This window comes from Microbacterium sp. (genome assembly GCF_047607465.1).
GTDB lineage: Bacteria > Actinomycetota > Actinomycetes > Actinomycetales > Microbacteriaceae > Microbacterium.
Map to the genome: position 1 here is coordinate 54,512 of NZ_JASGCY010000031.1, position 52,957 is coordinate 107,468.

General features: G+C 69.5%; 50 protein-coding genes and 2 tRNA genes (1 of these 52 only partly in view). 32 read left to right on the forward strand and 20 right to left on the reverse strand.

The features are described from left to right. Positions 1-245, reverse strand: the 5' portion of a protein-coding gene (locus QM568_RS03430; RefSeq protein WP_415135834.1) for a murein hydrolase activator EnvC family protein. 280 nt of this gene lie to the left of the window's left edge; the window shows 245 of its 525 coding nt (coding positions 1-245); its start codon is at positions 243-245; its stop codon lies off the left edge, out of view. A gap of 318 nt (positions 246-563) precedes the next feature. Between QM568_RS03430 and rpsB the strand changes: the two genes are divergently transcribed. The 9 genes from rpsB to QM568_RS03475 all read left to right on the forward strand — a co-directional run bounded on the left by rpsB (position 564) and on the right by QM568_RS03475 (position 7,145). Then, on the forward strand, positions 564-1,412 hold the full coding sequence (gene rpsB / locus QM568_RS03435; RefSeq protein ID WP_415135836.1) for a 30S ribosomal protein S2: 849 nt from the start codon (positions 564-566) through the stop codon (positions 1,410-1,412). Between the two features lie 49 nt (positions 1,413-1,461). Then, positions 1,462-2,289, forward strand: coding sequence for a translation elongation factor Ts (gene tsf, locus QM568_RS03440; protein WP_415135838.1), 828 nt, complete (start codon positions 1,462-1,464; stop codon positions 2,287-2,289). A 91-nt stretch (positions 2,290-2,380) separates the two neighbouring features. Next, on the forward strand, positions 2,381-3,097 hold the full coding sequence (pyrH, locus tag QM568_RS03445; protein ID WP_415135840.1) for a UMP kinase: 717 nt from the start codon (positions 2,381-2,383) through the stop codon (positions 3,095-3,097). A 67-nt stretch (positions 3,098-3,164) separates the two neighbouring features. Continuing rightward, positions 3,165-3,719: a ribosome recycling factor gene (gene frr, locus QM568_RS03450; RefSeq protein ID WP_415135842.1), complete on the forward strand. Its 555-nt coding sequence runs from the start codon at positions 3,165-3,167 to the stop codon at positions 3,717-3,719. A gap of 6 nt (positions 3,720-3,725) precedes the next feature. After that, the gene (locus tag QM568_RS03455; RefSeq protein ID WP_415135844.1) at positions 3,726-4,856 is read left to right on the forward strand and encodes a phosphatidate cytidylyltransferase; all 1,131 of its coding nucleotides are present in this window, start codon (positions 3,726-3,728) and stop codon (positions 4,854-4,856) included. Beyond that, positions 4,856-5,428, forward strand: a complete 573-nt coding sequence (locus tag QM568_RS03460) for a DivIVA domain-containing protein (RefSeq protein WP_415135846.1) — start codon at positions 4,856-4,858, stop codon at positions 5,426-5,428. The genes QM568_RS03455 and QM568_RS03460 overlap by 1 nt, the downstream gene beginning before the upstream one ends. A gap of 65 nt (positions 5,429-5,493) precedes the next feature. After that, the gene (locus QM568_RS03465; RefSeq protein ID WP_415135848.1) at positions 5,494-6,132 is read left to right on the forward strand and encodes a transglycosylase SLT domain-containing protein; all 639 of its coding nucleotides are present in this window, start codon (positions 5,494-5,496) and stop codon (positions 6,130-6,132) included. 9 nt (positions 6,133-6,141) lie between these two features. After that, positions 6,142-6,429: a hypothetical protein gene (locus QM568_RS03470; protein ID WP_415135850.1), complete on the forward strand. Its 288-nt coding sequence runs from the start codon at positions 6,142-6,144 to the stop codon at positions 6,427-6,429. A gap of 2 nt (positions 6,430-6,431) precedes the next feature. Then, positions 6,432-7,145, forward strand: a complete 714-nt coding sequence (locus QM568_RS03475; RefSeq protein ID WP_415135930.1) for an alpha/beta hydrolase — start codon at positions 6,432-6,434, stop codon at positions 7,143-7,145. 24 nt (positions 7,146-7,169) lie between these two features. Here the strand turns inward: QM568_RS03475 and QM568_RS03480 are convergent, their stop codons facing one another. Beyond that, positions 7,170-8,231, reverse strand: coding sequence for an AI-2E family transporter (locus QM568_RS03480; RefSeq protein WP_415135852.1), 1,062 nt, complete (start codon positions 8,229-8,231; stop codon positions 7,170-7,172). Between the two features lie 181 nt (positions 8,232-8,412). On the opposite strand from QM568_RS03480, the gene QM568_RS03485 reads away from it, so the two are divergent. Both QM568_RS03485 and QM568_RS03490 read left to right on the forward strand, forming a co-directional pair. After that, positions 8,413-10,395 (forward strand): glycosyl transferase, encoded by a 1,983-nt coding sequence (locus QM568_RS03485; RefSeq protein ID WP_415135854.1) that lies wholly within the window; start codon positions 8,413-8,415, stop codon positions 10,393-10,395. Between the two features lie 5 nt (positions 10,396-10,400). Further along, positions 10,401-11,321: a tetratricopeptide repeat protein gene (locus QM568_RS03490; RefSeq protein WP_415135932.1), complete on the forward strand. Its 921-nt coding sequence runs from the start codon at positions 10,401-10,403 to the stop codon at positions 11,319-11,321. A gap of 3 nt (positions 11,322-11,324) precedes the next feature. Here the strand turns inward: QM568_RS03490 and glgB are convergent, their stop codons facing one another. The 3 genes from glgB to glgX form a co-directional block, all read right to left on the reverse strand. Next, on the reverse strand, positions 11,325-13,529 hold the full coding sequence (gene glgB / locus QM568_RS03495) for a 1,4-alpha-glucan branching protein GlgB (protein WP_415135856.1): 2,205 nt from the start codon (positions 13,527-13,529) through the stop codon (positions 11,325-11,327). Next, positions 13,526-15,598 carry an alpha-1,4-glucan--maltose-1-phosphate maltosyltransferase gene (locus tag QM568_RS03500; protein WP_415135858.1) on the reverse strand — a complete coding sequence of 691 codons (2,073 nt, stop codon included), beginning with the start codon at positions 15,596-15,598 and terminating at the stop codon, positions 13,526-13,528. The genes glgB and QM568_RS03500 overlap by 4 nt, the downstream gene beginning before the upstream one ends. A gap of 64 nt (positions 15,599-15,662) precedes the next feature. After that, a complete protein-coding gene (gene glgX, locus QM568_RS03505; protein WP_415135860.1) occupies positions 15,663-17,735 on the reverse strand; it encodes a glycogen debranching protein GlgX in 2,073 nt (690 codons plus the stop codon). A gap of 92 nt (positions 17,736-17,827) precedes the next feature. Here glgX and QM568_RS03510 point away from each other — a divergent pair, with 92 nt between their 5' ends. The 3 genes from QM568_RS03510 to ligA are packed head-to-tail and all read left to right on the forward strand — an operon-like array spanning position 17,828 to position 22,503. Then, positions 17,828-18,988 (forward strand): cysteine desulfurase family protein, encoded by a 1,161-nt coding sequence (locus QM568_RS03510; protein ID WP_415135862.1) that lies wholly within the window; start codon positions 17,828-17,830, stop codon positions 18,986-18,988. A 59-nt stretch (positions 18,989-19,047) separates the two neighbouring features. Then, positions 19,048-20,145, forward strand: coding sequence for a tRNA 2-thiouridine(34) synthase MnmA (gene mnmA / locus QM568_RS03515; RefSeq protein ID WP_415135864.1), 1,098 nt, complete (start codon positions 19,048-19,050; stop codon positions 20,143-20,145). 39 nt (positions 20,146-20,184) lie between these two features. Continuing rightward, positions 20,185-22,503, forward strand: coding sequence for an NAD-dependent DNA ligase LigA (gene ligA, locus QM568_RS03520; protein WP_415135866.1), 2,319 nt, complete (start codon positions 20,185-20,187; stop codon positions 22,501-22,503). 117 nt (positions 22,504-22,620) lie between these two features. On the opposite strand, the gene QM568_RS03525 is transcribed toward ligA, so the two are convergent. Further along, positions 22,621-24,477, reverse strand: coding sequence for a DEAD/DEAH box helicase (locus QM568_RS03525; protein ID WP_415135868.1), 1,857 nt, complete (start codon positions 24,475-24,477; stop codon positions 22,621-22,623). Positions 24,478-24,554: 77 nt separating this feature from the next. Next, positions 24,555-26,255, reverse strand: coding sequence for a long-chain-fatty-acid--CoA ligase (locus QM568_RS03530; RefSeq protein ID WP_415135870.1), 1,701 nt, complete (start codon positions 26,253-26,255; stop codon positions 24,555-24,557). 90 nt (positions 26,256-26,345) lie between these two features. Here QM568_RS03530 and gatC point away from each other — a divergent pair, with 90 nt between their 5' ends. The 6 genes from gatC (at position 26,346) to QM568_RS03560 (ending at position 32,004) form a co-directional block, all read left to right on the forward strand. Beyond that, positions 26,346-26,645, forward strand: a complete 300-nt coding sequence (gene gatC, locus QM568_RS03535; RefSeq protein ID WP_415135872.1) for an Asp-tRNA(Asn)/Glu-tRNA(Gln) amidotransferase subunit GatC — start codon at positions 26,346-26,348, stop codon at positions 26,643-26,645. Next, a complete protein-coding gene (gene gatA, locus QM568_RS03540) occupies positions 26,642-28,159 on the forward strand; it encodes an Asp-tRNA(Asn)/Glu-tRNA(Gln) amidotransferase subunit GatA (RefSeq protein WP_415135874.1) in 1,518 nt (505 codons plus the stop codon). Before gatC ends, gatA begins: the two co-directional genes overlap by 4 nt. Then, positions 28,159-29,673, forward strand: a complete 1,515-nt coding sequence (gene gatB / locus QM568_RS03545; protein WP_415135876.1) for an Asp-tRNA(Asn)/Glu-tRNA(Gln) amidotransferase subunit GatB — start codon at positions 28,159-28,161, stop codon at positions 29,671-29,673. The genes gatA and gatB overlap by 1 nt, the downstream gene beginning before the upstream one ends. A 139-nt stretch (positions 29,674-29,812) precedes the next feature. Continuing rightward, on the forward strand, positions 29,813-31,069 hold the full coding sequence (dinB, locus tag QM568_RS03550; RefSeq protein WP_415135878.1) for a DNA polymerase IV: 1,257 nt from the start codon (positions 29,813-29,815) through the stop codon (positions 31,067-31,069). 37 nt (positions 31,070-31,106) lie between these two features. Next, the gene (locus QM568_RS03555; RefSeq protein ID WP_415135880.1) at positions 31,107-31,439 is read left to right on the forward strand and encodes a hypothetical protein; all 333 of its coding nucleotides are present in this window, start codon (positions 31,107-31,109) and stop codon (positions 31,437-31,439) included. Further along, the gene (locus QM568_RS03560; RefSeq protein WP_415135882.1) at positions 31,423-32,004 is read left to right on the forward strand and encodes a hypothetical protein; all 582 of its coding nucleotides are present in this window, start codon (positions 31,423-31,425) and stop codon (positions 32,002-32,004) included. The genes QM568_RS03555 and QM568_RS03560 overlap by 17 nt, the downstream gene beginning before the upstream one ends. 6 nt (positions 32,005-32,010) lie before the next feature. On the opposite strand, the gene QM568_RS03565 is transcribed toward QM568_RS03560, so the two are convergent. The 6 genes from QM568_RS03565 to orn all read right to left on the reverse strand — a co-directional run bounded on the left by QM568_RS03565 (position 32,011) and on the right by orn (position 34,693). Next, entirely contained in the window at positions 32,011-32,499 is a 489-nt protein-coding gene (locus QM568_RS03565) for a DUF2017 family protein (protein ID WP_415135884.1), read from the reverse strand. Beyond that, positions 32,496-32,786 (reverse strand): ATP-dependent Clp protease adapter ClpS, encoded by a 291-nt coding sequence (gene clpS / locus QM568_RS03570; RefSeq protein ID WP_415135886.1) that lies wholly within the window; start codon positions 32,784-32,786, stop codon positions 32,496-32,498. The genes QM568_RS03565 and clpS overlap by 4 nt, the downstream gene beginning before the upstream one ends. A gap of 1 nt (position 32,787) precedes the next feature. After that, positions 32,788-33,135 carry a metallopeptidase family protein gene (locus tag QM568_RS03575; RefSeq protein ID WP_415135888.1) on the reverse strand — a complete coding sequence of 116 codons (348 nt, stop codon included), beginning with the start codon at positions 33,133-33,135 and terminating at the stop codon, positions 32,788-32,790. A gap of 44 nt (positions 33,136-33,179) precedes the next feature. After that, the gene (locus tag QM568_RS03580; protein ID WP_415135890.1) at positions 33,180-33,812 is read right to left on the reverse strand and encodes a LysE family transporter; all 633 of its coding nucleotides are present in this window, start codon (positions 33,810-33,812) and stop codon (positions 33,180-33,182) included. Positions 33,813-33,954: 142 nt separating this feature from the next. Continuing rightward, positions 33,955-34,030, reverse strand: a tRNA-His gene (locus tag QM568_RS03585). Between the two features lie 36 nt (positions 34,031-34,066). Further along, the gene (orn, locus tag QM568_RS03590; protein WP_415135892.1) at positions 34,067-34,693 is read right to left on the reverse strand and encodes an oligoribonuclease; all 627 of its coding nucleotides are present in this window, start codon (positions 34,691-34,693) and stop codon (positions 34,067-34,069) included. 59 nt (positions 34,694-34,752) lie between these two features. Between orn and QM568_RS03595 the strand changes: the two genes are divergently transcribed. Next, a tRNA-Arg gene (locus QM568_RS03595) sits at positions 34,753-34,828 on the forward strand. An 86-nt stretch (positions 34,829-34,914) separates the two neighbouring features. Continuing rightward, a complete protein-coding gene (locus QM568_RS03600; protein WP_415135894.1) occupies positions 34,915-35,526 on the forward strand; it encodes a glyoxalase in 612 nt (203 codons plus the stop codon). 114 nt (positions 35,527-35,640) lie between these two features. Here QM568_RS03600 and QM568_RS03605 read toward each other — a convergent pair whose 3' ends face one another. Both QM568_RS03605 and QM568_RS03610 read right to left on the reverse strand, forming a co-directional pair. Continuing rightward, entirely contained in the window at positions 35,641-36,090 is a 450-nt protein-coding gene (locus tag QM568_RS03605) for an iron chaperone (RefSeq protein ID WP_415135896.1), read from the reverse strand. A gap of 288 nt (positions 36,091-36,378) precedes the next feature. Further along, positions 36,379-36,648, reverse strand: a complete 270-nt coding sequence (locus QM568_RS03610; RefSeq protein ID WP_415135898.1) for a hypothetical protein — start codon at positions 36,646-36,648, stop codon at positions 36,379-36,381. A gap of 194 nt (positions 36,649-36,842) precedes the next feature. On the opposite strand from QM568_RS03610, the gene ssb reads away from it, so the two are divergent. The 4 genes from ssb to QM568_RS03630 all read left to right on the forward strand — a co-directional run bounded on the left by ssb (position 36,843) and on the right by QM568_RS03630 (position 40,376). Continuing rightward, positions 36,843-37,385 carry a single-stranded DNA-binding protein gene (gene ssb / locus QM568_RS03615; RefSeq protein ID WP_415135900.1) on the forward strand — a complete coding sequence of 181 codons (543 nt, stop codon included), beginning with the start codon at positions 36,843-36,845 and terminating at the stop codon, positions 37,383-37,385. A 65-nt stretch (positions 37,386-37,450) separates the two neighbouring features. Continuing rightward, entirely contained in the window at positions 37,451-37,954 is a 504-nt protein-coding gene (locus QM568_RS03620) for a DUF6993 domain-containing protein (RefSeq protein WP_415135902.1), read from the forward strand. Positions 37,955-38,170: 216 nt separating this feature from the next. Then, a complete protein-coding gene (ettA, locus tag QM568_RS03625) occupies positions 38,171-39,850 on the forward strand; it encodes an energy-dependent translational throttle protein EttA (protein ID WP_415135904.1) in 1,680 nt (559 codons plus the stop codon). Between the two features lie 58 nt (positions 39,851-39,908). Beyond that, positions 39,909-40,376 (forward strand): acyl-CoA thioesterase, encoded by a 468-nt coding sequence (locus tag QM568_RS03630; protein WP_415135934.1) that lies wholly within the window; start codon positions 39,909-39,911, stop codon positions 40,374-40,376. A 2-nt stretch (positions 40,377-40,378) separates the two neighbouring features. On the opposite strand, the gene QM568_RS03635 is transcribed toward QM568_RS03630, so the two are convergent. Next, positions 40,379-41,257 (reverse strand): acyl-CoA thioesterase, encoded by an 879-nt coding sequence (locus QM568_RS03635; protein WP_415135906.1) that lies wholly within the window; start codon positions 41,255-41,257, stop codon positions 40,379-40,381. Positions 41,258-41,307: 50 nt separating this feature from the next. Here QM568_RS03635 and QM568_RS03640 point away from each other — a divergent pair, with 50 nt between their 5' ends. After that, on the forward strand, positions 41,308-41,973 hold the full coding sequence (locus tag QM568_RS03640) for a hypothetical protein (protein WP_415135908.1): 666 nt from the start codon (positions 41,308-41,310) through the stop codon (positions 41,971-41,973). 34 nt (positions 41,974-42,007) lie between these two features. On the opposite strand, the gene QM568_RS03645 is transcribed toward QM568_RS03640, so the two are convergent. The 4 genes from QM568_RS03645 to pepN all read right to left on the reverse strand — a co-directional run bounded on the left by QM568_RS03645 (position 42,008) and on the right by pepN (position 47,864). Then, positions 42,008-43,666 (reverse strand): FAD-binding dehydrogenase, encoded by a 1,659-nt coding sequence (locus QM568_RS03645; RefSeq protein ID WP_415135910.1) that lies wholly within the window; start codon positions 43,664-43,666, stop codon positions 42,008-42,010. Next, complete coding sequence (locus tag QM568_RS03650) at positions 43,663-44,112, reverse strand: globin (RefSeq protein WP_415135912.1); 450 nt, start codon at positions 44,110-44,112, stop codon at positions 43,663-43,665. The genes QM568_RS03645 and QM568_RS03650 overlap by 4 nt, the downstream gene beginning before the upstream one ends. Further along, positions 44,109-45,227 (reverse strand): mechanosensitive ion channel family protein, encoded by a 1,119-nt coding sequence (locus tag QM568_RS03655; RefSeq protein WP_415135936.1) that lies wholly within the window; start codon positions 45,225-45,227, stop codon positions 44,109-44,111. Before QM568_RS03655 ends, QM568_RS03650 begins: the two co-directional genes overlap by 4 nt. Before the next feature lie 87 nt (positions 45,228-45,314). Then, complete coding sequence (pepN, locus tag QM568_RS03660; RefSeq protein WP_415135914.1) at positions 45,315-47,864, reverse strand: aminopeptidase N; 2,550 nt, start codon at positions 47,862-47,864, stop codon at positions 45,315-45,317. Between the two features lie 142 nt (positions 47,865-48,006). On the opposite strand from pepN, the gene QM568_RS03665 reads away from it, so the two are divergent. From QM568_RS03665 to QM568_RS03685, 5 genes are read left to right on the forward strand one after another with little or no spacing between them, the layout of a single operon-like run. Continuing rightward, positions 48,007-49,188 (forward strand): ferrochelatase, encoded by a 1,182-nt coding sequence (locus QM568_RS03665; RefSeq protein WP_415135916.1) that lies wholly within the window; start codon positions 48,007-48,009, stop codon positions 49,186-49,188. A 49-nt stretch (positions 49,189-49,237) separates the two neighbouring features. After that, complete coding sequence (locus QM568_RS03670) at positions 49,238-49,723, forward strand: ribose-5-phosphate isomerase (protein WP_415135918.1); 486 nt, start codon at positions 49,238-49,240, stop codon at positions 49,721-49,723. A gap of 1 nt (position 49,724) precedes the next feature. Continuing rightward, entirely contained in the window at positions 49,725-50,723 is a 999-nt protein-coding gene (locus QM568_RS03675) for an Fpg/Nei family DNA glycosylase (protein ID WP_415135920.1), read from the forward strand. Between the two features lie 20 nt (positions 50,724-50,743). Continuing rightward, positions 50,744-51,385, forward strand: a complete 642-nt coding sequence (locus QM568_RS03680; RefSeq protein WP_415135922.1) for an FMN-binding negative transcriptional regulator — start codon at positions 50,744-50,746, stop codon at positions 51,383-51,385. Next, a complete protein-coding gene (locus QM568_RS03685; RefSeq protein WP_415135924.1) occupies positions 51,382-52,869 on the forward strand; it encodes an amidohydrolase in 1,488 nt (495 codons plus the stop codon). Before QM568_RS03680 ends, QM568_RS03685 begins: the two co-directional genes overlap by 4 nt. The last annotated feature ends 88 nt before the right edge of the window (positions 52,870-52,957 follow it).

Below are 52,957 nucleotides of genomic sequence, written 5' to 3' on the forward strand. Positions count from 1 at the left end.
GAGGCCGGTGCGCGCACCGTCGTGCCGATGGGCGCGGCGATGTCGACGCCGCGATGCCCTGCCCCGTACTCGTGCGCGGGTGCCCGGTACGCGGCGACGATCTCGCGTCGTCCGTCGACCGGCCAGAGCCAGTCGCCTGCGTCGGCGGCACCGGGCGCCGCGGGTGCCGACGCTGCGGGAGGCGCGGAACCGGACCACAGGAGCACGGCGAACAGCAGCAGCGAGAACTTCAGGAACGGGTGCATGCGATCACCTTCGCGCAGGAGCGCCCTGGAGCGAGGAGCGCGGATGCCGTCAGGAACGGCGTAGGGGAGAAGTCGTCAGTGAACCCGTGCTGTGCAGGGCGAGTTCCGGCGGCGTCCATCCTGTATGCTGGTGGGGCACCTCGGAATCGGGGTGACTACGCGTGCCCAGAGCGGCATCCGCCGACAGGCGGACGACGCGGCATCCACACCCACAGGTCCTTCTTCCGAGAGGGCGGGCGTGCGCCGGGCACCAGGAAGTCCGATCGACCGATCGGCGACAACCTCAACGGCGCCCCGCGCCAGAACCAGGAGACGACCATGGCTGTGGTCACCATCCGCCAGCTGCTCGACAGCGGCGTGCACTTCGGACACCAGACCCGTCGGTGGAACCCGAAGGTGAAGCGCTTCATCCTCACCGAGCGCAGCGGTATCCACATCATCGACCTGCAGCAGTCGCTGGGGTACATCGACAAGGCCTACGACTTCGTCAAGGAGACCGTCGCGCACGGCGGCACCATCCTCTTCGTCGGCACCAAGAAGCAGGCGCAGGAGATCCTCGCGGAGCAGGCCACGCGCGTCGGCCAGCCCTTCGTGAACCAGCGCTGGCTCGGCGGCCTCCTCACCAACTTCTCCACCATCGCGAAGCGTCTCGCCCGCATGAAGGAGCTCGAGGAGCTCGACTACGACAACCCCGCCGCTTCCGGCTTCACCAAGAAGGAGCTCCTGCTCAAGAAGCGCGAGCTCGACAAGCTGCACAAGTCGCTCGGCGGCATCCGCAACCTCACCAAGACGCCGTCGGCGCTGTGGGTCGTCGACGCCAAGCGCGAGCACCTCGCCATCGATGAGGCCAAGAAGCTCGGCATCCCGGTGATCGGCATCCTCGACACCAACGCCGACCCCGACGACTTCCAGTACCCGATCCCCGGCAACGACGACGCGATCCGCTCCGTCGCCCTGCTCACCCGCATCATCGCGGATGCCGCCGCCGAGGGCCTGCAGCAGAAGCACAACCCCGAGGTCGGCGACGCCGAACCGCTCGCCGAGTGGGAGCAGGAGCTCCTCGAGGGCACCGCCGTCGACGCTGCCGCTGTCGAGGCTCCGGCCGAAGAGGCTCCCGCCGCAGAGGCAGAGGCCGCAGAGGCCCCCGCCGACGCCGACGCCAAGTAATCCCCGCGTAGTCACGCACACACACCTACGAAGCAAGGAGCCACCACACATGGCCAACTTCACCATCGCCGACCTCAAGGCGCTGCGTGAGCAGCTCGGAACGGGAATGGTCGACACCAAGAAGGCGCTCGAGGAGGCCGACGGAGACGTCGAGAAGGCCACCGAGATCCTGCGCCTGAAGGGCGCCAAGGGCAACGCCAAGCGCGCTGACCGCTCGACCAGCGAGGGCCTCGTCGTCGCTCGCGAGCAGGAGGGCGCAGTGACGCTCCTCGAGCTCGCCTGCGAGACCGACTTCGTTGCGAAGAACGAGCGCTTCATCGCGCTCGCCGACAAGGTCGCCGACGCCGTCTCCGCTGTCAAGGCCGACTCGGTCGAGGCCGCCCTCGCCGCCGAGGCCGGCGACAAGACCGTCGAGACCGTGATCTCCGAAGAGGCTGCGATCATCGGCGAGAAGGTCGAGCTGCGCCGCGTGCGCACCATCACCGGTGACAAGGTCGAGGTCTACCTCCACCGCACGAGCAAGGACCTGCCGCCGCAGATCGGCGTGGTCGTCGCCTACACGGGTGACGACGCCGAGACCGCTCGCAGCATCGCGCAGCACATCTCGTTCGCGAACCCGTCCTACCTCTCCCGTGAGGACGTCCCCGCGGACGCCGTGGAGAAGGAGCGCGAGATCGTCACCGAGATCTCCCGCAACGAGGGCAAGCCCGAGGCCGCCCTGCCGAAGATCGTCGAGGGCCGGGTCTCCGCGTTCATCAAGCAGGTGGCCCTGCTCGAGCAGGACTACGCGAAGGACAACAAGCTGTCGGTCGCCCAGGTGGCGAAGGACGCCGGTATCACCGTGACGGACTTCGCGCGCTTCAAGGTCGGCGCGTAACACCGTCGAAGGGGTTCGGATCACGATGATCCGGACCCCTTCTTCATGCCCACGAGGCACTATCTTGAATCGGGACGAGAGGACTACATTCATGACCGCACGCTCCGGACGCCGCCGCGTCCTCCTGAAGCTCTCCGGCGAGGCGTTCGGCGCCGGCCAACTCGGCGTGAACCCTGACGTCGTCAGCCAGATCGCGCGCGACATCGCCGCAGCGGTCGACCGCATCGAGATCGCCGTCGTCGTCGGAGGAGGCAATTTCTTCCGCGGGGCGGAGCTCAGCCAGCGGGGCATGGACCGGGGGCGCGCCGACTACATGGGCATGCTCGGCACGGTCATGAACGCCCTCGCTCTGCAGGACTTCCTCGAGCAGGCAGGAGCTCCCACCCGCGTGCAGTCCGCCATCTCGATGACCCAGGTCGCTGAGCCGTACATCCCGCTGCGCGCCGAGCGCCACATGGAGAAGGGCCGCGTCGTGATCTTCGGCGCCGGCGCCGGCCTGCCGTACTTCTCCACCGACACCGTCGCCGCGCAGCGCGCCCTCGAGATCGGTGCCCAGGAGGTGCTGGTCGCCAAGAACGGCGTCGACGCGATCTACACCGCTGACCCCAACAAGCACGCCGACGCCGAGCGGATCGACCGCGTCACGTACCGCGACGCGCTGCAGCGCGGCCTCAAGGTCGTCGACTCCACCGCGTTCAGCCTGTGCATGGACAACAACATGGACATGCGGGTGTTCGGCATGGAGCCGGTCGGCAACGTCACCCGTGCGCTGCTCGGCGAGCCCATCGGCACCCTGGTCACCGCCTGAGCGCCGCACCGGTCGCCGGGTGCGCGCCCGATAGAATTCTCAGAACGCCACGACGATAGGAGTCACCGTGATCGCGGATGTCCTCGCTGAAACCACCTCACGCATGACGCGGGCGCTCGAAGCCGCCAAGGAGGACTTCGCCACGGTCCGCACGGGCCGGGCGAACCCCCAGATGTTCCAGAAGGTGCTCGTGGACTACTACGGCACACCGACTCCGCTGGGTCAGCTCGCCTCCCTGGCGAACCCCGAGGCGCGCTCGCTCCTCATCACGCCGTACGACAAGTCGGCGCTGAAGGCCATCGAGCAGGCGATCCGCGACATGCCCAACCTCGGCGCGAACCCCACGAACGACGGCAACGTCGTGCGCGTGACGATGCCCGAGCTCACGGCTGAGCGCCGCAAGGAGTACGTCAAGCTCGTGAAGTCGAAGGGCGAGGACGCGAAGGTGCACATCCGCGGCATCCGCCGCAAGGGCAAGGACGAGCTCGACGCGCTCAAGAGCGAGGTCGGCGAGGACGAGATCGCCCGCGGTGAGAAGGAGCTCGACGCCATCACGCGCCAGCACGTCGACCTGGTCGACGACGCTCTCAAGCGCAAAGAGGCAGAGCTCCTCGAGGTCTGATCGGGAATGTCCGACGACGATTCGCGCGGCGCCGGCGACGGCGCGCCGCTGCAGCGCCGTAGAGCGTCCGGTTCAGCCCCGCTCTCCGGCGGCGTGCCTCTTGGCGACGAGGCGTTCCCCGCCTTCGACGCCGAGGCCATCCCACCGCGCCCGCCGCTCCCGGTCGGCGATGCCACCGAGCACGATACCGGCGATCACTACGCGATCCGCGAGCAGTGGCGCGCAGCGCGCGGCGAGTTCGAGAGTCACGTCACGCATGCCCGCGACCAGCTCGACCAGGCCAATGAGCGCATCAAGCAGCGCACGGGCAGGGACCTGATCGGCGCGATACTCATCGGCCTCGCCATCGGCGCGGCCCTGCTGGCCTCGCTGGTGTTCGAGAAGGTCTTCTTCGTGCCGTTCGCACTGGCGGCGGCGCTGCTGGGAACGTACGAGCTCGCTCTCGCTCTGCGCGGCGCCGGACGCCGTGTCGACGTCGTACCGCAGCTCGTGGCCGCCGCCCTCATCGTCGTCCCGGCGTATTTCGTGCAGATCTGGCTGGTCTGGGCGCTGTTGTTCCTCGCCGTCGCCCTGGTCATCGTGTGGCGGCTCGTCGCGCAGATGGTGGCGAAGGACGGACGCACCTACGGCGACGTGCTCAGCGACGCCGTCATCGCCGGCTTCGTGCAGGTGTACGTCCCGTTCCTCGCCGCCATGGCGCTGATCCTGCTGCGGCAGCAGGGCGGCCAGTGGTGGGTGCTGAGCTTCATCGTCATCGCCGTCGCCGCCGACACCGGCGCCTATGCGAGCGGACTCGCCTTCGGCAAGCATCCGATGGCGCCCAGGATCAGCCCGAAGAAGACGTGGGAGGGGTTCGCGGGTGCGGTCGTCGCCTCCATCGCCGCCGGCGTCCTGCTCGCCCTCTTCCTGCTCGAGCTGCCGTGGTGGGCCGGTGTGATCTTCGGCACGGCGATCCTGCTCTCCGCGACCCTCGGAGACCTCGGCGAATCGATGCTCAAGCGCGACATAGGCATCAAGGACATGAGCTCCTGGCTGCCCGGTCACGGCGGCGTCCTCGATCGACTCGACAGCATCCTGCTGTCGACGATCCCGACACTGTGCCTGTATTTCCTCCTCTCTCCCTGGGTGGTGCTGTGATGACCTCTTCCGACACGACGACTCGCGCCGAGGAGCCGATGTTCTCCCTGACCCATGGGCGCGAGCGCGGGTATCACCGCGCCGCCGTCGACACGTTCCTCGCCGCTGCTCGCCAGGCGTTCGAGGGGGCGGGAGACGACCTCACGGCCGCCGATGTGCGCGTGGCGTCGTTCCCGCTCGTCAAGGGCGGCTACGCAGTGGCCGAAGTCGACGCGGCGCTCGCCCGGGTGGAGGACGCCCTCGCCGCCCGCGAACGCGAGCGCGTCGTGCGCCGCCAGGGCGCGGGCGCGTGGGTGGAGCAGGCGCGTGCAGACGCGCAGGAGATCCTCGACCACCTCGCGCGCCCAGCGAAGCACCGCTTCGCACGGACAGGGATGCTCGCATTCGGATACCGGATCGACGAGGTCGACCACGTGTCGAGCCGGATCGTGCGGTATCTGCGCGACGGCGAGCCGCTCACGGCGGAGCAGCTGCGCTCGGCCGCGTTCCGCATGCAACGCGGGGGCTATCGCGAGGAGCAGGTCGATGCCCTGCTCGACGCGGCGGTCGACGTCATCCTGGCCGTTCGCTGAGAGTTCACACGAGGGATTCAGGCTCTCGCGGTAGACTCCCAGGCATCGTGAACTCCCGAAACGACATGACTTCCTCCCGAAAAGACCTGGCGACTCGGCCGAGCGTCGGCGCCCTGTCGTCGCGCAGCGGCACGGTCCGTCGGCGTGCGTCGGGCGTGCTGGCAGGTTTCGCCGTCGTCGGGTTCGCCGCTGCGATGGTGGCGCCGACGGCTGTCGCCCTCGCCGATCCGTCGGCGGAGGCTGCCGAGGAGTCGATGTACTCATTGGCCCTCGCCGACACGCAGGATCTCACCGTGACCGTCGAGGGGGCGGCGATCGCTCCGGCCCCGCGCGGCACCTTCAGCGTCTACGTCACGCCGAAGCCGACGCCGACCACCGCGTCCACCGGTGGCGGGGGCGGCGGGTCCTTGGCGCCCTACACGGGCGGGGGAGCACCCGCCGAGTGGATGGCCGCCGCTGGAATCGCCGAATCCGACTGGCCGTACGTCAACTACATCGTCTCCAAGGAGAGCGGCTGGAACCCGAACGCGACCAACCGCTCATCGGGCGCCTGCGGACTCGTCCAGGCGCTCCCGTGCAGCAAGGTGCCGGGCAACGGCTACAACCCCGTGGACAACCTGCGGTGGGGCAATGGCTACGCCGTCGGGCGGTACGGCAGCTGGGAAGGCGCCTACAACTTCTGGACCCGGAACCACTGGTGGTGACGGCACGTCGTGCCCCGCTCGCGCAAGCGCCGTCCGTCGCGCCCTGATTCCGAAGACTCGCTCGAGCGCCTGCTCGCGTCGTGGAAGCGCACCGAGGTGCGCCGGGGGATCGAGTGGACGGTGCAGCCGATTTCGGCGCCGCAGGCGCAGAAGGACTACGTGTGCCCCGGATGCGGATGCTCGATCGACCAGGGCGCCGCTCACCTCGTCGCTTGGCGCGCCGACGGCGTGCTCGGAGACGCGGCGGACCTCGCCGCGCGCAGACACTGGCACACCCATTGCTGGAGGATTGCATGACCATGGAGATCCGCGGCCCGCTCGAGCTGCCCGCGCGCCGGGAGGACATCGAGCTGCGCACGGCCGACGGGCTCACCCTCGTCGGAGAGCTCGCCCTGCCGGAGTCGACGTCGCCCGTCGCGACTCTCGTGACGCTGCATCCGCTGCCGACCGCCGGCGGCTTCATGGACTCGCACATCCTGCGCAAGGCGGCGGCGCGGTTGCCCGCGCTGGCTGAGCTGGCGGTGCTGCGCTTCAACACGCGCGGGACGACCTCGCCGCGTGGCACCAGCGAAGGCTCCTTCGACGGGGGAGCGGCGGAGCGGCTCGACGTCGCCGCCGCGATGCAGATCGTGCAGGAGCGCGCTCTTCCCCGCCCCTGGCTCGTCGGCTGGTCGTTCGGTACGGAGCTCGCGCTGAAGTACGGCCGCGAGCACGACATCGATGGCATCATCCTGCTCTCGCCGCCGCTGCACCGCGCGACCGATGCGGAGGTCGCGGCGTGGGCGCACAGCGACCGTGAAGTTGTCGTCCTCGTGCCGGAGCTCGACGACTTCCTGCGCCCTGCAGAAGCCGCCGAGCGCTTCGCCTCGATCCCGCACGCGCGGCTGATCGCGGTCGAGGGCGGCAAGCACCTCTGGGTCGGCGAGAGCCAGACGCGGCGGGTGCTCACCGAGATCGTCGCTGCGGTCAACCCCGGAGCCCTGCCGCTGCCGACCCATTGGCCCGTCGACTGACCGAACCCGCCGGGCGCCGCGCGCTCAGAGCTCGTTCATCCGCGGGATCAGCACCTGCCGGTAGATGATGAGGATGCTGGCGGCCACCGGAATGGCGATGAGCGCGCCGAGCAGGCCCAGCAGGCTTCCACCGGCGAGGGCGGCGACGACGACGACCGCCCCCGGTACGGAGACCGCGCGGCTCATGATGCGCGGCGAGATCACGTATGCCTCGATCTGCATGTAGATGAGGTAGTAGATGGCGGCGGCGATCGCCGTGGCCGGCGACCCGAGGCCCGGGATCAGGCAGGTGAGCACGATGATCGTCGAACCGGTGAGAGTGCCCACCAGCGGGATCAGGGAGAAGAAGAAGGCCACGACGGCGAGCACGGCGGGGAACGGCGCCCGGATGATCGACAGGTAGATCATGCTGAGGACGCCGTTGATCACGCCCTGCGAGACCTGGCCGATGACGTAGTGGCCGACCGAGTCGGTGATCTGCTCGGAGAGATCGATGAATCGATCGCGCTTGGACGCCGGGACCAGCTGGTACACGGCGCGCTTCAGAGACGGTGTGGACGCCGTCAGGTAGATCGTGAGGATGAGGACGATGAAGGTGCTGAAGAGTCCGTTCAGCACGGCGCCGCTCGCGGTGAGCACGCCCTGGCCGACCGTGCTGCTGACGTCAGTGAGGTTCTTCTCGAGCCAGTCGTTGACGTACTCGAACACCCGGTCGACGTCGAGGTTGGGAAAGGTCGATGTCAGCCACGCACGGACGTCGTCGAGGGGGTTCTCGCGCTGAACGAGTCGGGAGATCTGGGCCGCCAGCTGGGAGATCTGGTTGATCAGGACCGGGAGCACGATCAGCACGATTCCGGCGAGCACGCTCAGCACGGCGAGGATCGTGATGAGCACGGCGGACCAGCGGGGGAGCCTGCGGCGCTCGAGGAAGGACACCAGCGGATCGAGGCCGAGGCTGAGGAACAACGCGGTGCCGATGTACAGGAGGATCGTCGACAGCGTGTGCACGCTGTTGATGAGCAGGATGCCGAGACCCACGCCGAGCGTCGCCACCAGTGCGGTGCGGAAAGGACTGTGGATCTTCATCGGATGCTCCAGGTCGTGCGGATGCTGACAGGCTATCCGGCGCGGACGACACCGTGCCCGCGACGTGCCGGGAGACGCCTGCGGCACCTGCTCGTGGGCAACACTCAGGTGCTTTCGCTAGTCTGATACGTCGAGTGTTTGCGGCCCGGGCATCTTCTCGGGGCGCGTGAGGAGACTTTTCGTGCGTTTCGTCTGGGCCGTCGTGGCCTTCGTGCTGGCCACGGTCCTGATCGGCGCGGGCATCGCGCAGAGGACCATCTTCCAGGGCCCGTCATCCGAGAAGGTGACGGTCGATGTCGAAGAGCCCGCGCCGTTCGTCATGCTCGACGGCGCCGTGCTCCGCGCGCACCCGGGGTCGCAGACCCTGCTCGTGCGCGGCGACGGCGACATCTTCGCCGCGTACGGACGCACGGCCGACATGCAGGCGTGGCTCGCCGATGTCGACTACAACCACGTCACCCTCAACGATGACGGCACGCTGGACGTGCAGCTGATCCCGGCGTCCGTCGACCGCACGACGACTCCCATCGAGGCGACCCCGGCTCCGACCGAGGAGGCGACCCCGGCTCCCGTCGAGGAGACGACGGGGGAGGACGTTGTCGCCCCGGCCACGGGGCACGACCCGGCCGGCTCCGACCTCTGGCTCGATCAGTTCGGCGAGACCGACACGCTGATCGCAGACAACATGCAGCTCCCCGACGGGGTGAGCATGCTCATCGCCTACGACGGCACCGCCGATGCTCCCAGCGACATCAGCGTCTCCTGGCCGCTGGACACCTCGGCGCCTCTCACCGGCCCGCTCGTGACCTCCGGCGTGATCGTGCTGATCGTCGGCCTCGTGCTCTACGTTCTCGGCATCCGTCATCAGCGTCGTGGTCGCGGGCCGCTGCGCAAGGGCCCCGGCCCCCTTCCGATCACGGAGCCGCTCGATCTCGCCGAGCTCCCCGCCGCCGAGCGCGCGGCCATCACACGCCCCGCGGCATCCGATGCCCCAGCATCCGCTGACGCGCCCGACGCGGCCGAGCCCGTCGCCGATGACGCTCAGGGGGAGAAGCCGGCGCAGGAGCCCAGGACCGAGATGCGCGCGGCGCGGCCTGTCCGGCGCCGCTGGGCGCTGGTCGTTCCGGCGCTCGCGCTGACCGGCGTCCTCGCCACGGGGTGCACGGCGGACTCCTGGCCGCAGTTCGGCGCTGCCTCGCCGACGCCGTCGCCGACCCCCAGCATCATCGTGCCCGAGAACCAGAAGCCGCCGGCGGTCACCGAGGCCCAGGCGAAGCGGATCATCGGACAGGCATCCGCCACGCTCGCCGAGGCCGACGCCGCCATGGACATCGAGCTCGCGAAGACGCGTCTGGACGGGCCAGTGCTCGCGGCGCGCACCGCCGCCTATGCCGTGCGCGCGAAGGTGCCGGAGACCCCTGTCCCCGCGGCCATCCCCACCGACGACGTCGAGGTCGTGCTGCCGGAGGCGACCGACCGCTGGCCGCGCACCGTGCTGCTGCTCACTCGCAGCGAAGCGGACGAGACTGTTCCCCCCGTGATCCTCACGATGACCCAGGCCGACCCCTGGTCGAACTACAAGATCACCAACATCGCCGAGATGCTCGCCGATACCCAGCTGCCCGAGGTGGTCGCGCCGTGGCTCGGCACCTCCCTGGTGCCTGCCGAATCGGCGTTCCTCAGCGTCGCCCCCGGCAAGCTCGCCGAGGCGTTCTCCGACGTCATCGACGCGAACGAGCAGAGCCCGACGTACGGTTCGTTCGACGACGTGGCGCTCGCCTACGCGACCTCGATCCGCGACAGTCGTCAGGCGATCGTGCAGAACCTCGCCGACAACGACGCGGCGGAGACCTCGAAGGTCGACTTCGACATCGCGCCCGCCGATGTCGCGCCGGTGTCGATGACGACCCTCGACAGCGGGGCGATCGTCGCCGTCACGCTCATCGAATCGCAGAGCGTGACCCCGACGACGACCGAAGCCGTCATCCGCTTCGGCGACAACCCAGAGGCCAAAGCGCTGACGGGGGTCAGCGAGTCGGCTAAGGGCGTGACCACGACCTACGAGTTCCAGCTGTTCTTCGCCGTGCCTGCGCAAGGATCGACCGAGCAGATCCACCTGCTCGGTGCGCGTCAGAGCATTCTCTCCGTCGAGGTGATCAAGTGAACCAGATGTCCCCCGCAGCCCTTCGCGGCGCCGTTGACCTGTCGTCGCTGCGCAACCGTCCCGCCCCTGCGGCCGGCGCTGCCGCCGGCGCTGCGGCACCGGCAGGAGCCGTTGACGTCGTCGTCGACGCGACGGATGCGACCTTCGGCGAGATCCTCGAGCTCTCGCGCACCGTTCCCGTCGTCATCGACCTCTGGGCCGAGTGGTGCGGGCCGTGCAAGCAGCTCAGCCCGATCATCGAGAAGGTCACGCGCGAGCTCGACGGCCGCGTCGTGCTCGCCAAGGTCGACGTCGACGCGAACCCCCAGATCGCGCAGGGGTTCCGCGCGCAGTCGATCCCCATGGTCGTGGCGCTCATCGCCGGGCAGCCCGTGCCGCTGTTCACCGGAGCGGTGCCGGAGGAGCAGGTGCGCGACGTGTTCGCCAAGCTGCTGCAACTGGCCGCGGAGAACGGCGTGAGCGGCACGCTCGCCGTCGACGGCGCCGCCGCGCCGGGAGCGGCGGAGCCGGAGCTGCCGCCGCTGCACGCCGAGGCGTACGCGGCCATCGAGAAGGGCGATTACGCGGGGGCGATCGTCGCCTACGAGAAGGCCCTCGCCGAGAATCCGCGCGACGAGGAGGCCGCTGCCGGCCTCGGACAGGTGCGCCTGCTCGACCGGGTGCAGTCCCTGGACATCCAGGCGGCGCGTGCGGCGGCAGCAGCGGCGCCGCTCGACGTGCAGGCGCAGTTCGACGTCGCCGACCTCGATCTCGCCGGCGGGCACGTCGACGACGCGTTCGACCGGCTGCTCGACCTCTTCGCCGCGCTGCCGGCCGACGAGCGCACGCCCGTCCGCGAGCGGCTCGTCGAGCTGTTCGGCCTCATCGGCGCCGCCGACCCGCGGGTGTCGGCGGCGCGCAACAGGCTGACGTCGCTGCTGTTCTGACGCTCAGCCCGCGTTGACGGTTGGCAGGTGCGTCTCGCCCTGATAGCGCAGCCAGATCGTCGACAGAGCGGGCAGCGTGAGCGTGGCCGTCGGCGCGTCGCCGTCGGCCCTCGAGGCGACGACCATGCCGAGGTTGCCGGAGCCGCGGCCGCCGAAATCACCGGCATCCGTGTTGAGCACCTCGTTCCAGACGCCCTCCCTCGGCAGTTCGAGCCGATAGCCGCCGCGCTCCACGCCTGCGAAGTTGCTCACCACGACGAGGCGCCCTCCGTGGGCGTCGCGTCGCTCGAAGGCGATGACGGTCGGATCCCAGGTCGGAGCGCCGAGCCGGGAGAACGACGAGCCGTCGTTGTCGCGTTCCCAGAGCGGGGACTGCGAACGGTAGGTGCGGTTGAGCGCGCCGACGAACTCCAGGAGCTGACGGTGCGCGGGCTGGTCGAGCAGCCACCAGTCGATCTCGCGGGATTCCGACCATTCGGAGAGCTGTCCGAGCTCCTGCCCCATGAACAGCAGCTTCTTGCCGGGGTGGCCCCACATGTATCCGAGGTAGGCGCGCGCGTTCGCGAGCTTGTGCCAGTGATCGCCCGGCATCTTCGCCAGGAGGCTCCCCTTGCCGTGCACGACCTCGTCGTGGCTGATGGGCAGCATGTAGTTCTCGCCGAAGGCGTAGACGAACGAGAAGGTCATCTCACCCTCGTGGTGCGAGCGGTACATGGGGTCGCGTTCGATGTACTGCAGCGAGTCGTTCATCCAGCCCATGTTCCATTTGAACCCGAAGCCGAGTCCGGCGTGGCTGGTGGGAGCGGTGACGCCGGGGAACGACGTCGACTCCTCGGCGATCATGAGGATGCCGGGGTGCAGGCGATACGCCGTGGCGTTGACCTCCTGGAGGAAGCGGATGGCCTCGAGGTTCTCGCGGCCGCCGTGGATGTTCGGCTCCCACTCGCCGGCCTTGCGGGAGTAGTCGAGGTAGAGCATCGAGGCGACCGCGTCCACGCGCAGACCGTCGACGTGGAACTCCTCGAACCAGTACAGCGCATTGGCGACGAGGAAGTTGCGCACCTCGTTGCGTCCGTAGTCGAAGATGAGGGTGCCCCAGTCCTGATGCTCGCCGCGTCGCGGGTCGGGGTGCTCGTAGAGGGCCTGGCCGTCGAAGCGGGCCAGGGCGAAGTCGTCTTTGGGGAAGTGGCCGGGGACCCAGTCCATGATCACGCCGATGCCGGCCTGGTGCAGCCGGTCGATGAGGTGGCGGAGATCGTCCGGGGAGCCGAAACGGCTCGTCGGCGCGTAGTACCCGGAGACCTGGTAGCCCCAAGAACCGCCGAACGGATGCTCGGCCAACGGCATGAACTCGACATGAGTGAAGCCGGCGTTGGTGACGTGCTCGATGAGCGGATCGGCCGCGTCACGATAGCCGAGGCCGCCGCGCCAGGAACCGAGATGGACTTCGTACACCGAGAGGGGCTGCGCCACGGCGTGCGTCGCGGCACGGCGCGTCATCCAGGCGCCGTCTCCCCAGGTGTAGGTCGATTCCGTCACGATGGATGCCGTCGCCGGCGGCACCTGCGCCGCCTGCGCGAGGGGATCGGCCTTCAAGATCCAGCGCCCGTCGCGGGGGCGGATCTCGTACTTGTAGCGCGTCCCCAGCTCGACGCCGGGGATGAACAGCTCCCAGATGCCGCTCGCTCCCATCGAGCGCATCGCGTGGGCTTCGCCGTTCCAGCCGTTGTGGTCGCCCACGACGCGCACCGCGGTCGCGTTCGGCGCCCACACCGCGAAGGCGATGCCGGTGTCGCCGTCGAGGGTGCGCGGATGCGCGCCCAGCACGCTCCAGAGCCGTTCGTGGCGTCCCTCGGCGATCAGATGCACATCGAGCTCGCCCAGGCTCGGCAGATGCCGGTACGGGTCGCCCTCGATCCGCTCGGGGTCGTCGGCGTAGGCGGTGGCGATGCGATAGGCCACAGGGGCGCCGGGGTGACGCCCCTCCCAGATGCCCCGGGCGATGTGGGAGAGCTCGAGCCGCGAGCCGTCGGCGAAGACCGCGGCCACCGAGGCCGCGAGGGGGCGCCGGACGCGGATCACCGTGACGGTGCGGGCTGATCCATCGGTGTGCGGGTGCGCACCGAGCACGGCGTGCGGATCGTGATGGGATGCCGCCGAGACCGCCTCCCAGTCCGCCGCCGCCGCGACGTCTTCGACGTAGCTCATGATCGCGCCCTCACCTTCAGGATGTGCACCGGCTCGGAGAACGAGTCCAGTCGCACGTAGTTGTGGTCGGTCCAGGTCCAGACCGCACCCGTGATGAGGTCTTCGACCTCGAAGCTCTCTCCCCGCGGGACACCCCACACCGTGGAGTCGAGATGGACCGTCGTCTCGCGCACGGAGTGCGGGTCGACGTTCGCCACGACGATGATCGTGTCGTGCTGCCCTGTACCGGTGAAGGCCGCGTCGAGATGCTTGCTGTAGACGAGGATGGCGTCGTCTTCGCTCCAGTGCGCGCGGAAGTTGCGCAATTGGCGCAGGGCCGGATGCTCCCGGCGGATGGCGTTGAGCCGGCGCAGCAGTGGGGCGAGCGAGGTGCCGGCGGCTTCTGCACCCTCCCAGTCGCGCAGCTTGTACTCGTACTTCTCGTTGTCGATGTTCTCCTCCGAGCCCGGCCGGGCGACGTTCTCGAACAGCTCGTACCCCGCGTACACGCCGTAGACCGGCGCCGCGGTCGCCGCGATGCACGCGCGCACCTTGTATGCGGCGCGTCCGCCGTACTGCAGGTACTCGGTGAGGATGTCATGCGTGTTCACGAAGAGATTCGGCCGCATGTAGTCGCTGGTCTCCTGCGAGACGGAGGTGAGGAACTCCTCGAGCTCCGCCTTGGTGTTGCGCCAGGTGAAGTAGCTGTAGCTCTGCTGGAAGCCGACGGCGGCGAGCGCCCGCATCACCGCAGGGCGGGTGAACGCCTCCGCGAGGAAGATCACGTCGGGATCGCTGGCGTTCACCGTTGCGATGAGCCACTCCCAGAACTGCAGCGGCTTGGTGTGCGGGTTGTCGACGCGGAAGATCTTCACCCCCTGGCGCACCCAGTGCATCACGACGCGCAGCATCTCCTGATAGATGCCGGCGGGGTCGTTGTCGAAGTTCAGGGGGTAGATGTCCTGATACTTCTTCGGCGGGTTCTCCGCGTACGCGATGGTGCCGTCGGGGAGGGTCGTGAACCACTCGGGGTGCTCGGTCACCCAGGGGTGGTCGGGAGAGGCCTGCAGGGCGAGGTCGAGGGCGACCTCGAGGCCCTGCGCGCTGGCGGCGCGCACGAAGGCGCGGAAGTCGGCTGGTCCGCCGAGATCGGGGTGGATCGCATCGTGCCCGCCCTCGGCGGCGCCGATGGCGTACGGGGAGCCGGGGTCGCCCGGCTCGGCGGTGAGGGTGTTGTTGCGTCCCTTGCGGTTCGTGGTGCCGATGGGGTGGATCGGCACGAGGTACACGACGTCGAATCCCATGGCGGCGACTCCGGGGAGACGCTTGGCCGCGGTGCGGAACGTCCCGGACTTGATTGTCCCGTCCTTCAGCCGCTTCGCGCCCTCGGACCGGGGGAAGAACTCGTACCAGGCGCCGACGCCGGCGGCCTCGCGCTCGACGAGGAGCGTCTGCGGGGCAGTTGTCGAGCCCAGCGAGGTGAGCGGGCGCTCGTGGAAGATCTGCGCGAGCGCGGCATCCGTCGACGCCGCCAGCGTCACGTCGGCCGCTGCGTCGACGAGGGAGTCGGCGGTGGCCTTGAGGAGCTTGCGCTGGGCGGCTGGACGATCCTTCTCGGCGGCGGCGCGGGTGAGCAGCCCTGCGCCGAGCGCCGCCATCACCGGCACGTCCACCCCCGCTTCGACCTTGAGCTCTGCGGCGTGGGCCCACGTGGCGAAGTCGTCGGCGAAGGCCTCGAACGAGAAGCTCCAGGCGCCCTGCACGTCGAGAGCGACCTCGACCGCCCAACGGTCGCTGCCGTCCAGGAGAGGATGCAGCCGGTGCAGGCTCTGGGAGCCGTCAGGCGCGGTCAGACGCAGCTGAACGCCGATGATGTCGTGACCCTCACGGAACGAGACGACGCCGAAGGGAAGCACCTCGCCGACGAACGCCTTGGGGGCGAATCCGCCGGGAACCCGGGGCGTGCCGTCCAGAAGGGGGATGCGCGTGGTGCGCAGGCCTTCATCGTCGGCTGCCGCGTTCAGGGGACGCAGAGGGATCTGGGCGGGGCTCCGCAGAGCCGGGTCACTGGTGTTCGCATGTGGAGCCACACTGTGAATGTACCGTTACCGATGCACCCGCGGTAGCGCGCGACAGGGCGCGTCGCCACCGGGGTCACTCCACGCGGAACAGACGCATCGACGTGCCCTTCACCGGCAGCACGTCACCGGGCGCGAAGACCTCTTCGACGTCGCTCGGGCGCTCGTCGGCGCTGGACCACAGGCTCACGAACCGGGTCGCGTCCTCCAGCTCTACGGGCAGGCGCACGTCGATCGGTGCCTCGGTGCCGTGCACGATGAGCAGGATGCGGTTCGGGGCCTCGAGGTCGGGCGTGGAGGCGGCGACGTACTGCAGGGTCCGGTTGCCCGGATCCGTCCACTGCTCGCTCTCCATCGTCTCGCCGTTCTGGTCGAACCAGTCCATGACGCTCGCGTTCGGGATGTGCTCGCCGAGACGGGCGTACTTGCTGGGTCGCAGCGCCGGGTTCTCCGCGCGCAGGCGGGTGAGGCGGGCCACGTGGGCGCGCAGATCCTCCTGCCACGGAGCGTTGTCCCAGCTCAGCCAGGTGAGGGCGGAGTCCTGCGCATAGGCGTTGTTGTTGCCGCGCTGGGTGCGCCCCACCTCGTCGCCCGCGGTGAGCATCGGGATGCCGGCGGAGAGCAGCAACGTGCCCAGGAGGTTGCGCATGGCCTTGCGCCGCACGGCGAGGACGGCCTGGTCGTCGGTCGGTCCCTCGACGCCGTGGTTGAACGAGCGGTTCATATCGGCGCCGTCGCGGTTGTGCTCGCCGTTGGCCTCGTTGTGCTTGAGGTCGTAGGAGACGAGATCGTGCAGCGTGAAACCGTCGTGGGCGGTGACGAAGTTGATGCTCGCCAGCGGTCCGCGTTCGTCGCTGAAGGTGTTCGACGACCCGGCGAGACGGGTCGCGAAACCGCCGACGCCGACGGGAGCGGAGGCGCGGCGCGCGTAGTCGATGTCGCTGAGCCAGAAGTTGCGCACGCGGTCGCGGTAGCGGTCGTTCCACTCATGCCAGCCGGAGGGGAAGTTGCCGGTCTGCCAACCGCCGAGGCCGACGTCCCACGGTTCGGCGATGAGCTTGGTGCCCTTGAGCACGGGGTCCGCCGTGATCGCGGTCAGCAGCGGATGCTCGGGGGTGTACGTGTGCGCGGCGTCGCGGGCGATGGCGGTGGCGAGGTCGAACCGGAAGCCGTCGATCTGCATCTCCTGCGCCCAGTACCGCAGGGAGTCGAGCACGAGCCGCGCCCCGGCATCCGTCGCCGTGTTCAGCGTGTTCCCGCAGCCGGTCGTGTCGATGTAGGCGCCGTTGGGCTCCTGACGGTAGTAGGCGGCGTTGTCGATGCCGCGCAGGTTCCAGCGCGGCCCTCCGATGCCCTCTTCGGCGGTGTGGTTGTAGACGACGTCGAGGATGACCTCGAGGCCCGCCTCGTGCAGCAGTCGAACCATGCCCTTGAACTCTGCGAGCACGGCCTCGGGGCCGCCCTTGCGCGATGCCTCGGTGGCGTAGGCGGCGTGGGGCGTGAAGAAGTTCAGCGTGTTGTAGCCCCAGTAGTTCGACAGGCCCCGCTCGAGCAGCCGCGGCTCTGACACGAAGGCGTGCACGGGGAGGAGCTCGATCGAGGTGATGCCGAGCTCCTGGAAGTACGCGATCATCGCCGGATGCGCGAGCCCGGCGTAGGTGCCGTGCAGCGCCGGCGGGACGCCGGGGTGGCGCTTGGTCATGCCCTTGAGGTGGCCCTCGTAGATGACCGTGCGATCCAGCGGCACGCGGGGCTTGCGCGACTCGCCCCAGTCGAAACCGTCGACGATGACGACCGAGCGCCACTCCTCGTAGCCGTCGCCCTGGGCGAGGCCGCGGGCGTAGGGGTCAAGGAGCAGCGTCTCCGGATTGAAGGTGTTGCCGGGGCCGTGCGGGCCGCCCACGCGCAGGGCGTAGCGGGTGCCGGGCTGGAGGAGCTCGGTGGTGACCTCCCAGACGCCGCCCGGCAGGCGCGAGAGATCGACCTGATCGGTGACCCAGTCGAGGTCGGTGGCGTCGAACACGACGAGCTCGATGGACGAGGCGTGCTGGGACCACACGCGCAGGGTTCCGACGCCGCCGTGCAGCCGCACGCCGAGGTTGTCCAGTGCGGAGCCGCCTGGTACGGCGGGGTCACGGTTCGCGGGCATGAGTACAGATTAGGCGCTGTGCCTGGGTGTCACGACACGGAGCACTCGGTTCCACATGCCGGGGCCGTGAAAATAGGGGAGAGTTGTAGCTGATGAGCCACTATCTCGACCACGCCGCCACGTCTCCGCTGCGCCCGGAGGCGCGCGAGGCGTGGCTGGAGGCCTCCGGGATCGTCGGCAACGCCTCCTCGACGCACGGCGCGGGGCAGGATGCACGACGCCTGCTGGAGGAGTCGCGCGAGCGCGTCGCCGCCGTGCTCGGCTGCGAGCCCATCGAGGTCGTCTTCACCTCTGGCGGCACCGAGTCGATCAACTTCGCGCTGCGCGGGCTGTGGATCGAGCGGGCGGACGGCACGGACGCCGTCGTCATGCCCGACGCGGAGCACCACGCGACGATGGACACGGTCGCTTCTCTCGTGCGCGACGGCGCGGTGCTGCGCGCGGTGCCCGTCACGCCGCAGGCGCGGGTGCCCGTCGACGTCTTCGCCGCGGCTCTGCCGGGCGCCGCTCTCGCGACCGCCCTCGTCGCGAACAACGAGGTGGGGACCGTCAACGACGCGGCGGGCCTCGCCCGGTCGGCGGCGGATGCCGGGGTGCCGCTGCACCTCGACGCGGTCTCGGCGCTCGGCCACGTTGGTATCTCCTTCGCGGCGCTCCGCGGCGACGCGGCACCGGGTATCGGGCTCGTGGCCATGAGCATCGCCGGGCACAAGATCGGCGCACCGGTGGGCATCGGAGCGGTCGTCGTCGCCCGCAGCGCGCGGATCGCTGCGCTGCTGCACGGCGGCGCTCAGCAGCGCAGCCTCCGCGCCGGCACCCAGGACGTGCCCGGTGCCGCAGCCCTCGCCGTCGCGATGGAGCTCGCCGAGACCGAGCGGGAGGGCGAGGAGGAGCGTCTGGGTGCGCTGCGCGACAGGCTGGTCGACGGCATCCGCGTGCGCGTCCCCGGTGCGCAGCTCCTCGGGGATCCCGTCGAGCGGCTCGGGGGCAACGCCCATCTCCTGTTCCCCGGCGCGGTGGGGGAGAGCATGCTGTTCCTGCTCGACATGGCGGGGATCGCGGCGTCGACGGGCTCGGCCTGCCAGGCCGGCGTCGCCGAGCCCTCCCACGTGGTGATGGCGATGGGCCACGACGAACGCGCGGCGCGCAGTGTGCTGCGCTTCTCGCTCGGGCGCACATCGACCGATGCCGACGTCGACGCCGTCCTCGCGGTGATCGCCGACGCCGCCCGCCGCGCCTCCACAGGCGCCTGAGCCCTCGGCTCCTGGGCGTCGGCGGAGCGAGCAGGCGAAGGGCTCGTAGACTGGAGTTCATGCGCATCCTGGCGGCCATGAGCGGCGGAGTCGACTCCGCCGTCGCCGCCGCGCGCGCGGTCGACGCCGGTCATGACGTCGTCGGCGTGCACCTCGCGCTCTCCCGCGCCGGGGGGACGCTGCGCACCGGAAGCCGCGGATGCTGCACGATCGAGGACGCCCTGGACGCGCGCCGCACGGCGGATCTGCTCGGCATCCCCTTCTACGTGTGGGACTTCTCCGAACGCTTCCGCGATGACGTCATCGCCGACTTCGTCGCCGAGTACCAGGCGGGCCGCACCCCCAATCCGTGCATGCGCTGCAACGAGAAGATCAAGTTCGCCGCCCTCCTCGAGCGCGCCATCGAACTCGGCTTCGACGCCGTGTGCACCGGCCACTACGCGAACCTCGTCCCGACCGAGGCCGGCCTCGAGCTGCATCGCGCGGCCGACGACGCGAAGGACCAGTCCTACGTGCTCGGGGTGCTCACCGCCGAGCAGCTCGCGCACACGTACTTCCCGTTGGGCTCGACCCCCTCGAAGGCGCTCGTGCGCGCCGAGGCCGCCGCGCGGGGGATCGGCGTCGCGCAGAAGCCGGACAGCCACGACATCTGCTTCATCCCCGATGGCGACACGCGCGGCTGGCTGGCCGAGAAGGTCGGCACGGCGACCGGCGACATCGTCGATCGCGACGGCGTCGTCGTCGGCACCCACGAGGGCGCGCACGCGTTCACCGTCGGACAGCGCCGCGGGCTTAAGCTCGGCGTGCCTGCGGCCGACGGCAAGCCGCGGTTCGTGCTCGAGGTGCGTCCTGTGTCGAACACCGTCGTCGTCGGGCCGAAAGAGGCTCTCGCGGTCGCGGAGATCTCGGGGGCCCGGTTCAGCTGGGCCGGTGCCGCCCCGGAGACCTCCGAGTTCGCCTGCGAGGTGCAGATCCGGGCGCACGCCGAGCCCGTGCCGGCATCCGCCTTCGTCACGGCCGACGGCGTGCGCGTCGTCCCCGACGCGGCGCTGGACGGCGTGGCCACAGGTCAGACCGCCGTGCTCTACCTCGGCACCAGGGTGCTCGGCCAGTTCACGATCGACCGCACGGTCTCCGCGGTGCCCGTGGGGGCCTGAGCGCCCTCGGATGTCGGTGCCCGCTCGTAGACTGAGCGGGTGCCGGACAACATCTCGCTGGAAGCCGCCCGTACCGAGGCCGAAGAGCTCACGACGCTCATCCTCGAGGCGAAAGAGGCCTACTACGGGCGCGATGCGTCGCTCGTCGACGACGCCACGTACGACGGCTGGATGCAGCGGCTCGAGGCGCTCGAACGGCTCCATCCCGAGCTGCAGGGGCAGGATTCGCCGACGCAGCTCGTGGGTGCAGCCCAGGCGACGGGACTGGCGACGATCGAGCACGCAGAGCGGATGCTGAGCCTCGACAACGTGTTCTCGATCGATGAGCTGCGCGAATGGGCTGCCAAGACCGCCGCCGCTGCGGGCCGGCACGTGAACTGGCTCACCGAGCTGAAGATCGACGGGCTCGCGATCAACCTCCGTTACGAGAACGGCGTCCTCACCTCGGCGGCGACCCGCGGCGACGGCCGAGTCGGCGAGGTCGTGACCGAGAACGCGCTGCGGTTGCCGGAGATCCCAGAGCGGCTCGCCGGAGAAGGCCATCCCGCCCTCGTCGAGGTCCGCGGCGAGGTCTTCATCCCGGTCGCGGCGTTCGAGAGGCTCAACGCCGCGCAGGCCGCCTTCCGCGAGCGCGCATACGCCGATGCGCGCTCGCGCTGGGAGGCGCGCTCCGGCGCCAAGCGCCCGTTCGAGGAGGAGAAGGCGCGCGCTGCCGCCGCCCGGCGCTTCCCCTCCTTCGCGAACCCGCGCAACGCCGCGAGCGGGGGCCTGCGGCAGCAGCTCGACAAGAAGGAGGGCCTCGAGCTCGAAGCGGGCCTGCTGCGCATCGAGTCGCTGGCGATGTACGTGCACGGCATCGGCGCGTGGCAGAACCCGCCGGTCGCCGCGCAGAGCGAGGTGTACGAGCTGCTCGCCGAGTGGGGACTGCCGGTGAGCCCGCACACGCAGGTCTGCGCCGACATCGACGCGGTCGCAGGCGTCGTCGAGCACTTCGGCGCCCACCGCCACGACATCGAGCACGAGCTCGACGGCATCGTCGTGAAGGTCGACGAGCTCGCCCTGCACGACGAGCTCGGCATGACCAGCCGCGCTCCGCGCTGGGCGATCGCCTACAAGTACCCGCCCGAGGAGGTGCAGACGAAGCTGCTCGACATCGTCGTCTCGGTGGGGCGCACGGGCAGGGCGACGCCCTTCGCCGTGATGGCCCCGGCGCACGTCGCCGGGTCGGTCGTTCGTCAGGCGACCCTGCACAACAGAGACGTCGTGAAGGCGAAGGGCGTGCTCATCGGCGACACCGTGGTGCTGCGCAAGGCCGGCGACGTGATCCCCGAGGTGCTGGGGCCCGTCGTCGAGAAGCGCGACGGCACCGAGCGCGAGTTCGTCATGCCCGAGAAGTGCCCCGAGTGCGGCACGGCGCTGCGGCCGATGAAGGAGGGCGACATCGACCTGCGCTGCCCGAATGCGCGCTCGTGCCCTGCACAGGTGCGCGGGCGCGTCGAGCACATCGGCTCCCGCGGGGCTCTTGATGTCGAGGCTCTCGGCGAGGTGACGGCGGCGGCGCTGACCCAGCCGACGTTCCCCGAGGCGCCTCCGCTCGAGACCGAAGCGGGGCTGTTCGCGCTCACCCTCGAGCAGCTGGTGCCGATCGAGCTCGTCGTGCGCGACGCGGAGACGGGGCTGCCCAAAGAGGACGACGACGGTCTCGTGAAGACGCGCTCGCCGTTCCGGCGCAATCCGACCGCGGCGGAGAAGAAGCAGGGTCTCGACGGCCCGCAGCCGTCGTCGCAGGCGCTCACCCTCCTCGCCGAACTCGAGAAGGCCAAGACAAAGGAACTCTGGCGGCTGCTCGTCTCGTTGAACATCCGTCACGTCGGCCCGGTCGCCGCGCGCGCCCTGGCGCAGTGGTTCGGCTCGCTCGATGCGATCCGCTCGGCCTCGCGGGAGGAACTGGCGGCCGTCGAGGGCGTGGGCGGCATCATCGCCGACTCGCTGCTGGACTGGTTCGAGGTCGACTGGCATCGAGAGATCGTCGAGCGATGGGCGCAGGCCGGCGTGCAGTGGGCCACCCCGGGCCATCCTGGGCCTGGCGCGGCGGTCGCGGAGGGCGGTGTGCTCGATGGCCTCACCGTTGTCGCGACCGGTTCCCTCGACGGCTACACCCGTGAGGGCGCGCAGGAGGCGATCATCAAGGCGGGCGGCAAGGCGGCATCCAGCGTGTCGAAGAAGACCGATTTCGTCGCCGCCGGCCCGGGCGCCGGGTCGAAGCTCGCCAAAGCCGAGGAGCTCGGCATCCGCATCCTCGACGCCGCGCAGTTCCACGTGCTCGTGACCGAGGGGCCAGACGCCCTGGGGGAGTGAGCACATCGCGGATCCGGCGACGTCGCGCTGGCGCCGTTTCGGAGGGGCCGCGCGACACGCCGATCAGGCCTCGGATGCCGCGGCGTGTGGGCCGCCGCATCCGAAGCCGTGCGCGGCTCAGCCCTTGTGACGGGGCTTGCGGAACGGCTTCTCGTCGCGGTCGCCGCGCGCGGGCCGGTCGTCGCGGTCGCGCGAAGGACGCTCGTCGTAGGGCGGGCGAACCCGGCGCTCGAACCGGTCACCGTCGCGTCGTGCCGTACCGCCGCGCGGGCCGCGATCGGCCTTGATCTCGATGAGGCGTCCGGAGATCCGGGTGTCGCGCAGCCTGTCGAGGACCGACGGGTCCATGTTCGCAGGCAGCTCGACGATCGAGAAGTCCGGACGGATGTTGATCGCGCCGAAGTCGTCGCGGCCGAGCCCGCCCTCGTTGGCGAGCGCGCCGACGATCTGTCGGGGCTCGACGCGGTGACGACGGCCCACCTCGATGCGGTACGGGGTGTAGTCGCCGCGGCCGCGGCGTTCGGTACGAGGGGCGCGCTCCTGCCGGTCGGCGCGGTCGTTGCGCTCGTTGCGGTCGCGCGGCGGACGGTTGTCGCGCTCGACGGCCCTGGACAGCTCATCGCGCTCGGGGTCGAGCAGCAGCGGGGTGTCGCCCTGGGCGACGACGGCGAGCGCGGCGGCGACATCGGACTCCGGAACGTCGTGGTTGCGCACGTAGTGCGCGATGATGTCGCGGAACTTCTCGATGCGCTCGGTCTCGCCGAGCGCCGTGGTGATGGCGTCGTCGAACCGGGCCAGACGCGTGGTGTTCACGTCCTCCGTGCTCGGCAGCTGCATCTGCGTCGGCTCCTGACGGGTCGCCCGCTCGATGTGCTTGAGCAGGTAGCGCTCTCGGGGGGTGATGAAGCTGATCGCGTCGCCGGTGCGGCCCGCGCGACCGGTGCGGCCGATGCGGTGCACGTACGACTCCGTGTCGGTGGGGATGTCGAAGTTGACGACGTGGCTGATGCGCTCCACGTCGAGGCCGCGGGCGGCGACGTCGGTGGCGACGAGGATGTCGAGTTTGCCGTCCTTGAGCTGGTTCACGCTGCGCTCTCGCTGCACCTGCGGCACGTCGCCGTTGATGGCAGCCGCCGAGTAGCCGCGGGCGCGGAGCTTCTCGGCGAGGGTCTCGGTCTCGTTCTTCGTGCGGACGAAGACGATCATGCCGTCGAAGTTCTCGACCTCGAGGATGCGGGTCAGCGCATCGACCTTCTGCGCGTAGGAGACGACGAGGTACCGCTGCGTGATGTTCGTGTTCGTCGCGGTCTTCGATGCGATGGTGATCTCTTCGGGGTCGTGCAGGTACTGCTGCGCGAGCCGGCGGATCTGCGGCGGCATGGTCGCCGAGAACAGGGCGACCTGCTTCTCCTCCGGCGTCTGGGCGAGGATCTGCTCGACGTCCTCCGCGAAGCCCATCTTCAGCATCTCGTCGGCCTCGTCGAGTACGAGGTACTGCAGCTCGGAGAGGTCGAGCGTGCCCTTGGCGAGATGGTCCATGATGCGGCCGGGGGTGCCGACGATCACATGCACGCCACGGCGCAGCGCCGACAGCTGCACGCCGTAGCCCTGGCCGCCGTAGACGGGCAGCACGTGCACGCCCTTTATGCGCGAGGCATAGGACTCGAAGGCCTCGCACACCTGCAGGGCGAGCTCGCGCGTGGGGGCGAGCACGAGAGCCTGCGGGTTCTTCTGTGCGGTGTCGAGCCGCTCGAGCACGGGCAGCGCGAAGGCCGCGGTCTTGCCGGTTCCGGTCTGCGCCATGCCGACGACATCGCGTCCGGCCAGCAGCGTCGGGATGGTTGCGGCCTGGATGGGCGATGGGGTCTCGTAGCCGAGATCCTTGATGGCCTTGAGGACGGGCCCGGTGATGCCGAGATCCTCGAATCCGGGGGTCGCGGGGGCGTCGGTGGGCACAGCGTCTTCTTCAGTCACCGACCAAGGCTAGCGTGATCGGGCGCGCCGCGTGTGGGCGCGCGGTCAGGAACCGCCCTTCGTCTCGCTTCGCGCGGTCAGGAACCACCGGTGAGCGCGATGAGCTTCTCCTTCACCTGACGGCGCAGCACCTTGCCGATCAGCGACGTCGGCAGCTCGTCGACGACGAAGACGCGTCGCGGCACCTTGTAGGGGGTGAGGATGCCGCGGGCGAACTCGCGGATCGCCTCGACGTCGACATCCGCTCCGCCGTCGACGACGATCGCGGCCACGACCTCTTCGCCGGAGTGGTCGCTCGGCAGGCCCACCACAGCGGCCTCGGAGACCAGGGGATGCTGACGCAGGGCGTTCTCGACCTCGGTGGGGGCGACGTTGAAGCCGCCGGTGATGATGAGCTCCTTGATGCGGTCGACGATGCGCACGAATCCGGCGTCGTCGATCGTCACGATGTCGCCGGTGCGGAACCAGCCGTCGACGAACACGGCCTCGGTCTCCTCGGGCTTGCCGTAGTAGCCGCTGAACACCTGGGGGCCGCGCACGAGCAGTTCGCCGGCGGAGCCCGCTGGCACGTCGACGCCGGGGTTCTCGGGGTCGACGACACGGCATTCGGTGCCGGGGAGCGGGAGCCCGACGGTGCCTGGCACGCGGTGCTCGGCGACCGGGTTCGCCATCAGCACGGGGGAGCACTCGCTGAGCCCGTAGCCTTCGACGAGGTAGCCGCCGGTGGCCTCCTCGAAGGGGACGACCAGTTCGTGCGGGAGCGCCATCGCGCCGGAGATCGCGATCTCGATGCCATCGAGCGAGACGCCCTTCGCCCGCCCTGCGGAGAGCAGCCGGTCGGCGATCGGCGGCACCAGCGGCAGGAAGGTGGCCGGATGCTTCTTCACGACGTCGAGGACGAGATCGGGATCGAACTTCGGGAAGAGCACGAGGCGTGCCCCCATCGACATCGCGAAGGTGAGGCAGAGGGTGAGCCCGTAGGCGTGGAACATGGGCAGGACCGCGTAGACCACGCAGCCCTTCCCTCGTTGGATGGACGGAACCCAGGCCTGCGCCTGCGCCGCGTTGGCGAGGAGGTTGCGATGGGTCAGCGACGCGCCCTTCGGGGTGCCGGTCGTGCCAGAGGTGTACTGGATGATCGCGAGATCGTCGACCGCCGGTCGAGGGTGCGATGCCGGCAGCGGTGCGCTGCGCAGGAGCCGCTCCCAGAGGATCGTGCCGTGCACGCTCTCGGTGAGCGCCGCACGGGATTCGCGCGCCTTCGCGACCGGCAGCCGCAGGGCGAGGCGCGTGGTGAACGGCATGGCCCGGGTGACGTCGACGGAGACGAGGTTCGTCACGGCGAGATCGGCGGGGAAGTCCTGCACCGAGGCGACCACCTTGTTCCACACGATCGCGTGCGTGGCGCCGTGGTCCTCGAACTGCTTGCGCAGCTCCCGCGGCGTGTAGAGAGGATTGTGCTCGACGACCACGGCGCCGAGGCGCAGCACGGCGTAGAAGGCCACGATGTGCTGCGGGCAGTTCGGCAGCACGATGGCGACGGGATCGCCGGCCTTGACGCCGAGGTCGCGAAGACCAGCGGCGGCGCGGTCGATCGCCTCCTGCAGCTGCGCATAGGTGGTCTCGCGGCCGAAGAACTGCAGCGCCGGCGCATCCGGATAGTCCTGCGCGGAGGCCGCGACGATATCGATCAGCGACCCGGTGACCGGAGGGAGGTCCTCCGGAACGCCGTCCGCATAGCTGGCGACCCAGGGGCGAGGAGGATGGAAGGTGCTCACCCGACCAGCCTATTGGGCGGGTGCCGGCGGCCCGGCGCCCGTGCGCGTGCGTGCTCCGAGGCCGCGCAGCGCGCTGGCTAGACTGGAGGGGTGTCTGAAATCACCCCTGATCTTGTGCGCCATCTCGGCGTGCTCGCGCGCATCCAGCTGAACGACGACGAGGTGACGCGGCTCACCGGCCAGCTCGACGCCATCGTCGATAACATCGCCAAGGTGTCGGAGGTCGCGACCGCCGACGTCGTCGCCACGAGCCACCCGATCCCGCTGAGCAACGTGTTCCGCCCCGATGTCGTGGGACAGACCCTCACCCGCGAGCAGGTGCTCCAGAACGCGCCCGACCAGGCCGAGGGCCGGTTCCGCGTGACCGCGATCCTGGGAGAAGAGCAGTGAACGACATCATCCGTCTGACCGCCGCCGACCTCGCCGAGAAGCTCGCGTCGCGCGAGGTCTCCAGCGTCGAGGCCACGCAGGCGCACCTCGACCGCATCGCCGCCGTCGATGGTGATGTGCACGCGTTCCTGCACGTCAACGAGGGCGCCATCGCCGCGGCATCCGACATCGACGCCCGCCGGGCGGCGGGCGAGCAGCTCAGCGCTCTCGCCGGCGTGCCGCTCGCCATCAAGGACGTGCTCGTCACCACCGACCAGCCGACGACGAGCGGTTCGCGCATCCTCGAGGGCTACCGCTCGCCGTACGACGCCACGGTCGTCGCCCGCTCGCGCGCGGCCGGTCTGATCCCGCTCGGCAAGACCAACATGGACGAGTTCGCGATGGGCTCCTCCACCGAGCACTCCGCGTACGGCCCGACGCACAACCCGTGGGACCTCGACCGCATCCCCGGCGGCTCCGGCGGTGGCTCCGCGGCCGCCGTCGCCGCTTTCGAAGCTCCGCTCGCCCTGGGTTCCGACACCGGCGGCTCGATCCGCCAGCCCGCGCACGTCACTGGGACCGTTGGCGTGAAGCCGACCTACGGCGGGGTCAGCCGCTACGGTGCGATCGCCCTGGCCTCGAGCCTCGACCAGGTCGGCCCCGTCTCGCGCACGGTGCTCGACTCGGCGCTGCTGCACGACGTCATCGGCGGGCATGACCCGAAGGACTCCACCTCGCTCACCGACGCCTGGCCGTCGTTCGCCGAGGCCGCCCGCGACGGCGCCCGCGGCGACGTGCTCAAGGGCCTGAAGGTCGGCGTCATCCGCGAGCTGCCCGACAGCGGCTTCCAGCCCGGCGTCGCAGCCTCGTTCCGCGAGTCGCTCGCCCGCATGCAGGCGCAGGGAGCGGAGATCGTCGAGATCGGCGCGCCGCACTTCGAGTACGGCGTCGCCGCGTACTACCTGATCCTGCCCGCCGAAGCCTCCAGCAACCTGGCGAAGTTCGATTCGGTGCGCTTCGGCCTGCGGGTGACCCCGGCAGGGGGCGCGACCGTCGAGGACGTCATGTCCGCGACGCGCGACGCCGGCTTCGGCGACGAGGTCAAGCGCCGGATCATCCTCGGCACCTACGCACTGTCGGCGGGCTACTACGACGCCTACTACGGCAGCGCGCAGAAGGTGCGCACGCTCATCCAGCAGGACTTCGCGAAGGCGTTCGCCGAGGTCGACGTCATCGCGACGCCGACGGCGCCGACCACGGCGTTCAAGCTCGGCGAGAAGATCGACGATCCGCTGCAGATGTACCTCAACGACATCACGACGATCCCGGTGAACCTCGCCGGCGTCCCCGGGATCTCGATCCCCAGCGGCCTCGCCGAGGACGACGGTCTTCCCGTCGGCATCCAGTTCATCGCGCCGGCGCGCGAGGACGCGCGCCTGTACCGCGTGGGAGCGGCCCTGGAGGCCCTCCTCGTCGACGCCTGGGGCGGACAGCTCCTCGACAGGGCGCCCGCACTGAACGGAGGGACCCGCTGATGGCCGCCGCGAAGCTCATGGATTTCGACAAGGCACTGGAGTTGTTCGAGCCGGTACTCGGCTTCGAGGTGCACGTCGAACTCAACACGAACACGAAGATGTTCTCCGACGCGCCCAACCCCGCGAACGAGGCCTACCACGACGCCGAGCCGAACACGCTCATCGCGCCCGTCGACCTGGGCCTGCCGGGTTCCCTGCCGGTCGTGAACGAGACCGCCATCCGTTCGTCGATCAGCCTTGGTCTGGCCCTCGGCTGCTCGATCGCGGAGTCGAGCCGTTTCGCGCGGAAGAACTACTTCTACCCCGACCTCGGCAAGAACTACCAGATCTCGCAGTACGACGAGCCGATCGCCTACGAAGGGTCGGTCGAGGTGGAGCTCGAAGACGGCACCCTCGTCACGATCCCCATCGAGCGCGCGCACATGGAGGAGGACGCGGGCAAGCTCACCCACATGGGCGGGGCTACTGGCCGCATCCAGGGCGCCGAGTACTCCCTCGTCGACTACAACCGCGCCGGCGTGCCGCTCGTCGAGATCGTCACGAAGACCATCTTCGGCACCGAGCACCGCGCTCCCGAGGTCGCCAAGGCGTACGTCGCCGCGATCCGGGACATCGTGCGCGGTCTCGGCATCTCCGAGGCTCGTCTCGAGCGCGGGAATCTGCGCTGCGACGCGAACGTCTCGCTGCGCCGCCGCGGTGCGGAGAAGCTCGGCACGCGCACGGAGACGAAGAACGTCAACTCCCTGCGCTCGGTCGAGCGCGCCGTGCGCTACGAGATCCAGCGCCAGGCGCAGATCCTCGCCGACGGCGGCACGATCACCCAAGAGACGCGCCACTGGCACGAGGACACCGGGACCACGTCGCCCGGTCGGCCGAAGTCGGATGCCGACGACTACCGCTACTTCCCTGAGCCCGATCTGCTCCCCGTGCAGCCGGCGGCGGAGCTCGTGGAGGAACTGCGCGCGGCGCTGCCGGAGCAGCCGGTCGCACGCCGTCGTCGTCTCAAGGCCGACTGGGGCTTCACTGACCTGGAGTTCCAGGACGTCCGCAACGGCGGCCTCATCGATCAGGTCGAGGCCACGATCGCCGCTGGGGCCGCACCGGCGGCGGCGCGGAAGTGGTGGACGGGTGAGATCACCCGCCTCGCGAACGCGCAGGAGAAGGATGCCGCTGAGCTGATCAGCCCGGAGAACGTGGCGGCTCTGCAGCAGCTCGTCGACGCGGGAACCCTCACCGACAAGCTCGCCCGCCAGGTGCTCGAGGGCGTCATCGCGGGGGAGGGCACTCCCCAGGAGGTCGTCGATGCCCGCGGTCTCGCTGTGGTCTCCGACGACGGCGCCCTCATCGCGGCGATCGACGACGCCTTCGCCGCGCAGCCCGATGTGCTGGCCAAGATCAAGGACGGCAAGGTCCAGGCGGCCGGCGCCGTGATCGGTGCCGTCATGAAGGCCATGAAGGGACAGGCGGATGCCGCGCGCGTGCGCGAACTGATCCTGGAGCGCGCCGCGAAGTAGGTTCCGCCTTCGCCTCCGTCGAGACCCCGTCCTCTCGTCGAGACCCCATCCTGCAGACGTTCGCAGGGTGGGGTCTCGGCAGGAAGGCGGGGTCTCGCCGCACGGGGGCGATGTCTGCGGCGCGGGGGAGAATGGACGCATGGGACACGGTGACGGCAGGGGACGGATGGTCTCGCCGACCGGTGCCGACGACGCAGGCACCGGCATCCTGCACGTCGACATGGACGCGTTCTACGCGGGCGTGGAGATCCTCGACGACCCGACGCTGCGGGGCCTCCCGCTGATCATCGGAGCCCCTGACGGCCGTTCGGTCGTCTCCAGCGCCTCGTACGAGGCCCGCCGCTACGGCGTCCGCGCGGCGATGCCCGTCTCACAGGCGCTGCGGCTGTGCCCGTCGGCGCGCATCGTGCCGCCGCACTTCCACCGCTACCAGGAGGTCTCGCGGCAGATCATGACGATCTTCGAGTCGATCACCCCTCTCGTGGAGCCCCTGTCCGTGGACGAGGCCTTCCTCGATGTGCGCGGCGTCCGACGGCTGTGGGGGAGCCCGGCGGTCGTCGCCGGGCTCATCCGCCGGCGCGTGCGCGAGGAGGTTGGCATCACCTGCAGCGTGGGGGTCGCGGCCACCAAGCACGTGGCGAAGATGGCCTCGACGCTCGCGAAGCCCGACGGGATGCTCGTCGTCGCAGCCGCCGAGACCCTCGACTTCCTCGCCCCGCGGCCGGTGCGCTCGATGTGGGGAGTCGGCCCGAAAGCCGCGGAGGCCCTCGAAGGCCGAGGCATCCGTACCATCCTCGACGTCAGGCAGTCGTCGCAGGAGATGCTCGATCGCGCCGTGGGGTCCGCTCTCGGGCACCGGATCGCGCAGCTCGCCCGCGGCGAGGACGCCCGTGCCGTCGACACCGAACGGGTCGAGAAGAGCGTCGGCCACGAGGAGACGTTCGACATCGACGTCACGGATCGCGAGTTCCTCCGCAGCGAACTGCTCCGCCTCGCGGACCGGGTCGCGGCACGATTGCGCAGGGCCGAATGGGAGGCGACGACAGTGTCGATCAAGGTCCGCTACGACGACTTCCGCACGGTGAGCCGGTCGCAGACGCTGCCGGAGCCCACCGCAGTCGGTCAGCGCATCGGCGCATCGGCGCAGACCCTGTTCGAGGCGATCGACAGCTGCGACCCCGTCCGGCTGCTGGGCGTGCGGGCGGAGAAGCTGCGACCGGCGGGCGCTGTCGGACTGGCGCTCTGGGACGACGACGAGGACTGGCGCCGTGTGGAAGGGGCGGTCGACTCGGCCACCGCGCGGTTCGGCAGCGCGACGATCACCCGTGCGCGCCATCTCGGGCGCGGCGACGGGCGGGGTGCCGTGTGGCATCCGAAGGATCACGGCATCGATTGAGGTGCCCTCCGCGCACGAGGTGGGTTAGCGTGTAAGCATGCCGAACATCGCACTGGAACTCGGGAAAAACGTCGGCTCGTTCGGCGTGAACAGCGCCTACGGGAAGACGCAGTCGGTCGACGGCGTGGAGTTCACGCCCGTGGCCCTCACGATCAGCGGCTTCGGCGGCGGATCCGGAGACGCCGATGGCACAGCCGAGGGCGAAGGCGGCGGCGCGGGCGGCATCGCCGTTCCGCTCGGCGTGTACGTGAAACGTGAGGAGGGGCTGCGCTTCGAGCCCAACCTCATCTCACTGCTGGCCGTCGCCGCGCCGTTCGTCTGGATCGCCGGACGAGCACTCGCCCGCGTCATCCGTGCCCTCAAGAAGTGACGACCCGGTCGCGGCGGCTCTCGAGCATGCTGCGGCTCTCATCGAGGCGGATCTGCGCGGGCTCGCCGCGGCGAACCCTGTGCTTCTCATCGACGGACGAAGCGGTGCAGGAAAGACCTCGCTCGCCCGCCGTGTCGCGCGGCGCTGGCCCGTGCGCGGACCGGTGCAGCTGATCGGCCTCGACTCCATCTATCCGGGCTGGGACGGGCTCGATGCCGGCGTCGATCGCGCCCTCGAGTGGATCCTGAAGCCGCACGGCCGCGGGTACCACAGCACGTGGCGGCGCTGGGACTGGGAGCGCGGTGCCGAGGCGGAGAGCTTCGCGGTGAACCCGGCGCTGGGCCTCATCGTCGAGGGCAGCGGGATCCTCACTCCGGCGACGGCGGCGAGCGCGGACGTCACCGTCTGGGTCGAGTCCGCCGAGACCGGACGCAAGGCGCGTGCGCTGGCTCGTGACGGGGAGACCTATCGCCCGCACTGGGATCGGTGGGCACGTCAAGAGGACGCCCATATTCAGCGCGATGCGCCGCAGCGCCTGGCGACGCGCGTCGTCAGCGTCCCCTGAGCACTCTCATGCCTCGAGTTCGTCCGCGGCCTCGATGAGGACCTCGAGGCGGTATCCGAGCCAGTCGTAGGCGGCATAGCGGGGGTCGTCGGCATCGCGGCGGTCCTCGTCGTCGATGCCGAGGCGCACGGCGACGACGAGCCGGACGGCCGTGAGCGTCCGCAGCCACGCGTCGAGGTCTGCATCGGGCACGTCGAACGCGCGGGGGAGGAACGCGTCGTCGTCCGAGAGCTCGTCGAACCCGTCGGCGGCGGCGGTCAGAGCGGCGATCACGATCCGTGCATCCGTGAGGCGCTGGTCGATCAGATCCCGCCGGGTGGTCTCGCGGAAGTCGCGAGCGGCATCGACGTCATCGGGGTACGGGTTCGGGGTGAGCCGAGCCAGCGCGGGGTCGGCGGCGCCGTCGTCCGCGGTGAGCAGATCGACGAAGTCGATCACGATCCGGCGCAGCTGCATCTGTTCGACGGGCGCCATCTCGACGCGCACGATGCTCACTGCGGGGCCTTCCGCACCGTCGCCCAGAGCCCGTAGTCGTGCATCGCCTGCGCGTGGATCTCCATGGTCTCGCGCGGGCCGGTGGCGACGACCGCGTGGCCGTCGTGGTGCACGCCGAGCATCAGCGCGGTCGCCCGCTCACGGGAGTACCCGAAGTAGGTGCGGAAGACCCGGACGACGTAGCTCATCAGATTGACGGGATCGTTCCACACCACCAGCTGCCACGGATCCATGGGGGCCGCTGTGAGATCGAGGTCCTCGTCGATGTCCGGCGTCGCGAGGGGCATGTCAGGCCCAGCCCAGCTCGTGCAGCTGCTCGTCGTCGAGCCCGTAGAAGTGGGCGATCTCGTGCACGAGCGTCGTGTGCACCTCGTCGCGGAGTTCGTCCTCGTCGTCGCACTGCGCGAGGTGGGGCTCTCGGTAGACGATGATCCGGTCGGGGAGCTCGCCCATGCCGTACCCGCCGCGCTCGGTGAGGGCGAGGCCGTCGTAGAGGCCGAGCAGATCGAGACTGCCGTCCTCCGGGCGGTCCTCGACGACGAAGACGACGTTATCGAGGCGTTCGACCATCTCGTCGGGCAGCAGATCGAGCTCGTCGATCACGAGCTCCTCGAAGGCTGCAGCATCCATCTCCATCGCCTCCAGCCTATTGCCAGGGCGAAGCTCGAGACGGCGTGCCTTCAGTGGACGAGGGCCAGCAGTGCGGCCACGGCGATGAACAGGCATCCGAAGATCGTGTTCAGCATCCGCTGTCCGCGCGGCGAGCGGGTGAGGTGGCGGAACGGGCGCGCCGCCGCGGCGAAGAAGCACCACATCACGATCACGTCGACGACGATCGTCGTCGCGATGATGACGAGGTACTGCGGCAGCTGCGGTTGGTCGAGGCGGACGAACTGGGGTATGAATGCGAGAAAGAAGACGATCGCCTTCGGATTGAGCAGATTGACCCAGAGGCCGCGGCGGATCATCGACCAGCGCCCCTCCTTCGGCGCCTCGGCGAGCGCCTCCTCCTCGGGAGCCGCGAATGTCGGTCTCGTCAGGATCAGCCGGATGCCTAGGTAGACGAGGTAGGCGGCGCCCGCATAGCGGATCGCGTTGAACAGCACCTCGGACTGCGAAACGATGAGGCCGACGCCCGCGGCGACGATGATCACGTGTATGACCAGGGCCAGTTGCTGGCCGATGATCCCCCAGATGGAGCGCCGCCATCCCTGCGTCAGGGCGTTCGACATCGTGTTGATGGCCCCTGCGCCCGGGGTCAGGCTGATGACGATGCACGCTGCGAGGAGCGCGCCCCAGAGGGCGGAGGACACGGGACGAGTCTAGGGGTGCAGGTCGCGGCGGCGAGGAACTGCGCGTTCGAGACGACGACGATCGTCGACAGCCACATCAGGGTCGCTTCAGCTCACCGCGAAGACGACGGCTCCGGTCCTCGGAGAACCGGAGCCGTCGTCATGGGGTGAGTAACGGGGCTTGAACCCGCGACCTCCTGGACCACAACCAGGCGCTCTACCAACTGAGCTATACCCACCATGCGCCCGCCGAAACAGGCAACCCGACGATTCTATTACACGTTGGGAGTGAACTTCGACACGACGTCGGCGGCGATGTCGCGCACCTCGATGCTGGTCGGTCCGGGCTCGGTCACGAACACCGCCTGGCGGTAGTACTGGAGCTCTCGGATCGACTCGAGGATGTCGGCGAGAGCGCGGTGTCCGCCGTCCTTCGAGGGGGCGTGGAAGAACGCGCGCGGATACCAGCGCCGGGAGAGCTCCTTGATGCTGGAGACATCGACGTTGCGGTAGTGCAGCCACCCGTCGAGGTCGGGCATGTACTTCGCCAGGAACATCCTGTCGGTGCCGATCGTGTTGCCAGCCAGCGGTGCCTTGCGCTCCTGCGGCACGAAGCTCTTGATGTAGGCGAGCGCCTGCTCCTGCGCGTCGGCCAGGGAGAGGCCCTGCGGGATCTCGTCGAGCAGACCGGAGGAGCGGTGCATGTTCGTGACGAACTCGTTCATGTGATCGAGCGCCGTATCGCTCGGCCGGATGACGACCTGGAATCCCGGATCCAGCAGGCGCAGCTCGAAGTCGGTGATCACGACGGCGATCTCGACGAGCTCGTCGACCGAGAGATCGAGTCCCGTCATCTCGCAGTCGATCCAGACGAGACGATCGTTTTCGGACGCAGAAACCATGGATTCATCCTATCGATGGGCGCGTGCGGCGGTTCTGAAGAGCGGTACGGTGGTAGCACGCCTCCTTAGCTCAGTGGATAGAGCAACAGCCTTCTAATCTGTCGGTCGCTGGTTCGAATCCAGCAGGGGGCACCAGGCGCACCATACTCGGATGCTCGGACGATGCTGATCGAGCAGGAATCGAGAAGTGTCGATGGCCGGGCGCTCTTAGCGTGGTGAGCATGACACTCACCATTACATCCGTCATCCTGGAAACGCCGGAGCCCTACGTGGCCGAGGCCGGGTACACGGCGGCCTTCGGGCTCGGCGACAAACTGAGCGTGCGCCCCGCGACGGCTCCTACCTTGGGATTTCGTGGGTTCGTGCTCTCCCTTGTGGTGTCCCAGCCGAGCACCGTCGACAACCTGATGACTCCGGCACTGGAAGCCGGTTTCACGGTGCTGAAACCTGCCAAGATGGGCTTCTGGGGCTACGGCGGTGTCATTCAGGCACCGGATGGGGCGATCTGGAAGATCGCGACCTCGGCGAAGAAGGACACCGGCCCGTCGACGCGTGAGGTCGATGATGTCGTGCTCCTCCTGGGCGTCACCGATGTCAAGGCGACCAAGCAGTTCTACATCGACCACGGTATGAGCGTGGCGAAGAGCTTCGGCAGCAAATACGTGGAGTTCGCCTCCGCAGGATCAGGGATCAAGCTCGCGTTGTACGGGCGCCGGTTCGCCGCCAAGGATGCCGGCGTCTCGCCCGAAGGGTCCGGCTCGCACCGGGTGGCGATCGTCAAGGACACCGCTAGCTTCACCGACCCCGATGGGTTCGACTGGGAACGCGCCTGACCGGTGGGCCGACCACCCGCCGAGAAGAAGGCGTTTTCATGCGCCATCCTGCATACGCGCGTTCCCCGTCCCGCGATGAGCGGGACGGGGAACGCGCGTCGCGGCGTCTGTCGGTTACACGATCGACGCTCTGACGAGCTCGGAGACTCGTCTCTCGACGGCTGCGTTCCAGGTCGTCAGCGCGAACGAGACCGGCCAGATGTCACCCTCATCAAGGCGGGCAGCATCCTGGAACTCCAACGTCGAGTACCGGGTGTTGAACTTGCCGGAGTTCTTGAACGCCACGACGATCTTGCCGTCCGTGTTGGCGTAGGCCGGCATCCCATACCAGGTCTTAGGCGTCAGTTCGGGCGCTGAGGCGGTGACGGCGACATGCACGCGCTCGGCCAGCGCACGGTCTGCGGGCTCCATCTTGGCGATGGCGTCGAGCACGGCTTCCAGCCCATCGGCCTTCTTGGCACCCTGCCTGCCTTCCGCTCGGAGCTCGGCCGCGCGTTCCTTCATCGCGGCGCGTTCGGCCTCGCTGAAGCCGTCGGCCGAGGCCTTCTCGGGATCGGTGGACATATTCGGATTCCCTTCTCATCGGAACGTGCCCCTGATCGGGCACGAACCCCTGCGCAACGAATCTAGAGCGATTCGGGCGAGGGAGCTTCTTGATTCGTGACCGATACGGACCCGAGGGGGAGACCGCGGCAACGGTTTCGCCCCCGGTGCTGCAGTGAACCGGTGCTGCAACGAAGCCATCCCGTTCTCGCTCGTCGGTGGCATCATCGGACTCCTGCTCGCGCTCCGAGCCGTCCGGATACCGCGTGGATGACGTCTGTCGATGCCCTCTGGCCCTGAAGAGAGGGCTCAGCCGTTGCGCAGCGCGGCGACGGCATCGTCGGCACGCCAGAAGTCGCCCACGACCCGGAAGCCGCCCGATGGCAGATGCAGGCGCTCTGCGCGATAGTGCATGCCGAGCGGTCCTTCGAGCAGTCGGAGGTGCCCACGGACGGCTCCTCTCGCGTCGTGCACTCGCCAGAGGCGCGCACCGGCGCGGACAAGGTGCTCGCGGCGCGAAGACAGTGCGGGCGCGGCGAACGGCACCTCGGGCAGCGTGCGGATGGTGTCATCGGACATCGGTCTCTCCTTTCCGCATCCGACGCTACGCGGGGTCTCGGACATTGCACTTTCCCGGCGTGACCACACTCTTTCTGCACGAATACCGAATGCGTGCGACTTCTTCACAGCGGGTGTGATCGGGCCATCCGACGTCTGCGGCTCCCGGCATCCTGGAGCGATCCGGGCACGTCCCGGCAGCAGAGGAGAAGGACATGACAGACACACTCACCATCGTCGGCAAGGTCGCCACGGAGCCGTCCATCGGGCGGACGACCAACGGCACCTCAGTGACGAACTTCCGACTCGCCAGCACGCCCAGGCGGCTCGACCCAGCGACGAACACCTGGGTCGACGGCGAGACGAACTGGTTCAGCGTGGCGGCGTTCCGCCAGCTCGCAGAGCACGTGCGCGGCTCGTTGCACACCGGGGACAGTGTCATCGTCACCGGTCGGCTGAAGATCCGCAACTGGGAGGCCAACGGCAGGCAGGGCACCAGCGTCGACATCGAGGCCGATGCGATCGGACATGACCTGCGGTGGGGGACCAGCAGCTACATGCCCCGCTCCCGCGTGCTGGCGAGCGCCCGCGCGTTCGAGGAAGGCGGGAGCGCGTCGGAACGCGAAAGCGCCGCACCGCCGGTCGACAGTGACGGCGAGGCCACCGACGAGCCCGATGAAGGCACCGACGCGCTCGAGGACATCGATCTGGGGTGGGCGGACGACGAGATCGAGCAGCGTGACGCGGTGCGGGCATGATCGGGCGTCGATGACCCGCGCGGCGCCGGATCGGATGCGGAGGGGGTCGGCCGTAGACTCGGATCGTGCTTCGACGACCGGCCCCCACCGCATCGCATCCGCTGATCATCGCCGCCGCGGGTCTGCTGGCGTTGGTGCTGGCGGGGTGCGACCCGACTCCCGCGCCGACCACGAACCCGAGCGACGAGGCGACGCTGAGCGCATCGCCCTCTCCCTCGGCGGTGCCGGAGGGCCCTGTGCTCGTACCGGAGGGGACGGCCGCGGACAACCTTCCCCTCTTCACCGCCGTGACCGAGCAGGTCTGGGCCAGCGACCAGCGCGGCGCGGGGCGCGCGTACATCGACGCGCTCATCGCCGCCGGGTTCGACCGGGTCGCCATGCAGGTCACCAACGACCAGTCGACGGTCGGCAATGCCGCTGAGAGCCTGCAGTTCTCTGTGAGCTGGGGAACCGACGAGTGCCTCATCGGCCAGGTCGGACCCTCGACGGGGGCGCCGGTCACAGCCGTCATGCCGCAGCTGGCCGAGGGCAGATGCCTCATCGGCAGCACGCGCCCCATCGATTGGTGACCGGCGGGATCGGCACCCGATTGGTCACCGAGGGGATCGGCACCCGACTCCTCGCCGGCGGGATCGAAACCAGCCTGGTAGCCGGAGGGATCGACAGAGCCGTCGGCCCACTCGCGCAGCCCCGCGCACGGTGCTCAGCGCAGCGCCAGGGAGGCGCCGCGCTGGCCGGTAGGCTGGAGTGTCGATCTTCGACGCCGACAGAAGGAGCGATTTCCGGTGGCTGAGTACATCTACTCGATGGTCCGTGCACGTAAGGCGGTGGGCGAGAAGCTCATCCTCGATGACGTCACGATGTCCTTCCTCCCCGGAGCGAAGATCGGCATGGTCGGACCGAACGGCGCTGGAAAGTCGACGATCCTGAAGATCATGGCGGGGCTCGACACCCCGTCGAACGGCGACGCGAAGCTCACCCCGGGCTTCACCGTTGGCATCCTCATGCAGGAACCAGAGCTCGACGAGTCGAAGACCGTCCTGGAGAACATCCAGGACGGCATCGCGATCAAGGCGAAGCTCGACCGGTTCAACGAGATCTCGGCGCTCATGGCCGACCCTGATGCCGACTTCGACGCACTGCTCGCGGAGATGGGGACGCTGCAGGAGGAGATCGACGCCGCCGATGGCTGGGATCTCGACTCCCAGCTCGATCAGGCCATGGACGCGCTGCGCACGCCCCCGGGGGATGCCGCGATCGGCCAGCTCTCCGGTGGTGAGAAGCGCCGCGTCGCCCTCGCGAAGCTGCTGCTGCAGAAGCCCGACCTGCTCCTGCTCGACGAGCCCACCAACCACCTCGACGCCGAGAGCGTGCTCTGGCTGGAGCAGCACCTCCAGGCCTACAAGGGCGCGGTCATCGCGATCACCCACGACCGGTACTTCCTCGACCACGTCGCCGAGTGGATCGCCGAGGTCGACCGCGGCCGCCTGATCGGCTACGAGGGCAACTACTCGACCTACCTGGAGAAGAAGGCCGAGCGCCTCGACATCCAGGGCAAGAAGGACGCCAAGCTCGCCAAGCGCCTCAAGGAGGAGCTGGAGTGGGTGCGCGCGAGCGCGAAGGGCCGCCAGACGAAGTCGAAGGCTCGTCTGCAGCGCTATGAGGAGATGGCCGCGGAAGCGGAGCGGACGCGGAAGCTCGACTTCGAGGAGATCCAGATCCCGGCCGGCCCCCGCCTCGGCAACGTCGTCATCGAGGCCAAGAACCTGCAGAAGGGGTTCGACGGACGCTCCCTCATCGACGGCCTCAGCTTCAGCCTGCCGCCGAATGGCATCGTCGGCGTGATCGGCCCGAACGGCGTCGGAAAGACCACGCTCTTCAAGACGATCGTCGGTCTCGAGTCCCTCGACGGCGGCGATCTGAAGATCGGCGAGACGGTCAAGATCAGCTACGTCGACCAGTCGCGCGCGAGCATCGACCCCGACAAGACGCTGTGGGAGGTCGTCTCCGACGGCCTGGACTTCATCACCGTCGGAAAGACGGAGATCCCCTCGCGCGCCTACGTGTCGAAGTTCGGCTTCAAGGGTCCCGACCAGCAGAAGAAGGCCGGCGTCCTCTCCGGTGGTGAGCGCAACCGCCTGAACCTCGCATTGACCCTGAAGGAGGGCGGGAACCTGCTGCTGCTCGACGAGCCCACCAACGACCTCGACGTCGAGACCCTGAGCTCGCTGGAGAACGCGCTGCTCGAGTTCCCCGGCTGCGCCGTGGTCATCACCCACGACCGGTGGTTCCTCGACCGCATCGCGACGCACATCCTCGCTTATGAGGGTACGGACGAGAAACCAGACCAGTGGTACTGGTTCGAAGGCAACTTCGAGGCGTATGAACAGAACAAGATCGAGCGCCTCGGCCCGGATGCGGCCAAGCCGCACCGCTCGACGCACCGCAAGCTGACCCGTGACTGACGCGTCGACGCCCGCCGCACCTCGGGGTGAGCAGGCAGCGACCCCCGAGGAAACGGGCCTGCGCCTGCACATCCCCATCGCGCTGCGCTGGGGCGATCTCGACGCGTACAACCACGTCAACAACACCTCGATGCTCAAGCTCCTCGAAGAGGCGCGGGTCCGCGCCTTCTGGCGCGCGGCTCCGGGGGAGCAGGCCCCGCCGACGGCGGTGCTCGACTCGAGCGTCGAGGCGGGACTGTTCACCCTCATCGCCCGCCAGGAGATCGAGTACCTCGCCCCCGTCCCGTATCAGCGCCGCCCGCTCGAGGTGCAGATGTGGTTCGGGAAGATCGGCGGTTCGAGCGTCGAGATCTGCTACGAGGTCTTCAACGACCCGTCCGCCGGCTCCCGGCAGCTCTACGCGCGCTCGACGGCGGTCCTCGTGCTCGTCGATGCGGCCACGGGGAGTCCCGTGCGCCTCACTGACGAGATGCGCAGGGTCTGGGAGCCCTACCGGGGCGCGTCGATCGTCTACACGCGGCGCTGAGTTCAGCCAGCGGTGCGGAACATGATCTCCTGCGCCACGGTCGCCACCAGCGTCCCGTCACGCGTGTAGATCCGCCCGCGCGCCAGCCCCCGGCCGTTCCGTGCGTTCGGCGAGTCCTGCACGTAGAGCAGCCAGTCGTCCACTCGCGCCGGGCGATGCCACCACATCGCGTGATCCAGGCTCGCGACCTTGAGACCGGGCATCGTCCAGTAGGTGCCGTGCGCCCGGAGGATCGACTCCTGGATGGTGGTGTCGCTGAGGTACGCGAGCACGGCGCGGTGGAGAGCTGGATCGTCGGGGATTGGCACCCGCAGCCGCATCCACACGCACTGCCGGGGCACGCGCTCCTCCGCGCCTTCCAGCCAGAGCGGCCCCGTCACGTGCCGCACGTCGAGCACTCCGATGCTCAGCATCCTCGCAGCGGTCGCGGCCTCGCCTTCGCGCTCGAGATCGGGGACGAGCGACTCGGGCTCGGGCACGCCGTCGGGCATCGGCTCTGCGTGCTCGAGACCGGGGCTGTCGTCCTGGAACGATGCGATCATCGAGAAGATCGGCACGCCGTTCTGATAGGCCTGAGAACGCCGCGTGGAGAAGGAGCGGCCGTCATGGATGCGATCCACCGCGATCGTGATGCCGTGGGCCGGGTCGCCGGGCCGCAGGAAGTATCCGTGCATGGAATGGACGGTGCGCTGCGCCGGCAGCGTGCGCTCAGCGGCGACAAGGCTCTGGGCGAGGACCTGGCCGCCGTAGATCCGGCCGTTCGGCATCGAATGCGACGATCCGGTGAAGATGTCCTCGGTGGTCCGGGCGGTCGCCGTGTCCAGATCGAGCACATCCAGCAGCTGCCGGACCAACCCCTCCGCCTGATCATCGACTGGCATGGGATCCTCCCCGGGACTCGGCGATGCGGGATGTTGATAGTTTAGATGGCGTGCCGCACCCCCTCGTCCTCGCCGATGCCGAAACCTCGAAGGACGTCCTGACATTCGTCGGACGTGCCGCGCGGATCTCCGACGACGGCGTCCGCCTCCAGGCCGCAGGGGGCGTGCTCGCCCTCACGGCCGCTGCGCTCGCACCGCACGGCCTGTTCGATCAGACGCCCACGATCCTCGCGATGCGCATCGTGCACGCAGACCCCGAGCTCGAGTGCGACATCGTCGTTCCCGCGCTGTCCGCCATGGACGACGAGCGGATGCTGCAGCTGCCGGAGTCGGGTCTGTCGCCGTCGTGGGTGGGGATCGCGCCGCCCCGTGGCGGGTGGGAGCGCGCCGGCGTGCTCGCGGCATCCGTCATCGCCCAGCGCGCGCAGTGGGGGATCAGTGCGGTCGCCCGAGGCACCTCTCCCGGGTCGGGTGAGGAAGCGGTGCGGGCCCTCCGAGCCGCCATCTGGGGGGAGCCGGATGCCGAACTCGGCGGCCTCCCGCGCGGCGCGGCCTTCGCCGCCGACGCCTTCGGGTTCATCTCGGGCGAGGAAGAGGTGAGCGTCTCCCGTTCCGGCCGCTGGACGCGACTCGCCTTCCGCCGAGGGCATGTGCTCGCCCGCGGCCCCGTGGCGAGCGGGCTCACCGCCGTGCGCGGCACGGGAATCGCCGGCTGACGCGCGGGTGCCGAGGAAGCGCCGACCCAGCGGTTCAGCTGGCGGCGGCGCGGCCGGCCTGGCGGCCGGTGAACAGGCATCCGCCGAGGAACGTCCCCTCGAGAGCCCGGTAGCCGTGCACGCCGCCGCCGCCGAAACCGCTGGCCTCGCCCGCGGCGAACAGACCGTCGATGCTCGTGCCGTCGGCGCGGAGCGCGCGTCCGTCCAGATCGGTGTTGATGCCCCCGAGCGACTTGCGCGTGAGCACGTGGAGCTTCACGGCGATGAGGGGCCCGGCGGCGGGATCCTGCAACCGGTGCGGCGCCGCCGTGCGGATGAGCCGGTCGCCACGGTAACCGCGCATCGAGCGCAGCATCCCGATCTGCGCGTCCTTCGTGAACTCGTTGTCGATCTCGCGGTCGCGCGCGACGATCTCCCGCCGCACCTGCTCGATGTCAAGGGCGTCGCCGCCGGGATGCAGCTGCATCCGCGCGAGCAACGACTCCAGGTCGTTCTCGACGATGAAGTCCGCGCCCTCGTCGAGGAACGCCTGCACCGGCCCCGTCGGCCCCTTCGCCAGTCGCGAGCGCAGCAAGAGGGCGACGTCCTTGCCGGTCAGATCCGGATTCTGCTCGCTGCCCGAGAGCGCGAACTCCTTCTCGACGATCTGCCGCGACGTCACGAACCACGAGTGGTCGTGACCGGTCGCGCGCAGGTGCGCGAGCGTGCCGAGCGTGTCGAAGCCGGGGAACAGCGGCACGGGCAGTCGTGTGCCGGTGGCGTCCAGCCAGAGCGAGGACGGACCGGGGAGGATGCGGATGCCGTGCGAAGGCCACACCGGATCCCAGTTCTCGATGCCTTCGACGTAGTGCCACATGCGGTCGCCGTTGATCAGCCGCGCGCCCGCCTCCGCCGCCACGGGGTGCATCGACCCGTCGACGTAGGCGGGGACTCCGGTCAGCATCCGCTCCGGTGGCGTGCCGAGCCGCGCCGGCCATGCGGCCCGCACGAGCTCATGGTTTCCGCCGATCCCACCGGAGGCGATGATCGTCGCACCAGCGGAGATCTCGAACTCGCCGATGACCTCGCGCGAGGACTCCTCACCGCGTCGGGCTCCGCTTGAGGCCAGGATCGCACCGCTGGCGCCGGTCACGGCCCCTCCTGACGTCACGAGCCCGGTGACGCGATGACGGGCGAGCACGCGCACGCGGCCATCGCGCTCGCCCTGCTCGACCCGCGCGATGAAGGGGGCGACGACCCCGGGACCCGTGCCCCAGGTGATGTGGAAGCGGGGTACCGAGTTGCCCGGCCCGAGCGCGCCGTATCCACCCCGTTCGGCCCATCCGACCACGGGGAAGAACCCGACGCCGTGTTCGCGCAGCCACGCGCGCTTCTCGCCGGCGGCGAACTGCAGATAGGCCTCCGCCCAGCGCCGAGGCCATTCGTCCTCGTCGCGGTCGAATCCGGCGGTGCCGAACCAATCCTGCGTGGCGAGTTCGAGCGAGTCCTTGATGCCCATCCGGCGCTGCTCGGGGGAGTCGATCAAGAACAGACCGCCGAAGGACCACCACGCCTGGCCGCCGAGGTTGGTGCGCGGCTCCTGGTCGATGACGACCACCTTCTTGCCGGCGGCGAGGGCCTCGGCGGCGGCGACGAGCCCGGCCAGCCCCCATCCGATCACCAGGACATCCGTGGACAAGGGCGTCTTCGTCATGGGGTCTCCGTTGATTCCTGACGTGCTCGGGCCTCGAGCGTGGGACGATCGGATGCCGCAGGGCCGATTCCCGACGGCTCGAACGTGTTCACCATGGCATAGGCGGCGCGTTCGAGGTAGTCCCAGAGGGTCGCTTCGTGCAGAGGCGACAACCGCGCCTCGGCGACGGCGGTGCGCATGTGCGTCAACCAGCGATCCCGCGCGTCGGGATCGATGTGGAAGGGCATGTGCCGCATCCGCAGCCGCGGATGGCCGCGCGTCTCGCCGTACGTCGATGGTCCCCCCCAGTACTGGATGAGGAACAGCGTCAACCGCTCGGCGGCTGGGCCGAGGTCCTCCTCGGGGTACATCGGCTTCAGCACGGGGTCCAGCGCCACCTCGCGGTAGAACACCGAGACGAGCTTCTCGAACGTCGCCGATCCGCCGACCTCGTCGTAGAACGTCATCGTTGCGTGGTCCCTTCGCCCTCGGGACCCTTGCGGTCGCGGTCCTGGGCGCTGTCGGCCTTCTTCCGACGCCAGATGCCGCGCTCGGGGACGGGGGGAACCCCCGTGACGGCGTTCGGACGGGTCTTGGGCGGGTTGGCACCGCGGACGCGCTGGGCGCCTTCGAGCCCTGTCGGGATGACCCCGGCCAAGCTGGGGATCGCGATGTCCTGCTTCCGCAGCGCCGTGCGCAGGCGCTTGCGCAACTCCTGCGAGACGTCGTCCTTGGCGTTGGCGCGGGCCTTGATGACGATGCGCACGACGAGGGCGTCGCCGGAGATCGACTCCAGGCCCCACAGCTCGGGCTTCTCGACGATGCGCGTGCGCCACTTCGGATCCGTCGCAAGGCCCTGCGCGGTCTCCAGCATCGTCTGCTCGACGGTGTCGAGATCGGAATCAGGGGCGACGCCGAGGTCGATGATCACGCGCGCCCATCCCTGCGACATGTTCCCGATCCGCAGGATCTCGCCGTTGCGCACGTACCAGAGCGTGCCGTTGACGTCGCGGACCTGGGTGATGCGCACGCTGACGTACTCGACGACGCCGCTGGCGAGGCCGAGGTCGACGACGTCGCCGATGCCGATCTGGTCCTCGGCGACGATGAACATGCCGTTCAGCACGTCCTTGACGATGTTCTGCGCGCCGAAGCCGAGACCAGCGCCGACGGCGGCCGTGAGCAGCGTCAGCGACCCGAGCAGATTGCTGTCGACGGCGTTCACGATGAGCACGACCGCGATGACGACGAGCATCACGTTGACGATGTTCTGCAGGATGCTGCCGAGGGTGCGGGTGCGCTGCACGAGACGCATGTCGGCGAGGGGAGAGCGTTCCAGCGCCTGGGTGTCGTCGACGGACGCCCTGTTCTTGGCGCTGTCGACGATGCGGTGCACCACCCGGCGGATGAGGATGCGCAGGACGAACGCCATGAGCACGCAGACGGCGATGATCACGGCGATCTTCAGCGCCGTCCAGCCGACCGGGATCAGCACCGTCAGAGCGTTCTGAAGCCAGTCGGGGATCGTGGCGTCGACCGCGTGATCGACGGACGTGTCATCGGTTGTGAAGGGGAGCATCATCACCACCAGATCTTAGCGATCGGGCCTTCAGGGACGCCCAGAACGCGAGGTCATGACCACCATGCGCACCCGGCGCGCCGGGCGTGATCAGTCGGCGTCGCGCGCCTGTGCAGCGAGTGCCCGCTCGACGTCGGCCAGGTTCTCCAGCACGAGGCGGCGCAGGGCGGGGGCTGCATCCTGATGCGCGGCGAGCCAGGCGCGTGTCGCGTCGCGCAGGGAGACGTCCGCCAGCGCCGTCGGGAAGAGCCCGACGATGAGGTACTGCGCGATCTGATACGTGCGCGATTCCCAGATCGGCAGCAGCATGTCGAAGTAGGGCTCGACGAAGTCGGCGAGCACCTCGACGCCTGCAGGGTGCACGAAGCCGAGTGCCGCGGAGCGGACGATCGTGTTGGGGGCGTCATCGCTCTCGATGAGCGAGGCCCATGCGGCCTGCTTCGATGCGGAGTCGGGGAGCGCTGCCCGCGCCTGAGCGGCGAACTCGCCGCCCTTGGCCGTGTTGTCGGCGGCGAGCGCGGCATCGATCGTCGCCGCATCCGTCGCGCCGATCGTGGCGAGTCCGACGAGGAGCTGCCAGCTCAGGTCGGCGTCGATCTCCAGGCCGGGGAGGCTCTCCTCCCCGGAGCGCAGACGGCCAACGATGCCGGCGTGCTCGGCGGTGACGAGGTTGCCGGCGAACGCCGTGACGAACTGCAGCTGGCTGTCGCTGCCTGCCTCGGCGCCCTCGGCGAGCGCCCACAGGCCGTCGGCGACCTTCCGACGAGCGGCCAGGCGCTGCTCAGGCGCGACGTACAGGGTCGCGGCGGTGCGCAGCTGCGCGAGGGTCGTCCGGACCGTCGTCGACTCCGTCTCGCGGCCGATGTTGCCGAGGACGAGGTCGATGTATTCGGATGCCGGGCTCTCGGCGTCGCGCGTCTGATCCCACGCCGCACCCCAGACGAGCGACCGGGCGAGGGGGTCGCTGATTTCGGCGAGGTGGGCGACCGCGGTGGCGAGCGAACGCTCGTCGAGGCGGATCTTCGCATAGGCGAGGTCGCCGTCGTTGAGGAGCACGAGGTCGGGGCGCTTGATGCCCTGGAGTTCTGGCACCTCGGTGCGGTCGCCGTCGATGTCGACCTCGGCGTAGTGCGTGCGCTCGAGGGCGCCGTCGTGCAGCGTGTAGAAGCCGATCCCGAGGCGGTGCGGGCGGATCGTGGGGTAGTCGGCCGGGGCCGTCTGGGTCACGGCGAAGCGCGAGATGGTCCCGTCGGACGCCTCGGCGATGACCGGCTCGAGCGTGTTCACGCCGGCCGTCTCCAGCCACTTCTTCGACCAGGTGCTGAGGTCGCGGCCGCTGGTGGCCTCGAGTTCGGTGAGCAGGTCGCTGAGCTCTGTGTTGCCCCACGAGTGCTTCTGGAAGTACTGCGAGACTCCGGCGAAGAACTTCTCGATGCCCACCCATGCCGCAAGCTGCTTGAGCACCGACCCGCCCTTGGCGTAGGTGATGCCGTCGAAGTTGACCTGCACGTCCTCGAGGTCGTTGATCTCGGCGACGATCGGATGCGTGGAGGGGAGCTGATCCTGGCGGTACGCCCAGGTCTTCTCCATCGCGTTGAAGGTCGTCCACGCCTCGGTCCACTCGGTCGCCTCGGCGGTGGCGATCGTCGACGCCCACTCGGCGAACGACTCGTTCAGCCACAGGTCGTTCCACCACTTCATGGTGACGAGATCGCCGAACCACATGTGCGCGAGCTCGTGGAGGATCGTGACGACGCGGCGCTCCTTGACGGCATCCGTCACCTTGCTGCGGAAGACGTAGGTCTCCGTGAACGTGACGGCACCGGCGTTTTCCATGGCGCCGGCGTTGAACTCCGGCACGAAGAGCTGGTCGTACTTCGCGAACGGATACGGCACGCCGAACTTCGACTCGAAGTACTCGAAGCCCTGACGCGTCTTGTCGAAGATGTAGTCGGCGTCGAGGTGCTGCCACACACTCTTGCGTCCGTAGACGCCGAGGGGGATGACCCGGCCGGAGGCGCTGGTGAGCTCGGAGAAGGTCGACTCGTAGGGGCCTGCGATGAGGGCGGTGATGTACGAGGAGATGCGCGGGGTGGGCTCGAAGCCCCACGTCGCGATCGAGCTGTCGTCGTGGATGATCGGTTCGGGCGTCGGCGAGTTGGAGACGACCTTCCACGCAGCAGGGGCCGTGACGGTGAACTGGAACGTCGCCTTGAGGTCGGGCTGCTCGAACACGGCGAAGACGCGCCGGGAATCGGGCACCTCGAACTGCGAGTAGAGGTACACCTCGCCGTCGACGGGATCGACGAAGCGATGCAGGCCCTCTCCGGTGTTCGTGTACTCGCAGTCGGCGTCGACGACGAGCACGTTCTCGGCCCGAAGGCCCGAGAGGGCGATGCGCGAGTCGGCGAAGACCTCGCTCGGGTCGAGCAGCTCGCCGTTGAGCGAGATCTCCCGCACCTCGCGGGCGATGAGGTCGATGAAGGTGAAGCTCTCGGGTGCGGCGGTGAAGCGCACGACGCTCCGCGAGCCGAAGACCTCTGCACCCTTCGTCAGATCGAGTGCGATCTCGTAGGACTGGGTGTCGATGACGTCGCGGCGCTCCTGCGCTTCGACTCGGGTGAGGTTCTCTCCAGGCACAGCTGTACTCCCAGGGGTGAGGGGATGATGCCGCAGTCCTGACGCAGTTGGCGCCGCCGGCAACCATGACAGCCTACGCCAGGAGCGGCCCGCATCCAGCCCACGCCAAGAGTCCGCACCCGCGGGGTGCCAGGATGGAGGGGTGATCGCGCACGAATCGACTCTCGTCCCCTTCGCCTCCGCCGCCGCTCGCAGCGGCTCCCCGTTCGTGGAGGAGCCCGTCGCCTACGACGCGGTGATCCTCGCGAGCTTCGGGGGCCCCGAAGGGCAGGACGACGTCATCCCCTTCCTGCGCAACGTCACCCGCGGTCGCGGCATCCCCGACGAACGCCTCGAGGAGGTCGCCCACCACTACCGCCACTTCGGCGGCGTGAGCCCGATCAACGAGCAGAACCGTCAGCTGAAGGCGGCGCTCGAGGCCGAGGTCGCCGCGCGCGGCCTGGACATCCCGATCTACTGGGGCAACCGCAACTGGGAGCCGTACCTGCCTGACGCCTTCGCCCGTGCGGCCGCTGACGGGCACTCGACCCTCCTCGTGCTCGCGACGAGCGCGTACAGCTCGTACTCCAGCGACCGGCAGTACCGCGAGGACATCGCGAACGCGATCACCGCGGCGGGCCTCGAAGACCGTGTCACCGCCGACAAGGTGCGGCTGTTCTTCGACCACCCCGGGTTCGTGCAGCCGTTCCAGGAGGGCGTGAACGCCGCCGTGCAGGCGTTCCTCGCCGACGGCATCCCCGCCGCTGCGATCCACGTCCTGTTCTCCACGCACTCGATCCCCACGGCGGATGCCGAGCGCTCCGGCCCCCGCGATGTCGACTGGGGCGAGGGCGGCGCCTACGCCGCCCAGCACCTCGCGGTCGCCGAGCACATCATGTCGGAGCTCGCCGCCGTCACCGGCGAGGCGGGCGTGAATTGGCAGCTCGTCTTCCAGTCCCGCTCCGGACCCGCCAGCCAGCCGTGGCTGGAGCCCGATATCAACGACGTCATCGAGACCCTGCCCGCAGCCGGTGCGCAGGCGGTCGTCATCGTGCCGCTCGGGTTTGTCAGCGACCATATGGAGGTGCTGTGGGACCTCGACACCGAGGCGATCCAGAGCGCAGCGGATGCCGGCATCCGCGCGGTGCGCACCCCGACCCCCGGCACCCACCCCGCCTTCGTCGCCGGTCTCATCGACCTTGTCGTCGAGCGGATCGAGGGCATGCCAGCGGCTGACCGACCGCATCTGACCCCCCTCGGCCCCTGGTACGACGTCTCGCGTCCAGGCGACTGCGAGAACGTGCGGCTCGGGTTCAAGCCGGCCGCCGCCGGCATCGCGCCCTGAGGGCGAGCCGACGCTCACGCGGGCCCCGGCGCTCAATAGGATGGAAGCCATGCGCATCCATATCGCCACCGATCACGCCGGTCTCGACTTCTCCACGCAGTTGCAGGAGCACCTCCGCGCCGCGGGCCACGAGGTCGTCGACCACGGGCCGGTCGCGTACGACGCCCTCGATGACTATCCGGCGTTCTGCATCCGCGCAGCACAGGCGGTCGTCGCCGATCAGGCCGCGGGCGTCGCCGCCCTCGGCGTCGTCTTCGGCGGGTCGGGCAACGGCGAGCAGATCGCCGCGAACAAGGTCGCCGGCATCCGCGCCGCCCTCGTCTGGAACACCTCGACCGCCGAGCTCGCCCGCGAGCACAACGATGCCAACGTGATCTCGATCGGCGCCCGTCAGCACACCTTCGATGAGGTCGCGGGTTTCATCGACACCTTCATCGCGACCCCGTTCTCGAACGACGAGCGGCACGTGCGCAGGATCGGGCAGATCGCCGATTTCGAGCGCGACGGATCCCTGCTGCCGGACCCGCGGGCCTGACGTGCCCGAGGGGCATTCCGTCCATCGGATCGCGCGGCAGTTCGAGCGGAACTTCATCGGGAAGCGGCTGAGTGCCTCCAGCCCGCAGGGGCGCTTCGCGGAAGGCGCATCGGTGCTCGACGGACGGGAAGCGGTGAGCGTGCAGGCCGTCGGCAAGCAGATGTTCCTCGAGGCCGAGGGCGACGTCTGGCTGCGCGTGCACCTCGGGCTGTACGGCGCCTGGGACTTCGCCGGCGAGATCCTCATCGACCCGACCATCGCCTCCGCCAACGGGCGCATGGGGCAGACGAACCAGCGCGGCACCGACCTCGACGAGGCGATCTTCGACGACGCCGGTGAGAACTCGCTCGCCTCGATCGGCGCTCCGCGCCGTACCCGCGTGCACGTGCGCATGTCGGAGCAGACCAAGGGGCTCGCCGACGATGGCGCCCAGTGGCCTCCGCCGATCGTGGGACAGGTGCGCCTGCGGCTGCTGACGGACCTCACCGCAGCCGACCTGCGCGGGCCGACGGCGTGCGTGCTGCAGACCCCCGAGGAGATGCTGGCGACCGTCGCGAAGCTCGGGCCCGATCCGCTCGTCGGCGACCCGGCCGAGAACGAGGAGCGCTTCGTGCGGGCCGTCTGCAAGCGCCAGACCCCGATCGCGCTGCTGCTTATGGAGCAGGCCGTCGTCAGCGGCATCGGCAACGTCTATCGCGCCGAGATGCTCTTCCGCCAGCGGCTCGATCCGCACACGCCGGGCCGCGATGTGCCCGAGGACGTCGTCCGGGCGCTCTGGCACGACTGGGAGCGTCTGCTCGCGATCGGCGTGGAGACCGGTCAGATGATGACCATGGACGATCTGTCGCCCGAGCAGTACCGGGCCGCGATGGCGAGCCGCGATGACCGGCACTGGGTCTACCACCGCGCCGGACTCCCGTGCCGAGTGTGCGGCACCGAGATCGCCCTCGAGGAGATCGGCGCGCGCAAGTTGTACTGGTGCCCGTCCTGCCAGCGCTGACGCGGTCGTAGGCTTCTTCCATGCGCCAGAATCCCAGCTTCGCGATGACCGACCTGGCGGAGCTGCGCCGTGTGATCGTCGGCAACCCCTGGGCGACGATCGTCAGCGCGCCGGATGACGGGCTGGTCGCCTCGCACTATGTCGTGCTGCTCGACGAGGACCGTGACGACCTCACGGTGGTGGGGCACGTAGGCCGTCCCGACGATCTCATCCACGGACTGGGCGAGCGCGAGCTGATTGTGGTCTTCCAGGGGCCGCACGGGTACGTCTCACCGGGCTGGTACGGCGACGTCGCAGCGGTGCCGACCTGGAACTACGTCTCGGTGCACCTGTCCGGCGTCCCGGAGATCCTGGGTGCCGAGGACAACCTGCGCGTGCTGGACCGCATGGTGGAGCTGTTCGAGAAGCGGATGCCGGCTCCGCGGCGGATGTGGGAGCGTCCGAACGACGAGGTCTTCGTCCGCCGCCTGGAGGCGGGGACGGTCGGGTTCCGGCTGACCCCGACGAAGGTCGTCGCCAAGCGCAAGCTGAGCCAGAACAAGCCCGCCGAGACGGTGGAGACCGTGATCGCCGAGCTGGACGGCGACGGCCCGTACGCCAACCCCGCTTTGGCGGCCGAGATGCGCCGGGCGCACGAGGGTCGCGCGGGGAACCACGCATGACCGCCCGCGGCGAGCGGGTCGCGCTCATCCGCGGCGCGCGCCTCCTGGACGGCACGGGTTTCCTCGGCGACGACGAGCCGCTCGACATCGCCATCGCCGATGGCCGGATCGCCGACATCGCGCCCGCCGGGGCGCTGAAGACCGCCGGTGCCGTGCTCGACGGGGACGGATGCTGGGCCGCGCCGGGGCTGTGGGATCACCACGTGCACACCGTGCAGTGGGCGCTGGAGGCGCAGCGCACCCGCCTCGGCGACGCGGAGACGGCTGCGGAGGCCGTGCGGCGGATGGCAGGCAGCGAGCCGCTCGCGGACGGACGCCGGGTCGGCTCGGGGTTCCGCGACGCGCTCTGGCCGGACCGGCCGACGCTGGCGGCGCTGGATGCGGTCGCCAGCGACGTCCCGACCTATCTGATCAACGCCGACGTGCACAGCGTGTGGCTGAACTCCGCCGCATTCCGGCGGGAGGGCTTCGCCCCGGCCCAGGACGGGATGCTGCGCGAGGAGGACGCCTTCGAGATCTCGCGCCGGCTGAACGCCGCGGACGCTGCGACCGCGGACGCCGCCGTGCAGGAGGCAGGCCGGCGCGCCGCCGAGCGCGGTATCACCGGGCTCGTCGACTTCGACATGGCGTGGAACGCGGATGCCTGGCGGCGTCGCTGCGCGGCCGGGTTCGCGGAGCACCGCGTCGAGTTCGCCGTCTACCCGCCCGGCCTGCAACGGGCGATCGACGAGGGGCTGCGCAGCGGCGAAATGCTGGAGGGCACCGACGGGCTGGTGCGGATGGGCCCGCTGAAATTGATCACCGACGGCTCCCTCGGTACCAGGACGGCGGCCTGCTCGCACGCGTACCCGGGCGACCCGGCGAACTTCGGCGTGCTGACCATCTCGCCCGACGAGGTGCGCGAGCTGCTGACCACCGCGACCGCCTCGGGGCTGGAGGTCGCCGTGCACGCCATCGGAGACCGGGCCGTGGCGGCGGCCCTGGACGCCTTCACCTACACGCAGGCGCGCGGCACGATCGAGCACGCCCAGCTGGTGCGGCACGCCGATCTCGCCCGCTTCGCCCGGCTCGGCGTGGTGGCCAGCGTGCAGCCGCGACACGCCGTGGACGACCGCGACCTGGTCACCGACTTCTGGGGCGAGCAGCAGGCGATCGCCTATCCGCTCGCCACGCTGCTGCAGGCCGGCGTCGAGGTGTGGTTCGGATCGGATGCCCCGGTGGCGGCGTTGGACCCGTGGGTGACCATCGCCGCCGCCGTGCGGCGCACCGCCGACGAGCGGGAGCCCTGGCATCCCGAGGAGAGCGTCACGGTCGAGCAGGCGCTGCGGGCCAGCAGCCGGCACGGCCGGGCCGAGCTCGCACCGGGGGCGCCGGCCGATATCGTGCTGTGCGGGCAGGACCCGCGGGCAGTGGATCCCACAGACCTGGCGCGGATGCCGGTCGCCGCGACCCTCCTCGCCGGACGGGTCACCCACCGGGCCTGACCCGGTCTCCGCCGGGTGCCTTCGGCGGAGACCGGCGAAGGGCGTCGGGGGTGAAGCCCCCACGCCCGTCCGGTACGCCGGATAGCGA

Excerpts from the sequence above, each read along its gene's own strand:
- QM568_RS03575 (WP_415135888.1), bottom strand. The coding sequence starts at position 33,135 with ATGGAGATGGATGCTGCAGCCTTCGAGGAGCTCGTGATCGACGAGCTC.
- dinB (WP_415135878.1), top strand. The coding sequence starts at position 29,813 with ATGGGACACGGTGACGGCAGGGGACGGATGGTCTCGCCGACCGGTGCC.
- rpsB (WP_415135836.1), top strand. The coding sequence starts at position 564 with ATGGCTGTGGTCACCATCCGCCAGCTGCTCGACAGCGGCGTGCACTTC.
- QM568_RS03685 (WP_415135924.1), top strand. The coding sequence starts at position 51,382 with ATGACCGCCCGCGGCGAGCGGGTCGCGCTCATCCGCGGCGCGCGCCTC.
- ssb (WP_415135900.1), top strand. The coding sequence starts at position 36,843 with ATGACAGACACACTCACCATCGTCGGCAAGGTCGCCACGGAGCCGTCC.
- mnmA (WP_415135864.1), top strand. The coding sequence starts at position 19,048 with ATGCGCATCCTGGCGGCCATGAGCGGCGGAGTCGACTCCGCCGTCGCC.
- orn (WP_415135892.1), bottom strand. The coding sequence starts at position 34,693 with ATGGTTTCTGCGTCCGAAAACGATCGTCTCGTCTGGATCGACTGCGAG.
- QM568_RS03455 (WP_415135844.1), top strand. The coding sequence starts at position 3,726 with ATGTCCGACGACGATTCGCGCGGCGCCGGCGACGGCGCGCCGCTGCAG.
- QM568_RS03600 (WP_415135894.1), top strand. The coding sequence starts at position 34,915 with ATGACACTCACCATTACATCCGTCATCCTGGAAACGCCGGAGCCCTAC.
- QM568_RS03680 (WP_415135922.1), top strand. The coding sequence starts at position 50,744 with ATGCGCCAGAATCCCAGCTTCGCGATGACCGACCTGGCGGAGCTGCGC.
- QM568_RS03605 (WP_415135896.1), bottom strand. The coding sequence starts at position 36,090 with ATGTCCACCGATCCCGAGAAGGCCTCGGCCGACGGCTTCAGCGAGGCC.
- QM568_RS03670 (WP_415135918.1), top strand. The coding sequence starts at position 49,238 with ATGCGCATCCATATCGCCACCGATCACGCCGGTCTCGACTTCTCCACG.
- tsf (WP_415135838.1), top strand. The coding sequence starts at position 1,462 with ATGGCCAACTTCACCATCGCCGACCTCAAGGCGCTGCGTGAGCAGCTC.
- clpS (WP_415135886.1), bottom strand. The coding sequence starts at position 32,786 with ATGCCCCTCGCGACGCCGGACATCGACGAGGACCTCGATCTCACAGCG.
- QM568_RS03555 (WP_415135880.1), top strand. The coding sequence starts at position 31,107 with ATGCCGAACATCGCACTGGAACTCGGGAAAAACGTCGGCTCGTTCGGC.
- QM568_RS03460 (WP_415135846.1), top strand. The coding sequence starts at position 4,856 with ATGACCTCTTCCGACACGACGACTCGCGCCGAGGAGCCGATGTTCTCC.
- pyrH (WP_415135840.1), top strand. The coding sequence starts at position 2,381 with ATGACCGCACGCTCCGGACGCCGCCGCGTCCTCCTGAAGCTCTCCGGC.
- QM568_RS03480 (WP_415135852.1), bottom strand. The coding sequence starts at position 8,231 with ATGAAGATCCACAGTCCTTTCCGCACCGCACTGGTGGCGACGCTCGGC.
- QM568_RS03475 (WP_415135930.1), top strand. The coding sequence starts at position 6,432 with ATGGAGATCCGCGGCCCGCTCGAGCTGCCCGCGCGCCGGGAGGACATC.
- glgX (WP_415135860.1), bottom strand. The coding sequence starts at position 17,735 with ATGCCCGCGAACCGTGACCCCGCCGTACCAGGCGGCTCCGCACTGGAC.
- QM568_RS03650 (WP_415135912.1), bottom strand. The coding sequence starts at position 44,112 with ATGACGTTCTACGACGAGGTCGGCGGATCGGCGACGTTCGAGAAGCTC.
- gatB (WP_415135876.1), top strand. The coding sequence starts at position 28,159 with ATGGCCGCCGCGAAGCTCATGGATTTCGACAAGGCACTGGAGTTGTTC.
- QM568_RS03465 (WP_415135848.1), top strand. The coding sequence starts at position 5,494 with ATGACTTCCTCCCGAAAAGACCTGGCGACTCGGCCGAGCGTCGGCGCC.
- QM568_RS03645 (WP_415135910.1), bottom strand. The coding sequence starts at position 43,666 with ATGACGAAGACGCCCTTGTCCACGGATGTCCTGGTGATCGGATGGGGG.
- QM568_RS03655 (WP_415135936.1), bottom strand. The coding sequence starts at position 45,227 with ATGATGCTCCCCTTCACAACCGATGACACGTCCGTCGATCACGCGGTC.
- glgB (WP_415135856.1), bottom strand. The coding sequence starts at position 13,529 with ATGAGCTACGTCGAAGACGTCGCGGCGGCGGCGGACTGGGAGGCGGTC.
- QM568_RS03490 (WP_415135932.1), top strand. The coding sequence starts at position 10,401 with ATGTCCCCCGCAGCCCTTCGCGGCGCCGTTGACCTGTCGTCGCTGCGC.
- QM568_RS03610 (WP_415135898.1), bottom strand. The coding sequence starts at position 36,648 with ATGTCCGATGACACCATCCGCACGCTGCCCGAGGTGCCGTTCGCCGCG.
- QM568_RS03510 (WP_415135862.1), top strand. The coding sequence starts at position 17,828 with ATGAGCCACTATCTCGACCACGCCGCCACGTCTCCGCTGCGCCCGGAG.
- QM568_RS03635 (WP_415135906.1), bottom strand. The coding sequence starts at position 41,257 with ATGCCAGTCGATGATCAGGCGGAGGGGTTGGTCCGGCAGCTGCTGGAT.